The organism is Agathobaculum sp., from assembly GCF_022775115.1.
Taxonomy (GTDB): domain Bacteria; phylum Bacillota; class Clostridia; order Oscillospirales; family Butyricicoccaceae; genus Agathobaculum.
The window spans coordinates 1-53,045 of sequence record NZ_JALFLA010000004.1 but is presented as its reverse complement, the minus strand read 5'-3'; the positions used below and the strand labels follow the sequence as shown (position 1 = coordinate 53,045).

The 53,045-nt window shown below is 55.6% G+C and carries 51 protein-coding genes and 1 pseudogene; 3 read left to right on the top strand and 49 right to left on the bottom strand.

From position 1 onward, the window contains the following. Positions 1-130, top strand: a pseudogene (locus MR935_RS00685) (IS110 family transposase); the annotation flags it as partial. Between the two features lie 192 nt (positions 131-322). Here the strand turns inward: MR935_RS00685 and rpmE are convergent. From rpmE to MR935_RS00650, 7 genes are all read right to left on the bottom strand, one after another. Then, a complete protein-coding gene (gene rpmE / locus MR935_RS00680) occupies positions 323-526 on the bottom strand; it encodes a 50S ribosomal protein L31 (protein WP_031475830.1) in 204 nt (67 codons plus the stop codon). An 88-nt stretch (positions 527-614) separates the two neighbouring features. Further along, entirely contained in the window at positions 615-1,073 is a 459-nt protein-coding gene (locus MR935_RS00675; RefSeq protein ID WP_290570161.1) for an S-ribosylhomocysteine lyase, read from the bottom strand. Further along, on the bottom strand, positions 1,070-2,461 hold the full coding sequence (locus MR935_RS00670; protein ID WP_290570159.1) for an MATE family efflux transporter: 1,392 nt from the start codon (positions 2,459-2,461) through the stop codon (positions 1,070-1,072). Before MR935_RS00670 ends, MR935_RS00675 begins: the two co-directional genes overlap by 4 nt. A 105-nt stretch (positions 2,462-2,566) precedes the next feature. Next, positions 2,567-3,226 (bottom strand): HAD family hydrolase, encoded by a 660-nt coding sequence (locus MR935_RS00665; protein ID WP_290570157.1) that lies wholly within the window; start codon positions 3,224-3,226, stop codon positions 2,567-2,569. A 105-nt stretch (positions 3,227-3,331) separates the two neighbouring features. Next, on the bottom strand, positions 3,332-4,837 hold the full coding sequence (locus tag MR935_RS00660; RefSeq protein WP_290570155.1) for an IMP dehydrogenase: 1,506 nt from the start codon (positions 4,835-4,837) through the stop codon (positions 3,332-3,334). Positions 4,838-5,197: 360 nt separating this feature from the next. Then, positions 5,198-8,758 carry a helicase-exonuclease AddAB subunit AddA gene (gene addA, locus MR935_RS00655; protein WP_290570153.1) on the bottom strand — a complete coding sequence of 1,187 codons (3,561 nt, stop codon included), beginning with the start codon at positions 8,756-8,758 and terminating at the stop codon, positions 5,198-5,200. Further along, the gene (locus MR935_RS00650; RefSeq protein WP_290570151.1) at positions 8,758-12,129 is read right to left on the bottom strand and encodes a PD-(D/E)XK nuclease family protein; all 3,372 of its coding nucleotides are present in this window, start codon (positions 12,127-12,129) and stop codon (positions 8,758-8,760) included. Before MR935_RS00650 ends, addA begins: the two co-directional genes overlap by 1 nt. Before the next feature lie 240 nt (positions 12,130-12,369). Between MR935_RS00650 and MR935_RS00645 the strand changes: the two genes are divergently transcribed. After that, entirely contained in the window at positions 12,370-13,080 is a 711-nt protein-coding gene (locus MR935_RS00645; protein WP_290570149.1) for a tRNA threonylcarbamoyladenosine dehydratase, read from the top strand. Between the two features lie 204 nt (positions 13,081-13,284). Here the strand turns inward: MR935_RS00645 and MR935_RS00640 are convergent, their stop codons facing one another. The 35 genes from MR935_RS00640 to MR935_RS00470 all read right to left on the bottom strand — a co-directional run bounded on the left by MR935_RS00640 (position 13,285) and on the right by MR935_RS00470 (position 44,774). Beyond that, positions 13,285-14,646 (bottom strand): short-chain fatty acid transporter, encoded by a 1,362-nt coding sequence (locus tag MR935_RS00640; RefSeq protein WP_290570147.1) that lies wholly within the window; start codon positions 14,644-14,646, stop codon positions 13,285-13,287. Between the two features lie 28 nt (positions 14,647-14,674). Further along, entirely contained in the window at positions 14,675-15,328 is a 654-nt protein-coding gene (locus tag MR935_RS00635; protein ID WP_290570145.1) for a 3-oxoacid CoA-transferase subunit B, read from the bottom strand. 3 nt (positions 15,329-15,331) lie between these two features. Continuing rightward, positions 15,332-15,982: a CoA transferase subunit A gene (locus MR935_RS00630; protein WP_290570143.1), complete on the bottom strand. Its 651-nt coding sequence runs from the start codon at positions 15,980-15,982 to the stop codon at positions 15,332-15,334. 265 nt (positions 15,983-16,247) lie between these two features. Next, on the bottom strand, positions 16,248-17,582 hold the full coding sequence (locus MR935_RS00625) for an EAL and HDOD domain-containing protein (protein ID WP_290570141.1): 1,335 nt from the start codon (positions 17,580-17,582) through the stop codon (positions 16,248-16,250). A gap of 27 nt (positions 17,583-17,609) precedes the next feature. After that, positions 17,610-18,545, bottom strand: a complete 936-nt coding sequence (locus tag MR935_RS00620) for a chemotaxis protein (RefSeq protein WP_290570139.1) — start codon at positions 18,543-18,545, stop codon at positions 17,610-17,612. A 32-nt stretch (positions 18,546-18,577) separates the two neighbouring features. Beyond that, positions 18,578-19,018 carry a chemotaxis protein CheD gene (locus MR935_RS00615; protein WP_442862995.1) on the bottom strand — a complete coding sequence of 147 codons (441 nt, stop codon included), beginning with the start codon at positions 19,016-19,018 and terminating at the stop codon, positions 18,578-18,580. Between the two features lie 28 nt (positions 19,019-19,046). Continuing rightward, positions 19,047-19,673, bottom strand: a complete 627-nt coding sequence (locus MR935_RS00610) for a chemotaxis protein CheC (RefSeq protein ID WP_290570135.1) — start codon at positions 19,671-19,673, stop codon at positions 19,047-19,049. A 15-nt stretch (positions 19,674-19,688) separates the two neighbouring features. Next, entirely contained in the window at positions 19,689-20,405 is a 717-nt protein-coding gene (locus MR935_RS00605; RefSeq protein ID WP_290570133.1) for a flagellar hook-basal body protein, read from the bottom strand. A 24-nt stretch (positions 20,406-20,429) separates the two neighbouring features. Continuing rightward, positions 20,430-21,191 (bottom strand): flagellar hook-basal body protein, encoded by a 762-nt coding sequence (locus MR935_RS00600; RefSeq protein WP_290570131.1) that lies wholly within the window; start codon positions 21,189-21,191, stop codon positions 20,430-20,432. A gap of 17 nt (positions 21,192-21,208) precedes the next feature. After that, the gene (locus tag MR935_RS00595; RefSeq protein ID WP_290570129.1) at positions 21,209-21,991 is read right to left on the bottom strand and encodes a sigma-70 family RNA polymerase sigma factor; all 783 of its coding nucleotides are present in this window, start codon (positions 21,989-21,991) and stop codon (positions 21,209-21,211) included. A gap of 30 nt (positions 21,992-22,021) precedes the next feature. Further along, entirely contained in the window at positions 22,022-24,097 is a 2,076-nt protein-coding gene (flhA, locus tag MR935_RS00590; RefSeq protein WP_290570127.1) for a flagellar biosynthesis protein FlhA, read from the bottom strand. 42 nt (positions 24,098-24,139) lie between these two features. After that, positions 24,140-25,216: a flagellar biosynthesis protein FlhB gene (gene flhB, locus MR935_RS00585; protein WP_290570126.1), complete on the bottom strand. Its 1,077-nt coding sequence runs from the start codon at positions 25,214-25,216 to the stop codon at positions 24,140-24,142. 31 nt (positions 25,217-25,247) lie between these two features. Continuing rightward, positions 25,248-26,018, bottom strand: coding sequence for a flagellar biosynthetic protein FliR (locus MR935_RS00580; RefSeq protein ID WP_290570124.1), 771 nt, complete (start codon positions 26,016-26,018; stop codon positions 25,248-25,250). A 22-nt stretch (positions 26,019-26,040) separates the two neighbouring features. Further along, positions 26,041-26,301 (bottom strand): flagellar biosynthesis protein FliQ, encoded by a 261-nt coding sequence (gene fliQ, locus MR935_RS00575; RefSeq protein ID WP_290570122.1) that lies wholly within the window; start codon positions 26,299-26,301, stop codon positions 26,041-26,043. A gap of 21 nt (positions 26,302-26,322) precedes the next feature. After that, positions 26,323-26,988 (bottom strand): flagellar type III secretion system pore protein FliP, encoded by a 666-nt coding sequence (gene fliP / locus MR935_RS00570; RefSeq protein WP_290570121.1) that lies wholly within the window; start codon positions 26,986-26,988, stop codon positions 26,323-26,325. 18 nt (positions 26,989-27,006) lie between these two features. Further along, positions 27,007-27,324, bottom strand: a complete 318-nt coding sequence (gene fliO, locus MR935_RS00565) for a flagellar biosynthetic protein FliO (protein ID WP_290570119.1) — start codon at positions 27,322-27,324, stop codon at positions 27,007-27,009. A gap of 47 nt (positions 27,325-27,371) precedes the next feature. After that, entirely contained in the window at positions 27,372-27,737 is a 366-nt protein-coding gene (locus tag MR935_RS00560) for a response regulator (RefSeq protein ID WP_290570117.1), read from the bottom strand. A gap of 30 nt (positions 27,738-27,767) precedes the next feature. Further along, positions 27,768-29,168 (bottom strand): flagellar motor switch protein FliN, encoded by a 1,401-nt coding sequence (gene fliN / locus MR935_RS00555; RefSeq protein ID WP_290570115.1) that lies wholly within the window; start codon positions 29,166-29,168, stop codon positions 27,768-27,770. Between the two features lie 2 nt (positions 29,169-29,170). Next, entirely contained in the window at positions 29,171-30,205 is a 1,035-nt protein-coding gene (locus MR935_RS00550) for a flagellar motor switch protein FliM (protein ID WP_290570113.1), read from the bottom strand. A 29-nt stretch (positions 30,206-30,234) separates the two neighbouring features. Further along, positions 30,235-31,020: an OmpA/MotB family protein gene (locus MR935_RS00545; protein WP_290570111.1), complete on the bottom strand. Its 786-nt coding sequence runs from the start codon at positions 31,018-31,020 to the stop codon at positions 30,235-30,237. A 35-nt stretch (positions 31,021-31,055) separates the two neighbouring features. Further along, positions 31,056-31,895 (bottom strand): motility protein A, encoded by an 840-nt coding sequence (locus MR935_RS00540; protein ID WP_290570109.1) that lies wholly within the window; start codon positions 31,893-31,895, stop codon positions 31,056-31,058. Positions 31,896-31,957: 62 nt separating this feature from the next. Next, positions 31,958-32,179 carry a flagellar FlbD family protein gene (locus MR935_RS00535; protein WP_290570107.1) on the bottom strand — a complete coding sequence of 74 codons (222 nt, stop codon included), beginning with the start codon at positions 32,177-32,179 and terminating at the stop codon, positions 31,958-31,960. An 88-nt stretch (positions 32,180-32,267) separates the two neighbouring features. Continuing rightward, complete coding sequence (locus MR935_RS00530; RefSeq protein WP_290570105.1) at positions 32,268-33,395, bottom strand: flagellar hook-basal body complex protein; 1,128 nt, start codon at positions 33,393-33,395, stop codon at positions 32,268-32,270. A 94-nt stretch (positions 33,396-33,489) separates the two neighbouring features. Further along, complete coding sequence (locus tag MR935_RS00525; protein WP_290570103.1) at positions 33,490-33,888, bottom strand: flagellar biosynthesis protein; 399 nt, start codon at positions 33,886-33,888, stop codon at positions 33,490-33,492. After that, the gene (locus MR935_RS00520) at positions 33,885-34,394 is read right to left on the bottom strand and encodes a flagellar hook capping FlgD N-terminal domain-containing protein (protein WP_290570101.1); all 510 of its coding nucleotides are present in this window, start codon (positions 34,392-34,394) and stop codon (positions 33,885-33,887) included. Before MR935_RS00520 ends, MR935_RS00525 begins: the two co-directional genes overlap by 4 nt. A 20-nt stretch (positions 34,395-34,414) precedes the next feature. Next, complete coding sequence (locus MR935_RS00515) at positions 34,415-35,515, bottom strand: flagellar hook-length control protein FliK (RefSeq protein WP_290570100.1); 1,101 nt, start codon at positions 35,513-35,515, stop codon at positions 34,415-34,417. Positions 35,516-35,573: 58 nt separating this feature from the next. Beyond that, positions 35,574-36,029 carry a flagellar export protein FliJ gene (fliJ, locus tag MR935_RS00510; protein WP_290570098.1) on the bottom strand — a complete coding sequence of 152 codons (456 nt, stop codon included), beginning with the start codon at positions 36,027-36,029 and terminating at the stop codon, positions 35,574-35,576. 32 nt (positions 36,030-36,061) lie between these two features. After that, on the bottom strand, positions 36,062-37,363 hold the full coding sequence (gene fliI, locus MR935_RS00505; protein ID WP_290570097.1) for a flagellar protein export ATPase FliI: 1,302 nt from the start codon (positions 37,361-37,363) through the stop codon (positions 36,062-36,064). A gap of 24 nt (positions 37,364-37,387) precedes the next feature. Further along, positions 37,388-38,236, bottom strand: a complete 849-nt coding sequence (locus MR935_RS00500) for a FliH/SctL family protein (protein WP_290570095.1) — start codon at positions 38,234-38,236, stop codon at positions 37,388-37,390. After that, positions 38,229-39,236, bottom strand: coding sequence for a flagellar motor switch protein FliG (fliG, locus tag MR935_RS00495; RefSeq protein WP_290570093.1), 1,008 nt, complete (start codon positions 39,234-39,236; stop codon positions 38,229-38,231). Before fliG ends, MR935_RS00500 begins: the two co-directional genes overlap by 8 nt. Beyond that, a complete protein-coding gene (gene fliF, locus MR935_RS00490; RefSeq protein ID WP_290570091.1) occupies positions 39,229-40,833 on the bottom strand; it encodes a flagellar basal-body MS-ring/collar protein FliF in 1,605 nt (534 codons plus the stop codon). The genes fliG and fliF overlap by 8 nt, the downstream gene beginning before the upstream one ends. Positions 40,834-40,890: 57 nt before the next feature. After that, the gene (locus tag MR935_RS00485) at positions 40,891-41,202 is read right to left on the bottom strand and encodes a flagellar hook-basal body complex protein FliE (RefSeq protein WP_290570089.1); all 312 of its coding nucleotides are present in this window, start codon (positions 41,200-41,202) and stop codon (positions 40,891-40,893) included. 33 nt (positions 41,203-41,235) lie between these two features. Further along, a complete protein-coding gene (flgC, locus tag MR935_RS00480) occupies positions 41,236-41,703 on the bottom strand; it encodes a flagellar basal body rod protein FlgC (protein ID WP_290570087.1) in 468 nt (155 codons plus the stop codon). A gap of 15 nt (positions 41,704-41,718) precedes the next feature. Next, positions 41,719-42,096 carry a flagellar basal body rod protein FlgB gene (gene flgB, locus MR935_RS00475; RefSeq protein ID WP_290570085.1) on the bottom strand — a complete coding sequence of 126 codons (378 nt, stop codon included), beginning with the start codon at positions 42,094-42,096 and terminating at the stop codon, positions 41,719-41,721. Positions 42,097-42,554: 458 nt separating this feature from the next. Next, positions 42,555-44,774, bottom strand: a complete 2,220-nt coding sequence (locus tag MR935_RS00470; RefSeq protein ID WP_290570083.1) for an S-layer homology domain-containing protein — start codon at positions 44,772-44,774, stop codon at positions 42,555-42,557. 267 nt (positions 44,775-45,041) lie between these two features. Between MR935_RS00470 and MR935_RS00465 the strand changes: the two genes are divergently transcribed. After that, a complete protein-coding gene (locus tag MR935_RS00465) occupies positions 45,042-45,986 on the top strand; it encodes a hypothetical protein (protein ID WP_290570081.1) in 945 nt (314 codons plus the stop codon). A 96-nt stretch (positions 45,987-46,082) separates the two neighbouring features. On the opposite strand, the gene MR935_RS00460 is transcribed toward MR935_RS00465, so the two are convergent. From MR935_RS00460 to MR935_RS00430, 7 genes are all read right to left on the bottom strand, one after another. Beyond that, positions 46,083-47,126: a ribonucleotide-diphosphate reductase subunit beta gene (locus tag MR935_RS00460; RefSeq protein ID WP_290570079.1), complete on the bottom strand. Its 1,044-nt coding sequence runs from the start codon at positions 47,124-47,126 to the stop codon at positions 46,083-46,085. 15 nt (positions 47,127-47,141) lie between these two features. Beyond that, the gene (locus MR935_RS00455) at positions 47,142-49,676 is read right to left on the bottom strand and encodes a ribonucleoside-diphosphate reductase subunit alpha (RefSeq protein WP_290570078.1); all 2,535 of its coding nucleotides are present in this window, start codon (positions 49,674-49,676) and stop codon (positions 47,142-47,144) included. 297 nt (positions 49,677-49,973) lie between these two features. Further along, positions 49,974-50,156 (bottom strand): YjfB family protein, encoded by a 183-nt coding sequence (locus MR935_RS00450; protein ID WP_290570077.1) that lies wholly within the window; start codon positions 50,154-50,156, stop codon positions 49,974-49,976. A 161-nt stretch (positions 50,157-50,317) separates the two neighbouring features. Then, entirely contained in the window at positions 50,318-51,535 is a 1,218-nt protein-coding gene (locus tag MR935_RS00445) for a 3D domain-containing protein (RefSeq protein WP_290570076.1), read from the bottom strand. Then, positions 51,532-51,858 (bottom strand): carbon storage regulator, encoded by a 327-nt coding sequence (locus MR935_RS00440; RefSeq protein WP_290570074.1) that lies wholly within the window; start codon positions 51,856-51,858, stop codon positions 51,532-51,534. Before MR935_RS00440 ends, MR935_RS00445 begins: the two co-directional genes overlap by 4 nt. Beyond that, on the bottom strand, positions 51,852-52,298 hold the full coding sequence (gene fliW, locus MR935_RS00435) for a flagellar assembly protein FliW (protein ID WP_290570073.1): 447 nt from the start codon (positions 52,296-52,298) through the stop codon (positions 51,852-51,854). The genes MR935_RS00440 and fliW overlap by 7 nt, the downstream gene beginning before the upstream one ends. Positions 52,299-52,310: 12 nt before the next feature. Next, positions 52,311-52,913 carry a DUF6470 family protein gene (locus MR935_RS00430; protein WP_290570072.1) on the bottom strand — a complete coding sequence of 201 codons (603 nt, stop codon included), beginning with the start codon at positions 52,911-52,913 and terminating at the stop codon, positions 52,311-52,313. Positions 52,914-53,045: the final 132 nt, after the last annotated feature.

The following is a 53,045-nucleotide window of genomic DNA, read 5'->3' as shown; positions in this document are numbered from 1 at the left end:
TGCCTATCTTGCCAAGAAGCGGGCGGAGGGAAAGCATTACAATATCGCCATATCTCATGCTGCTAAGAAACTTGTACGGCTGATCTACGCCATGGAGAAATCAAACCGGCCTTATAACAGCGCCGCATAATCTTCTCGCTCTCATAAGCTCAGCCAGATGTCCAAACGGACGTCAGCTTTGCTATACCCTTTTTGAACTGTCTACGGTTTTTGCCTCACCACACTTTTTAGACTTGACTTTTAATAGTTAGTCTTTCTTACTATCTCCTCCGCTGGAGAACGATAAGAAAAGCCATCGAAACACGTTTCGATGGCTTTGATCTTACTTATCCAGATTGAAACGCTTCTTGAAGCGATCAACACGTCCGCCGGTGTCTACCAGCTTCTGCTTACCCGTGAAGAAGGGGTGGCACTTGGAGCAAACGTCAACGACGATATTCTCCTTGGTGGAGCCGGTCTCAATGACATTGCCGCAGGCACAGCGGATCGTGGTCTGCTTGTACTCAGGATGGATGCCCTGTTTCATGTTGTTTCACCTCTTTCCACGGGAACTGACAAAATATCTCTAACAGTCGTAAGAATATGATAACACGTCCCACATAAAAATGCAAGTATTATTTTTCGTATACCAGCTTTTCTTCCGTCCAGTCCCGCAGCACTGGCTGCATGGACGCGGCAAGCCGTTTTGCGCCCGCCAAATCGTGCAGCTTATAGTTACCGCACTCAACGCGGCTCGCGCCGGGGATCTCCCCCTCAAACGCCGCCACGAAGTCCATCGTCTCGCGCACCAATTCGATCGCGTCCCGCGGTGCAAAATCGCGCACAAGGAAATAAAAACCGGTCTGGCAGCCCATCGGCCCGCAGTAGATGATCTTATCCTCAAAGCGCGAATTGCGCGCGTAGGTCGCAAACAGGTGCTCAAAGGTGTGCCCGGCCGCCGGATCGATATAGGTACCGGCGTTGGGATAGACCATGCGGATATCATAGGTGGTCACATCTCCGTCAATGCGGGACGTGTACATACCCGGCTTAAGTTTGTCGTGGTTTACTGCAAAGCTTGCAATGCGTTTCATACAGCAGCCTCCTTTTTGTCGTCAAAATGGCTTAACTCGTTCTTGCAGACGCGAACGACCAATATAAAAGAAATGACGAACGCCGCAATCTCGGCAATCGGGAATGCATACCACACGGCGTTTAGTCCAGCCACGCGCCCAAGCACCCATGCCGCCGGCAGAATGACGACCAGCTGACGGCAAACCGATACGATCAAGCTGTCCATCCCACGGCCGACCGCCTGAAAAAAGGTCGAGTTGATGATACCGAACGCCGCGCCGATAAACGACAGGCTAATCGTTTTGAGTGCGGGCACGCCCACGCGCATCATCTCCTGCGCGGCCGCGGCATCATCCCGCGAGACGAACAGCAGCAGCATCTTTTGCGGCATAATCTGGAAAACCGCCAGACCGATCAGCATAATAACGACCGCCGTGAAAAGCGCGATGCGGTACGCGCTCATCAGCCGTTTTCTGTTGCGCGCGCCGTAGTTATAACCCATAACAGGCAGCGCGCCTTGATTTAGTCCGAACACTGGCATAAATACAAAGGTTTGCAGCTTGAAATACACACCGAGCACATTGACCGCCGTCTGCGAAAAGCCGATCAAAATCGCGTTCATGCCGGCGGTCATCACCGAAACAACACTCTGCATCACGATACTCGGCAAGCCGATGCGGTAAATATCCTTGACCGTCTGCGCGCGCCAACGAAAGCGGCGCATATCCATGCGCAGCGTTTTCTGGTGCGCGAATACACCCCAAAAGCCAATCAGCATACCCACGACTTGACCGAGGATGGTTGCCAGCGCCGCACCGCGCACACCCATCCGCGGAAACGGGCCGATGCCGAAGATCAGCAGCGGGTCGAACACGATATTGATAATAGCGCCGATCAGCCCTTGCAGCATGGGCACGATCATGTTGCCGGTCGACTGCTGGATCTTTTCACACATGATGGAAACCATAAGGAAAAAGCTCAAGCCGACCGCGATATGCGCGTATTGGATCGCCTGCTCCAACGTATCCGCTTCCGGTCGAAAGGCGGCCAAAAACGGCCCCGACAGCACAAAGCCAACAATCAGAAACGTCGCGCCGCCGATAATGCCCAGCATCAGACCGTGCTCAGCGGCTGAATCCGCGTGCAGCTGCCGCTTCTCTCCCAAACGGCGCGCGATCAGCGAGTTCACGCCCACACCTGTGCCCACAGCGACTGCGATAACCAGCGTTTGCAACGGAAAGACCAGCGAAACCGCCGCCAGCGCACTCTGCGAATATTGGGCCACAAAAATACTGTCCACAATATTGTACAACGCGTTGATGACCATGGAGATCATCGCGGGCAGAGCCATCGAAAAAATCAGCGGCCCCATGCGCGCGGTACCCATCTTATTTTGTGCTTCCATCATACATTCCTCCCGACAAAAGGCGGCTACGGCAAATTCTCGCCGCAGCCGTCCGATTTTCTCTATGTGGTATAGTGTAATCCATCCACTGGGATAATGCAAGTCCCTTTACAACATTTTTCCCCAAAGCTCGTCAAACGAGTGCTCCACAAAAAACGTACTGGCTCTGCGCGTTTCACATACACCCGCCGCATACGCCGGCTCGGCCATGCCGCACACAGTAAAGCCCGCGCGCTGCGCGGTCGTGCAAGCATAGGGAGCATCCTCGAACACGATGCATTCTGTCGGCGTCAGCCCAAGCCGCCCTGCCGCGTGCAGATAGATATCCGGCTGCCGTTTGGACACGCCCACGTCCTCGATGGTCAGCAGAAAGCGAAAATAATCGAGCATTCCATGCGCGCGCAGTGCCTTTTCCGCGTGTCTGCGCGCGGTCAGCGTGGCAACTGCCATACCGATCCCTCTCTCTCGCAGCGCATCCAGCAGGTGCAGCACACCATCTCTTGGCCGCGCGAGCGCCTCATACCGCGCGTCGATCAGCTCGTCCAGCCCCTGTGCGAGCGTCTGCGCATCCATCGGCAGTGCCGGATAGGCATCAATAAAATATTGTGCCGCCTGCATCTGCGTCATGCCCTCGATTGCTACATAGTCCCGCTCGGCCACCCGTATGCCAAACCGGCTCAAATACCGTTCGCTCAGCCGATCCCATACCGGCATGGAGTCCAGCAGCGTACCGTCCATATCAAAGATCGCGCCCTTAAAATGATGCATGTTGTGCTCCTTCCCATCCATATTTCCGCCTACCGTCTGCCTTTTGCGCTCTGATAAAAATTGCCCCGCAGCGGTCTGCGGGGCAAGCATACGGTTTTGCGAGCATTACTTAGAGGTTGTCGCCGTTTCCTTGAGGACAACGTCGTGCGCGCCGCCCTCGACGATCGAGGTCGCCGAAACCAGCGTCAGCTTGGCCTTCTTCTGGAACTCTGGAATCGAGAGCGCGCCGCAGTTGCACATAGTCGAGCGCACCTTGCTCAGCGTCAGGCCAAGGTTGTCCTTGAGCGAGCCGGCATATGGTACATAGGAGTCGACGCCCTCCTCGAAAGAGAGCTTCTTGTCGCCGCCCATATCATAGCGCTGCCAGTTGCGCGCGCGCGCCGAGCCCTCGCCCCAATATTCCTTCATATAGCTGCCGTTGATGTTGACCTTGTTGGTCGGGGACTCGTCAAAGCGCGAGAAGTAGCGGCCAAGCATCAGGAAATCCGCACCCATGGCGAGCGCCAGCGTGCAGTGGTAATCGTGCACGATGCCGCCATCCGAGCAGATCGGCACATAGATGCCGGTTTCCAGAAAATACTTGTCGCGCGCCGCGGCAACCTCTATCAGCGCAGTCGCCTGCCCACGGCCGATGCCTTTCTGCTCTCGGGTAATGCAGATCGAGCCGCCGCCGATGCCGACCTTGATAAAGTCCGCGCCCGCGTCTGCCAAAAAGCGGAACCCCTCGCGGTCGACCACGTTACCCGCACCTATCTTGACCGAATCACCGTAACGCTCGCGCACCCATGCCAGTGTGCGGCTCTGCCACTCGGAAAAGCCCTCGGACGAGTCGATGCACAGCACGTCCGCACCGGCCTCTACCAGCGCGGGCACACGCTCCGCATAGTCGCGCGTATTGATGCCCGCGCCGACCACATAGCGCTTGTGGCTGTCCAGCATTTCCAGCGAGTTGGCCTTGTGGGAATCATAGTCCTTGCGGAATACCAGATAGACAAGACGCTGCTTATCATCGACCAGCGGCAAAGCGTTGAGCTTGTTGTCCCAAATGATGTCGTTTGCGGTTTTCAGGGTGGTATCCTCCGGCGCGGTGATGAGCTTTTCAAACGGCGTCATAAACGCGGACACCTTGGTATCGGGCGACATGCGGGAGACCCGGTAATCGCGGCTGGTCACAATGCCGAGCAGCTTGCCGGTCGCCGTGCCGTCATTGGTGACCGCCATAGTCGAATGCCCGGTGCGCTGCTTGAGAGCAAGCACATCGGCCAGTGTTTGGTCAGGCCGCAGATTGGAGTCGGACACGATAAAGCCCGCCTTGTAGCTCTTGACACGGGCGACCATCGCAGCCTCGCTCTCGATCGTCTGCGAGCCGTAGATAAAGGAAATGCCACCCTCCTGCGCCAGCGCGATTGCCATACGGTCGTCTGAAACAGCTTGCATGATAGCTGACACCATCGGGATATTGGCATACAGCGCTGCTGTCTCCCCCTTTTTATACTTGACGATCGGGGTGCGCAGGCTGACATTCGCCGGGATGCAATCTGCCGACGAGTAACCGGGCACCAGCAGATATTCGTTGAACGTGTGCGAGGGCTCACTGAAATAATAGGCCATACTGATTTTTCTCCTTCCTATCTGTCCAAAATGCAATATTGCTATCATTATAGCCTGTTTGTCCGCCAAAGTAAAGCGGACATCTGACAGATTCTACGTTTTTTTGCCGACGCCGCAGAAACCGCGCACACCGGCACGCTTTTTCGCATCTTTTCCCAAAATATAGAAAGAGCCACAGCATACAGCTGCAGCCCTTTCTATTTGGAAATGAGGAATGAAGGTTGCGGTCAAAAGATGGGTTCTCCAAGCATCCGTCGGCATGCGGTATGCCGCCTTTCGCTTGGATTGTTTATAGTTTATCAGTTTGTGTCAGTTTTGTCAATCTTTAATATTGTTCTTAACGAATTCTTAACTCCCTCTCTATAATTCACATATTATCCCAGAATAAAAGAAGTATAGGAGCTGCCGCACGACCGGTCGATCAAACACCTCGCGCACTGCATAGGCATACGCATCCATCTGCGTGCGATAGCGCGCGGCGCGCGCGGCAAGTCCTGCCTCGCCGACGCGGTCGGTCTTAAAGTCCAGAATAATAAATCCCTCCGGCGTGTCGATCAAACAGTCGATCACGCCCTGCAGCAGCACCTTTTCTTCTGGTGCGTTTGCGGCTATCTCATAATACCGCATCGCGGGCACAAGCACGGAAAACTTAAACTCCCGCCGCACCGGGTGCTCGGCTATCAGCGTGCGGTACAGCGCAGAGGTGAAGAACATTTCGATCCGTTCGGTATTGACCGCCGCTGCCTGTGCGGGCGACAGGATATTCTTATCCGCCAGCCGAGCCAGCTCCCGCTGCACGCCGCCCGGCGCGCTTGCCGCGTCAAAATCGCAAAACTGCATGAACAAGTGATGCGCCGTACCGATCTCCGCCGGGCTAAGCCGGCACGCCTGCTGCTCAAACAGCGGCACGCGCAGCGTGGTCTCACGGCGCGGCGGCGGCGTCTGCTCGGCGGCCTCGTCGGCGCGGTACCCCCGGCCGATGCCTGTGGCTGTCAGCTTGCTGGGCAGTTCGGCCAGATAGGCGTTCGGATAGTCCAGATAGGGGATGACTTGATATGCTTCGTCCGCAGGCTCGGCAAACGCCACCACCTGCTCCGGCGTAGGCTCGCCCAGCTCGTCCGGCGTAACAACACGCACGGTGAACGCATCGCAGTCCGTGCCGTGCTCAGGTACGTCCAGCACATACCGCTCCCGCAATGTCCGCGTGCATGGATGCCGCAGCAGCGGCGCAACCAGCCATGCCAGCGGCGCGCGCACCGCGCCCATTGCATATTGCGGCAAGGTATCGAGCGCAGCCAGACGCGCCCAGCGCTGAAGGTTGGCCGTAAGTGTACCACTTGCGCAGGTGACGATCAGCTTTTCTCTGGCGCGCGTCAGCGCAACATACAATACACGCAGCTCCTCGCTAACCATTTCCCGCCGCTTGCAGGCGGCGACCGCCGCGCGCTCGGCTGTGTTGTATTGCAGTCCGCGCGCACGGTCACGACACTTTGCGCCAAAGCCCAGCGCACTGTGCACCAAAACCGGCTCGCGCAGATCGGCTTCGTTGAACTGCTTGGCGCAATCAGCCACCAACACGACCGGAAATTCCAACCCCTTGGACTTATGGATGCTCATAATGCGCACCGCACCCCCGCCTGTCTCCGCGCCGGTCGTTTGGAAATCCTCACCCGTCTGCCGCATCCCGCTCAGTAAGCGCACAAAGGCAAACAGGCCGCGAAAACCCTGTCCCTCAAAGACGCGTGCCCGCTCGAAAAACGCCAGCAGATTGGCCTGCCGCCGCGCGCCGTTTGGCAGCGCGCCATACAGGCCGAGCGCGCCGGTCTGGTCGTATATCTCCCACAGCAGCCGGTAAACCGGCTGATCGCAAGCAAAATCCCGCAAGAAGGTAAGCCGCTGCAAAAACAGCTCGACCTTGGGAAAATCCGCGCGGGCGCGCAGCAGCGCATCGTAAAAGCTGACCGCGCGGTCGGTCAGCCGGATATCGGCCAGCTCCTGCTCGGTAAAGCCAAACAGCGGCGAGCGTAGTACGCCGATCAGGTCAACGTCCTGCCGCGGATTGTCGATCACGCTGAGCAGCGAGACCATGGTGCCCACCTCGGCTGTTTCGAGCAGACCACTCCGCTCCTCAGCAAGCGCGGCAATGCCGACCTGCTCAAGCGCAGCAGCGAATATACGCGCCTTGGTTCTCGGCGAGCGCAGCAAAATGACGATATCCCCCGCTGTGACCGGGCGCAGCCTGCCGGTCGCCTGATCAGTCACCGGGAAGCCCTCGTCCAGCAGCCGCCGGATGCGTGCCGCGGCCAAGCGGGCCTCCAGCGCGGTCTTATCGGGCGCGTCATCATCATCGCCCAGCTCGGCTGCGTCGACCAGCAGTACCTCGGTTCGGTAGCGTGTATGCCCCGCATCGGGATACGCCGCGCCGAGGTGCAGCGCTTCGCGGTCGGTGTACGCAAGGTCGCCCACCGTCTCGCCCATCACGGCGGAAAACAGGTAGTTGCAAGCGTCCAGCACCGCCGCGCGTGAGCGAAAATTCTGCCCAAGGATGACACGGCGCGGCGTACCTGCCGCCGCCTCCTCCGCATCTGCGAACGCACGGTATTTATCCAGAAAAATGGAGGGGTCGGCTAAGCGAAAACCATAGATGCTCTGCTTAACGTCACCTACCATGAACAGGTTGCTCTCCTCCCGCGACAGCGCGCGGAAAATCGCATCCTGCACGGCGTTGGTATCCTGATACTCGTCCACCGCGATCTCGGCATAGCCCTCAGCCAGCGAGCGGGCGAGCGCGGACGGCCGTTGCCCGTCATACAACAGTCGCACGGCAAAGTGCTCCAAATCGTTAAAATCCGCCGCATTGCGCGCGCGCTTGGCCGCGGAAAACGCATCGTCAAAGGCGCACACCATGTCAGTCAGCGCACCGAGCGCGGGCGCGGTCAGCGCGCGGTCGTGCTCGGCTTCGCAGGCGGTGACCGTCAGCCACTTTCCCCTGATCTCCTTGGCGACCGTTTTCCACTCCTCGCGCAGCGCTTTGATCTCCTCAAGCAGCGCCTTGTCTTCAAAGCCGCGCGCCGCCTTGAGCCGGTCAAACGAGATCGACCGCGCGGCCTCGACGCATTCGTCCCATGTGCCGCCGCGCAGCACGTCCAGCAACCGCATGGCCTGCTGCAAATCGCTTGTCAGCGTAGGCAGATAGGTGTCACGCAGTTCGTCAATGCCCTCAATCGCCGCGATGCCTGTGCGCAGAAAGGACGCACCGTATTCCGCCGCCGTGCACGCCTGTGTGCGCAGCACCTGTCCGTGCGGTGTGTCCATGCCTGCGGCGTGCAAGCCCTGCCGCACGGTTTCCAGAAACGCGCGCGGGTCGGGATGCGCCTGTATTTTCTCATAGGTGCTGAGGATGACCTCACCAAGCTTTTTATCGTCCCGTCCGGCAGTCAGCAGGTCGCACAGCGCGAAAAAGCCCTCCTCCGCGCGCGCATACGCCGCGTCCAGCGCCTCCTCCAGCACCTCGGCACGAAGCAGTTTACCCTCCTGCTCATCCATCAGGCGAAAGTCGGGCGCGATGCCAAGCGCCGCCGCCTGCTCCCGCGCCAGCGACAAGCACATGGCGTGCACCGTTGTTATTTTGGCGCGATGCACCAGAAAAAGCTGGCGGCGCAAGCGTGTATTTTGTGGGTCGCGCGCCACAGCCTCTCCAAGCGCCGCGCCGATGCGCGCGCGCATTTCGGCCGCCGCCGCGTTAGTAAAGGTGACGAGCAGCAGCCGGTCGATATCGACCGGCTCAGCAGGGTCGGTCAGGCGGCGCAGCACCCGCTCGACCAGCACGGCTGTTTTGCCCGAGCCTGCCGCCGCCGAGACGAGCAGCGCACCGCCCCGGTCCTCGATCGCAGTTTGCTGATCCTTTGTCCACCGCGGCATTACCGCTCACCTCCCACCTGCTGCCAAAATTCCTCATCCGACAAATGCCGGAGCCAGCGCGCCCGGTCACCCGCCGTCTCATCAAACCGGCAGGCTGCCCGGAAATCGCACCAATCACAAAAGCTGGACTTTTTATCCTTCTTACAGGGGTCGGCCACCACGCTGCCCTCCCGCAGCAAACGGCCCATTTCGAGCAGCTTTTCGTGCGTATACCGCGCCAACCGGCCAAACTGCTCCAATCCGGCTACCGCCGATTTTGCGGCTATAGAGGGCGCGTCCTCACCCTTTTTTGTCTTGATCGTGACTGGGATAAACCGCCCGTCGCCCGAAAGGCCATGCTCCATTGCTTCGAGCAGCGCCATATCATCCGACAGCAGGCCGCTTCGCCGCAGCGCCTTGTCGCGCAGCGCGCGCAGGGTGTCCTCGTCCACATCGCGCGCCGCCTCGGGCAACTCGTCGCGCACAGGCACATACAACACACCCGCCGGTACGATCTCGTTCAGCTCAGCAGTCAGCCGGGCGCGGTAGCGCTCCAATCCCTCGCGTTGCAGAGCGTACAGATAGATGATAAGCTGCATATTCAGCCCATGCCAGATATCCGACAGTGAAAATGACTTTTTCCCGCTCTTATAATCCATCACGCGCAGATATAACCGCCCGTTTTTGATGTAGCCGTCCACACGGTCGACCTTGCCGGAAAGCGACACCGAGAGCGCGCCCTCCTCACAGCAGACGGGCGGCAGATCACCGCCGCGCGAAAAATCGACCTCATAGTCAATGGGTGCGAAATCGGAAACGCGCAGCTCGTCCAACACATTTTCCAGCACCTGTGCTGCCATGCGCGTCAGCCGTCCGAACAGATACCGAAAGCGCGCGGACTTATCCTCCAATCCGCCCAGTTCCTCATCCACATACTGCCGCACAGCCGCACGGCACGCGCGCCCTGCCGCAGCCTTGTCCGCCGCAGCCGCACCGCCCTCCTGCTTGCCCAGTGCGTCCAGCGCGTGCTCAAGCACATAGTGCAAAAATGTGCCGGTCTCCAGCGCGTCAAACTTGGCCACACGGCGCGGCTTGGCTTTCAGTCCATACTGCATGAAAAAAGCAAACCGGCAGGAATAGAAGGTATCGACGCGCGACGCCGTCAGGTTCAGGCTTTTGCCGTACAAGCCGTCGATCGTGTGCGGACTGGTCAGCGGGCCGCGCCCTCGCCTTTGCGCCGCCGCTTCGAGCACACGCGTATCGTCCTTGTAATACGCATACGCCGCGCGCACGGCGGGCGAGCGGTCGCCCGAGAGCCAAGCGCACGCGGCCTCGACCGCCGGGCGCTCGGCCTGCAAGCGGTCATGTCCGCTCTCGGTCAGATGGTCGGAAAAGGGCACGCCGGGCAGCAGGCTGGTTACTGTGCCAATGAAATAGCTTGGTCGTGCCTCGCCGCCCGCTGCGTCACTCGTGTGATAGCTGAGCAGCAGCGCATCGGTCGAGCAGGCCAGCGCCTTGTACAGCGTTTCCTGCTCCATCAGCAGGCGCTCTGCACCCGCTGCCTTCAGTTCAACGCCCAATGCATCCAGCTTGTCCCTGTCCATATCGCTCAGCAGCGAGGTCAAGGCCGGTGCTTTGGGTATCAGTCCATCATTGACACCCAGCAGGATCAGATATTTTGCGTTCTCACCGCATGCGCGGTCAATGCTGCCGCAGGTCACACGGTCGAGTGAGACCGGAATCGTACCCACGTCATATTCGCCCAGCACCAGTCGGAACAGCTGCGCAAACCGTTGCGCGGAGAGCGGTGTTTCGCCGCAGACCCATGCAAACTGCTCCATGGCGGACACCAATATCTCCCACAGCTGGCGATATTCATCCGCAAGCTGCAGCCGCCCCGCCGCCTCATGCGCAGCCGCGCGGTCGGACAGGCGCTGCGGCGTATCGACCATACACAGGAAGTCATACAGCGCGCGTACACAGTCTGCTGCCGGATTTTCGCCGGACAAGCGTGTGCGCAGCGCGGAAAACGGCTCGATCGCCTTTTGCCGAAGCGCGTTCAGTACGTCCAGCCGCGCGCGCGCCACCCGGTCAAACGGTTGGCCATAGCCATCCGGATGCGCAGTCCACGGGCGCTCCCACGCACTGCCGCGTATGCTCCAAAGCAACACGTAGTTTTCCAGTGTGTCGCTCTCATCGCGGGTCAAGTGGGTCAGCCCGGTCTTAAAGCAGGCAAAAATATCCTCATAGCGGAAATACGACTGCACCGCATCCAGCGCGCCTATGACCAGCGCCATCGGCGGCCGGGAGAGCAGATCGGGCTTTTCCGCCAGAAACACCGGCACGTCATATCGTGCCATCGCCATGGCCAGAAAGCCTGTATATGGTTCTATATCACGTGCGGCGATGATAAAATCACGGTAACGTGCGCCCGCATCGCGCACCATACGGCGGATAAAGGCCGCAGCGTGCTCGCATTCGTCAAACGGCGAGGCGGCGGCATAGATGGTCACGCCTTGCCCCTGTGCCGGCTGCGGTGTACGCACCGGCAACAGGCTCTCACGCTCGACCGCCGCCAGATCGGGTGGGCGGGTGACACGGCTTGCGCCGAGGTCGATGCGCGTGGCGCGCATCCCATGGCGTGCGGCCATGCGGCTGAGTGTGCGCACCGTCCGGCAGCCGGTCACGAACACGTCCGGATAGGCGGGGTCACAGGTCACGGCCGCGGCAAGCGGTGTTCGCATGGCCAGCATCTGGTCGACCACTGCAAGCTCCTGCGGTGTATAGCTCAAAAAACCATCCAGATAGACGGTTGCTCCCTCCAGCACCCGGCTGTGCGGCAAGCTGTCGCACAGATGAGTCAGCCTGTCGCGCGGATCGGGGACAGACTGCTCACACAGGCGGTCATACGCAGTCAACAGCTGCGCCAGATCGGACAGCTTGGCGCACAGCGTTTCATCCGCACACGCCTGCGCTGCCTCGAACAGCTTTTCAGGCGGCGTTGCGCAGGTCTTGCACTCGTCGATCAGCCGAAGCGCTTCTCCCAACAGCTCAGGCTTGTCCGCCAATCCGCTCCATGCGGACAGACCAGCCTGCACACGCCGCGCGGCCTCCTGCAAGGTCAGCAGCCGTCCCGCGGGTGTGAGCATTTGCTGCGCCAGCCCGCCGACCTCGGCAAACACGCGGTCAGCAAGGCGGGAAAAGGTCAACACCTCGGCCGTGCGCGCGCCTTGGTTAGCGGTAAAAGCCGCCAATCTGCGCTCCATCCGGTGCGAGCCTAACTCGGGCACGAGCAATATCTGCCGCCCCTCACCCGCGCGGCTGGCCGCCGCGATCTCGCTGAGGATAGCCGTTGATTTGCCGCTGCCCGCGCGGCCCGTCCAGATACGCATAAAGATGGCCCTCCCCCTTCTTTGCTTGTTTTATCTTATCATGTTTGTGCCCGCGATGCAAACCACCGAAAAAGAAAACTGGCAACCCGCCTGCCGCTGTGGTATAATAGCCGCAAGACGGCCATTATACCAAGTATTTTATCATTATACCACCAGCGGCGCATAGGCAGATGCTTTGGCTAAACAGACTGCTCGCCGCTGTGGTATAATAGCCACATCACACAGACGAGGTAGGTTCTTATGCTGCATGAATTTTCCCGCGCGGAGCTGCTGCTCGGCGCAGAGACTCTAGACAAGCTCGCCCACGCGCATGTCGCAGTCTTCGGCGTTGGCGGTGTCGGCTCGTTCGCCTGTGAGGCGCTCGCGCGCGCAGGTGTCGGCGCGTTGACACTCATTGACAACGACACGGTTTCGCTCACCAACCGTAACCGCCAACTGGTTGCACTCGCCTCCACTACAGGCCGCCCCAAGGTTGAAGTCATGCGTGCGCGTATCGCGGACATCAATCCCCATTGCTGCGTGACTGCGTTGCAAGCCTTTTATACCCCTGACAGCGCGCTCGACCTGACCCAGTTTGACTATGTGATCGACGCAATCGACACTGTGACTGCCAAGCTGCACCTAATCACGCAGTGCGACCGTTTGCAGGTGCCGCTCATCTGCTCAATGGGTACGGGCAATAAGCTCGATCCAACACGCTTTGAGGTTTCCGACATCTATAAAACCTCGGTTTGCCCGCTGGCGCGCGTCATCCGGCTCGAATGCAAAAAACGGCGCATTCGCCGTCTCAAGGTAGTATATTCCAAGGAAGAGGCGCGCACGCCCCTGCCCTCAGACGAGCAAAAGGGCACAGCGGGACACCCCGTGCCGGGAAGCGTGTCGTTCGTGCCGCCGGTGGCGGGCATGATCCTTGCGGGCGAGTGCATCAAAGATCTGACCGGTGTGCGGTAAACGCCCGCGCTTGGCATATATCGCATGAATTGACAGCGCCCGCGCTGTAGCAGCAAAACAAAGCAAAGCGGTGCTCCCGATTGGGATCACCGCTTATTTCCTTATTTGGCGTTCGCAAACGTCAAGCTGCTTTTTTCATTGCTTTCACCGTGCTCACTGTTGTCCGAACGGGCTATTTGCATTGTTTCGTCTCCCCGTATGTATTTACATGCCGAGCGCACCCGCCACCAGCAAGCAGCCGCTGACGATAACGCCAACCACGACTAGACCAATGACGCAATAGCCCATGATATCGCGCGCACCGAGCTTTGCCAGACCCAGCGCCGGCAGCGCCCAGAACGGCTGCAGCAGGTTGGTCCATGCATCGCCCCATGCAATGGACATCGCGGCCAAACCGTGAGAAACACCAAGGCTCTCTGCCGCCGGCAGCATGATCGGCGCCTGCACAGCCCACTGTCCGCCGCCGGAGGGAACGAAGAAGTTAACAATACCAGCGCTGAGGAAGCTGAGCAGCGGGAAGGTGGTCGCATTCGAAATGGATACGAACGCCTCGCTGATAACGCCCGCGAAGGACGCACCCGTTACCGGGTTCATGCCGACCATCAGACCCTGAATACCGGCATAGAACGGGAACTGCAGGATGATGCCGCCCGCGCTCTTAGCCGAATCCATGATCGCTCTGATATAGCTGATCGGAGTTTTGTGGAACGCGATACCAAGGATCAGGAAAATAAGGTTTACCGAATTCAAGCTCAGGGTAAAGGTGCCGTTTACGATCTCATACACGATATACGCAGTGCCCAGCAGGATCACGCAGGCGGAGAGAATAACGCTGTTCTCGAGCTTCTCCGCCGGGGTCTCCGGCTTTTTGATGACCGGAACCTCGTCCTCAAGAATCTTCGGGTCAACCACAAAGGTGTCCTTAGCGGACGGATGCATCTTCGCGTTAACGATCGGAAGGATGATGAGGATCAGCAGGCAGGCCACCAGATTCCAGATGGAGAACACGGTCTCCGAGGTCGGCACGCTCGCCGTGAGCACGCCGTTTGTCTGCTTGGTGACAGTCTCGGTCACGTAGCCGACTGTCAGCGGGATCGAGCCAGAGATACCCGCGTGCCATACGGCAAAGCCCGAGTACGCTGAGGCAATCAGCAGACGATAGTCAACGTTCTTGAGCTGCTTGGCAATTTCCTTGGCGAAAATCGCGCTGACGATCAGACCAAAGCCCCAGTTCAGCCAGCAAACGATGACCGCAACAAAAGTGACCATAAAGATCGCCTGAAACGGCGTCTTCGGAATGGATGCCAGCTTTGTAAGCACCTTTTTAACGGCCGGCGCGCTCGCCATCGCCGAGCCAAGTACCAGCACAAGCGCCATCTGCATGGAGAACAGCAGCAGACCCCACACGCCGTTGCCCCAGTGCTGTACCATCTGAAGCAGGCCCTGTCCGGTCAGCGGCATGGCTACGATGAATACGAACAGCGTCAGCAAAATGCAGAAAATAAACGGATCGGGCAGATACCGCTGTACGATATTTACGAAAAACTTTGAAACCTTATTTAGCATATACCTCTCCTATATCTCTCTTAAAACCTTACACTTCCATCTTCTTCAAATTCTCGCTGATGATGAGCGGGCATCCGGTTGCTTCTTGGATTTCCTCAATGGTAAATTCCGGGTTATACTCAGTCAGTACCAAGCCTTCGTCCGTCACATCCATCACGCCCATCTCTGTCACGATCATATCGACCACACCCTTTGCCGTGAGCGGAAGCTCGCAATCCTTCAGGATCTTGTGCTTGCCCTTGTTGGTGTGCTCCATCGCAACGATTACTTTCTTTGCGCCGACCACAAGATCCATCGCGCCGCCCATGCCGGGAACCATTTTTCCGGGAACGATCCAGTTTGCAATATTGCCCTTTTCGTCCACCTGCAGCGCGCCTAGGATCGTCGCATCCACATGGCCGCCGCGGATGATCAAGAATGAGGTTGCGCTGTCAAAGAATGCGCCGCCCGGCACAATACTTGCCGGCTTTCCGCCCGCGTTGGTGATGTCCATATCCTCCTCACCCTCCGCCGGGGCGTTGCCAAGGCCGACAAAACCATTCTCCGAATGGAGAATCAGGTTTACATCCGGCCCGATGTGATTGGGCACCAGAGTCGGAAGTCCGATGCCGAGATTGACAACATCTCCATCCTTCAACTCCTTCGCCACGCGCGCGGCGATAAAGCTCTTCAGATCTTCCATAAGTCAATTCCCTCCTGTGATATAGTCAATGAAAATGCCGGGCGTATGCACATGATCCGGGCTGATTTCTCCCACATCCACTACCTCACGCACCTCTGCTATGACAGTATCTGCCGCAGTGGCCATGATCTCTCCGAAATTTCGGGTGGAGCCGCGATATTGCAGGTTGCCCATTCGATCCGAGCGGTAAGCCTCGATGATTGCAATATCCGCGCGCAGCGGAAGCTCCAGAAGATAATCCTTGCCGTCGACATTGATCACCTTCTTACCCTCCTGCACGATCGTCCCGACGCCGGTCGGCGTCAGCACGCCGCCCAGACCTGCTCCCGCGCAGCGAATCCGCTCTGCCAGCGTCCCTTGAGGCACAAGGATGATCTCAGTTTCGCCTTCGTTCATCTGCTTGCCGGCATTCGGGTTCAGGCCGATATGGGAGGCATAGATCTTCTTGAACTGCTTCTGCATGACCATTTTGCCCACGCCATAGTCCGGAAAGCCAGCGTCATTGCAGATCAGCGTCAAATCCTTGACCCCTCTCTCCACCAGCTTATCAATGATACGGTGCGGCGAGCCGCAGCCCATGAAGCCGCCCACCATGATGGTCATCCCATCCTTGACCATATTGGCCGCATCGTCAATCGTCACTAACTTTGCCATAGTTTTCTCCTTTTCTCTGTCTGGAATCTGCCTCGGCTGCAACAATCCACCCGAGAACTGTGTAAATAAAAGGCTTGTATTTTTAAGCGTCACCTCCTTCGGGCAGTATGTATACTTTTTTTTGCAAAATACACGCTAAAAATGTATGATTTCAAAAGAGTATAAAACAAGAGAGCGAAACCAGAAGGTAAGCGCTCCCTTGTTTGATCTGCGCATCTATTTAGAAAAATACCGCTTTCGCAGGTGCTTTCCAAATTCTCCTGTATTATTGTTTCTGTGTCTCCGCTGCTTCTGCCGCGGAAACAGAAATTTCTTCTGCGAGAGACGCCTCCGCTGCGCTTTTTTCCATATTCTTGAGCGCTTCAGGATTCACCATCTGCTTCCAGATGGTATTGACCTCTTCCATGCAGTTAAAGTAGATCGTTGTCAGCTGGTTAGAAGGAATACCCAGCTCCTCCGCTTCCTCGGTGATGCGTTTCCAGTCCGCCCGTTCGTAGTCAATAATCAAGTCAAGCAGCTTGCCGCCGACGCCGGTATGCTCGAGCAGCGCGCTGCGCATTTCATCGACCATCGGGATATCGGACAATATGTCCTCAAGCGGCGCATCAATCAGATAGCCCAGCGTTGAGAACATACCCAACAGATAGGCCTCCGACCGGGTGAGCACCGGCTCTTTGAGATAGCCCTGCAATGCGCTCGCAAAGCTCGCGCGCATAAAGGAAATACGGATGAACTCCTCGGAGTTTTCCAAATCATTGCCGCCCTGATCGCCCGCGCTGAGCAGATATACCCAGCGTTTGAGCTGATTCAGGCCCATCGTCATGATCGCCTGCTGGATGGATGTGGTTTTTGTGCGGCGGGCGAAGTACGCAGAATTTGCGATCTTCAGCAAGCTGTAAGTGAGCGTGACATCGGTCGATACGATCTGCTCGATCTCCTGAAGATCCGGCTCCTCCTTGGTGACCGCGACCACCAAGCGGAAAAAGTTGCTGCGCAGATAACCGCTTTGGTGTACCTTATTGGCCAGCTTGTCAGCCACAAACGAGCCTTGCATACCGTAGACCCCCATGCTGGATGCCCAGTCAAAGGTCTCTTTATCGCTGATGCCGGTCGCAATGACCCGCTTATTCATACTCTGCGCCACGCGCATGATATTATCAGCCGCGCTGGCAGTCATGGACTTCATGTTAATCTTGATGTACGACAGATATTCCATAAGCGCCAGATAGCGCGGCATGAACTGAAAATCATTGACCGCGATTTGATATCCTTCCTGCGCATACTGCCGCACCAGATGCATGGCAAACGGATGGATGATAACGCTGTCGTCGATCTGGATGACCAGATTTTTGCTTTTGAACAAATGCGGCGTGCGTCTTGCCAGAAGAGAACTGGTAAACGTCATGAACGTGCAGGAATCCTTGAGTGCCTTCTCACTATTCTGCATTAGAAAATCGTAGATCGCTTCAGCCGCCGTGACCTCGTTACCGCCATCTCCGCTATACGCCTCGTTGCCGTCCGAGTACATGATCTCGTAGCCCAGCACATGGCTGTCTACGTCCTTGATCGCCTGCCTGACAATATACTTGTTATTTTCCACAGACCATTCTTCCCTTCTTCGCGGAGATTATTTTTTATCAGCCATCTGCCTATCCAGCAGCGCATCCATAATGTCCACCAAATGACCGATCTCGGGCTTGGACAACTGCTCATCCGCCCCCAATTGTTTGCCCTTTGCGCGCATTTCCTCGGTCACAAGCGACGAGAAAATGATGAGCGGGATCTGCTTGAGTACCGGATCGGATTTGACCAGCTTGGTCAGGCGGTGTCCGTCCATGCTCGGCATTTCGATATCCGTGATAATCAAAGCCACTTTCTGCAGCAGAGTCTCCGGCTCGCCGGCCAGCGGCTTGACATAGTCCCACAGCTCCTTGCCGTTGGAGAACACCCTCAGGTTGACGTATCCCGCCTTGTGGAGCGCCTGCTGGATCATACGCGAGAGCAGAATAGAATCCTCGGCAATCAGCACTGGGCTGTCGCGGCGGTCGCGGTGTCCCTTCTGGTCGATCTCATTCATCTGAATGGTGGTCTCAGGCGCGATCTCAGCGACAATCTTTTCAAAATCGAGCACCGTTACCAGCTGATTCTCACACTGCGCAATACCGGTCGCCACGCCTTCCTCGCCACCAGAAATGGTCTTGTCCGGCTTCTGGATATCGGTCCACGAGATGCGGCTGATGCCGACCACCGTATGCACCCGGAATGCTATGTACATTTTGTTAAAGTTGGTCACGATGAACAGATGCCTCGGATCGGGCTGTGAGCGCTTTCCGTTCAGGTAATATGGCAGGTCGACCACCGTCAGCACGACGTCTCGCGGCTTGAAGATGCCCTCCACCGCAGGGTGCGCATGCGGCATCGGCTTGACCGGTGCGCTCATCATGATCTCACGCACCTTGGCTACATTGATGCCATACAGGTTGTTATCAATGGTAAACTGCATGATCTCAATTTCATTCGTGCCTGATTCCAGCAATATTTTACCGCGTTCATTGTCCAGCATTCACTGTCACTCCTTTATTTGCAACTTAATGATTACAGTTTTGTCACCTGTTTTCCGTATGCTTGAATGTAAGCCTCCCCCGTGGCTACATCAAATGACAGCGTGCGAGCCGCGTTGCCGCCCACATCCTCCCGCAACAGGCGGATGTGCTCCCGCTGCAGCACTTGATGCACACTTTCAATATTACGTTGCCCGATATTTCCTAAACTGCCGGTAGCCACCTCGAACATTTTCGCGCCACCCGCGATTTTAGCCACGATCCTTGTCCGCAGCGCGCCCATCTGCTCCATCCGGGTCAAGGTCAGCCGGATACCGGTATCTGCGTATTTCAGCGGCGATGTACGGTTGGTTTCCATATTGATCGGCAGCATGATATGTACCAACGCGCCCAAGTGGATCACGGGATCATACAGGCAAATACCGATGCAGGAGCCAAGCGCATAGGTGATCAGCGTCCCTTCCTTCTTTGCCATCTTCATATCCGCGATTCCAATTGTAATTTTATTCATGGTCAATTCCCAACCTATGCAAGAGATAATTCAGCGAGCGCATATCCGGCGCCAGCAAAAGCCGGCAAGGCACCTGCTTGCCCTCTACAATGAAGCTGCCGCCGATCAGCATGATATAGTCAGACTGACTGCCGTAGGCCGCCATCGGCACGGTGATGATCGCGCCCTGCATATCAATAGATATCTGCGGCACGGACGGCGATATCCGCACACCGGACAGGCCGGACAGCGCATTGATGAAGGACGAGATCAGGATATTGCCGACCTCAATCACAGCAGAGCCTTCAAGCTCGCCCATTTCGCTATAATCGCTGATGCTTTTGCCCATCATACGCCCTAAAAACAGGTTGACCGCATCGAGCTGCAAAAGCGCCAGCATCAAACCATTAATCTCTCCGCTCAGGCTGGAGATAATGCCGGCTGACACGGTCTCAAAACCGCCAAGCTTTTCGACCGCCGCGTTAAACTCCAAAATCTGAACCTCAGGCAGCGGAATACGCACCTCGCAACCCAGCAGCGCGGATAGCGCAGTTGCGGCGTTACCCGTGCCGATACTGCCGATCTCTCGCAGCGCGTCGATCTGCATCGAGTTGATCTCTTCATATTTCCGTAAAACCACCAGCGCATCTCCTTATCAATTCCGCAAACCGTTTATGGTCGTTTCGATCTCGTCCTGCGTCTGCACGACCTTGAGCGCGTAGCTGAAGGAGCGCTGTATTTCAACGATATACGAAAACTCCTCGGCCACATCGGCGTTGGATTCCTCTACCATGCCATGCACCGCCTGACCCTCCGCCGGCAACGCCCCGCCGTTCTTGGGCAGCGGCTGCAGCTTGTTTGTGCCAAAATGCAGCATACCGTCGGTATTGGCAAAGTCAAACACACCTACCGGATATTCCGCATCATCGTCCGCAGTCATGCGGATCGGCTGCTGGTTTTGGTCGAGCACAAAAAAGCTGTCGGAATCGAGCAGATAATATTCCAGCGCACCGTCCACATCCATGCTGCCCCAGTGGAACGAGCCTGCGCGGCTGTAAAACACCTCATTGGTCTGCGGATTGCGCAGCGCGAAGAAGCCGCGTCCGCTGATCGCGTAATTTTGCCCATCGTTTCTATATTGCATCGACCCGGACTCAAAGTTGGTCGAAGTCTGGATGATACGGCTGCCCGTGCCGCGCGGTAGGTTGACACCGTCCGGGCCAACCCAGTTGTTATACAGCAGATCGGAGAAATTCGCTTGACTGGCCTTAAAGCCGATCGTGTTGATATTAGCAAGGTTGTTTGCCGTTACCGTCAGCCGCTGCTGCTGCTGCGAAGCCGCCACCGCGGCCGCATAAAAGGATTGATTCATCTGCTCCTCTTCCTTTCTCCAGGCTTATACACGGCCAATCTCGGTCGTCGACTTGGTCATCAACTGGTCGTACATCTTGCTGATCTGCGATGCGCTTTGCAGCGCGCGCTGGCAGGTAATCATATCAACCATCTGCTGCACCATATCAATATTGGAGCGCTCAAGGTGCTTATGACGCACGATCACGTTGTTTGCCGCCTGCGGCTGGGCTGCCCCGATCGGCACAAACATGCCTTCTCCGACTTTTTCAAGCGTCTGCGCGGGATCTTCAAAATCAAATACACCAAGCTGACCAAGCACCTGCCCATTTTCGGTGGTGATCGTGCCGTCGGCCTGCGCATTAAAGGAGTCCGTTCCCAAATAAATCGGCTGGTTGTTGCTGCCCATCACGCGACCCTGCCCGGGCAGGTAGAGATATCCCTGATCATCGAGCATGAAAGCGCCGTTGCGGGAGTAGCGCAGGCCATCGGCAGTCTGTACTGCAAAAAAACCCGAACCCTCAAGCGCAAAGTTCAGCGGCAGCCCGGTCGGCTGCATCACGCCCTGCGTATGTACGGTACGCACCTCGGTAAGCGCCGTAATGTAGCTGGTCGTCGTACCAAGCTCCTGCGGGGCCTTTTGCTTATTGCCGATGCGGCTGCGCATGACCTCGTCAAAGGTCGAGTTCGCATACCGGTCGATCTTATAGCCGGCCGTTGCGATATTGCTCATATTGTTGCCCACCACATCCAGATTACGAGTCTGCGTGAGCATGGCTGAGCTTGCGTCATAAAATCCTTTGAACACGAAATAAGCCCTCCCGTCTATGCACCATTCATATATGCTGTCATGCGGATCCGCAGCTTGCGGATCGCGTTGGAATGTATCTGAGAAACCCGTGGTTCGCTGACACCCAATACCTTGGCGATCTCCTTCATTTGCAAGGATTTCTGATAATAAAGTGACAGCACCAGCTGCTCATTTTCACGCAGCTCACGGATGCTGCTGCGCAGTACCTCGCCCATCTCCTTGCGCTGAAAGAACTCCTCAGGCTGTGCTTCCGGGTCGGTCTGCGGCAATCTATGCCCCAGCGTTTCGGATTCGCGCTCATCCAGCATCATATCCAGCGAGATGACGTTGCACAAGGCCGTCTTGGAAATGGCCTCCTGATAACGCGCCTCACTCATGCCCATCCGCTTGGCGACCTCGCTATCCGTTGGCGTACGCCCCAACTGGGCAAACAGCTCGTTGTACGCCTCGTCTATCTCATGCATCCGTCGGCGCACCGAGCGCGGCACCCAATCCTGCTTGCGTGCCAAGTCAATAATCATACCACGCAAGCGCTTACAGACAAAAGTTTCGAATTTCACATTTTGACCGGGGTCGAATTTATCCAGCGCGCTCATCAGTAGGAGCACACCCTCATTTATAATATCATCGACCTGTGCAAAGCTCAAATAAACCCCCCGGAGCTTTAATGCGATATTTTTCACAAGATACACATACCGCATCACCAGCACTTTTTTCAATTCCTGATCGTTGGTTTCCTTATACTCCTTGAGAAGCATCTCATTGGACATATCTTCCCATTTTTTTTGCTCTGTCAAGGCGTATCTCCCCGTTCTTTTTTGACATTATCAGGAAAATGTGATGTTCCCCAGTGATTGAATCTGCACATTTGTGATGATCTCATTAAATGAAAGCACAATGATGTCTGGATAGAACTGCTCCAGCAGGCGGCTCAGGTAGATGCGGATGATGTGGCTGGTGAGCAGCACCGGCTGCTGCGAAAGGTCGGCGAATTTTTTGATATATTCCCCGAGCTGCGTGAGCAGCTTCTGCATCAGATCCGAACCCAGTGCCAGATAAACGCCCTGATCGTTCTTGGTCAGGCTGGCGATGATCTTCTTTTCCACCTCGGCGTCCAGCGTGATGACACTCAGCCTTCCATCCTCGCAGAAGCGGTGGGTGATCGTTCGCTTGAGCTGCGCGCGTACACTCTCGGTGATCAGATCGGTATCGCGCGTGATGGAAAGTGCGTCCACAGTCGTCTCGACGATCGTCACCATATCTTTGATCGGGATATTTTCCTTGAGCAGATTGCACAGGATCTTTTCCAGCATGGCGTAAGAAATCACATTGGGGAAGGCTTCCTCGACCAGCTGCGGCGCGACGCGCTTCATATTCTCCACCAGCTGGATCGTTTCTGCGCGGTTGAGCAGCTCGTAGGTGTGCTTTTTGACGGTCTCCGACAAATGGGTCAGCATGACCGACAGCGGGTCGATCACGGTGTACCCGTATATTTCGGCCATCTCCTTGTTCTCCGGCAGAATCCATTTGGAGGGGATGCCGTAGGACGGCTCGATTGTTTCAATGCCTTCGATCTCACCGGCCGGATTAGGCGGCTCAAGCGCTAAGAAATAGTCGATCAGTATCTCGCCGCGTGCGATCTCCTCCCCCTTGAGTTTGATGACATATTGATTGGTACCCAGCATGGCCGCATCACGCAAGCGGATGGAGGGAATGACAAAGCCCATCTCCTGCGCGTACTGCCGACGGAAAATAACAATGCGGCTGATGAGCTTGCCGCCGCTTGATTCGTCCACAAGAGGAATCAGGCTGTAACCAAATTCCATTTCAATCGGTTCCACATTGATAAGCGAATAGACATTGTTGATGTCCTTATAATAGTCCATTTCGCTTTGCTGTGCTTCTGCTTCGCGCTTAGCCGCCTCCTGTATGGCCGGCGCGGCCTCCTTCTCGCGCTCCAGCGCTTCCATCTGCCGCGAAACACGCCAGCCGACAGCACCCAGTGCGCCCGCAATAAGCAGCAGCTGCACATGCGGCATACCGGGCATCACGCCGAACAGCCCCACGATGACAGCTGTGATAAGCAGTGCCCGCGGCTGCGCAAGGAACTGCTTGATCACATCCTCGTTCAGGCTGCCCTCAGACACTGAACGGGTGACGATCATACCGGTCGCGGTCGAAATCATCAGCGAGGGCAACTGGGAGACCAGACCGTCGCCAATGGTAGCGATCGCGTAGACGTTCAAAACCTCGTTAAACGCCATGCCCGATTGTACGATACCGATGATACAGCCGGCGATAAAGTTGATCGAGGTAATGATGATCGACATGATCGCATCGCCCTTGACGATCTTGGTCGCGCCGTCCATCGCGCCATAGAAGTCGGCCTCGCGCTGGATTTTGGAGCGCCGAACCTTCGCCTCCTGCTCATTGATGATGCCGGAGGAAAGGTCAGCGTCGATCGCCATCTGCTTGCCAGGCATCGCATCGAGCGTAAAACGCGCTGCAACCTCGGATACGCGCTCGGCGCCCTTGGTAATAACGATGAACTGCATCAAGACAATGATCAAGAAGATGATAACGCCGATGACCACATTGCCTTGGATAACAAATTCACCGAACACCTTGATAACCTGACCGGCCGATCCGCCCTCCGACAGGATCAAGCGCGTCGATAACACGTTGAGTCCCAAGCGGAACAGCGTGGTAACCAGCAACAGCGAGGGGAATATCGAAAACTCCAATGCCTCATGGATATTGGTCGTAATCAACAAAATAATGATTGACAGAGATATATTGAAGATAAAAAGAACATCCAACAGGAACGGCGGCAGCGGAACCAACAGGAACAGTACGATGACCACCACAAACACCGATATGATGTTGTCAAAAAGTCGTTTCATTGTTCCACCGTTTCTAACTCAGATTTCTATGCGAAGGAACGTCTATGAGGGTTCCAGCGGATTTTTTTTGTTCAGCTTATAGATGTAGACCAGCAGCTCGGCCACCGGGCCGTATTGCTCCGGCGGGATCGCCTGACCGATTTCCGCCGCAGCGTAAAGGCTGCGCGCAAGCGGCTTGTTTTCCACCACTGCGACCCTGCTTTGCTCGGCTACGGCCACGATACGCAGCGCCAGCTCATCCTGCCCTTTGGCCACCACGACCGGCGCCTTGTCTTTGCCCGGCTTATACCGGAGCGCCACGGCAAAATGCGTCGGGTTGCGCACGACAACGTCCGCGCCCGGCACGGCCTGCATCATGCGGGACTGTGCCATACGGCGCTGTATTTCCTTGATCTTGCCCTTGATTTGCGGATTGCCTTCGGTCTGCTTGTATTCCTCCTTGATTTCCTCCTTGGACATTTTGAGCTGACGCTCAAACTCCCACCACTGATAAAGGTAATCAAAGAAAGAAAGCACCAAAAATGCCGCGCCGACCTGCAAGATCAAACCCAACCCCAAGTCGCGCATGGACGCCAGCGCAGCCGCAATATCAGAATCCATATAGCGGGAAAACAGCAGCAGAGAGCCCGACACAAAACGGTAAATCAGCACCAGCAGGATGGTGATCTTGAGTATCCCCTTGAACACCTCTATGATGCTTTTGAGCGAAAACAGCTTTTTGATGCCCTCCAGAGGGTTCATACGGCTGAATTTCGGTTTCAGCGCTTCAAAGGATACCAGCAGCCGCGTTTGTGCAAAGGTTGCAATGATCGCAGCCAAAATGCTCGCCGATAGCGGTAATGCAACCGACTGCGCGAGCGCCATAACCATATGACTGGATAACTCAGCCCCTATGGCGCTCGCGCCGCCGGTCGGCACGCTGCCTATCAAGTCGATACAAAAACGCAGCAGCCCGCTCATCGCGCCCGCGATCAAAGGCAACCCAAACCGAAGCGCGGCATAGCTGGCAAACAGCGTTACCACAGCAACCACGTCGCGGCTCATCATAACATTACCTTTTTTTCTCTCGTCACGCCGTCTTTTTGGTGTGGCTTTTTCTGTTTTTTCGCCCGCCGGCACTTCCGTCCCCCCTTTTTTCGTCCGATTTGCGTCAAGCCGCCGCGACCCGCAGCGCTTGCTCTACCGCAACCAGCATCTGCTTTTCCATACCGAGCAGGTATTCTCCGATCAGCGGCAGCAGAAGCAAGACCAACAACAGACCCAGAAATATTTTTAACTCAAAATTGATCGCAAACACATTGATTTGCGGAATGACCTTCATCAAAATGCCCATGCCCAACTGACCCAGCAGCTCGGCCGCCAAGATCGGCATGGCCAGCTTTATCGCCATGATGACGCAGCTAACAAATATCTCCAGCGCATAGGTCGCCGCCTCCGTGCCCAGCATCACTGTGCCATACGGAATAACACGCCCGCTGCCAAGCAAAATGCGCAGCAACGTGATATGCCCATTCGCCGCAAAGAAGAGCAGCACCAGCATTATATTCATGAGAGTAGCTGTCAGCGAGCTGTTCGTTCCCATCGCGGGATCGTATGTCTCCGACATATTCATGCCCATCTGCGCATCAATCAACTGACCCGCTTGCAGAACAACATAAAAAAAACACTGCATGACAAACGCAATCAGATATCCAATCGCAAACTCAGCCAGCATCTTCACCGCAAGCTCGACGACCGTCAGCGGCGGCGCAGGCGCTTGATTGCTTGTGAGAGAATAGACCGTTACGGCGAACACCAAGCTCAAGCCGGACTTAATCATGGTTGGGATACCCGTTCTGCCCCACAGCGGATTAAAGACAACAAAGCCTGTCATCCGTATCAATATGTAAAGGAACAGCGTCAGCTGCGCCTGGTCGATCATGGGTACGCCCCTTCCCTCCTGCTTACACCAGCATCTGCGTAAAGAGCATTCTGGTAAATTCCTGCAGTGTTTGCAGCATCCATTGCCCGCCCAGCAAGCAGAAAGCTATCACCAGCAGCAGCTTCGGCACAAATGCCAAGGTCTGCTCATGGATCTGCGTGGCCGCTTGAAAAATAGCTACCATTACGCCAATCGCCATGCCGCCGATCAGCATCGGCCCGCCAATCCGCAAGGCCACCATAAGCCCCTGCCGCAGGATATCAATGATTTGATTTTGATCCAAATCAGACCGCCTCCCTTCAGGCTATTGGAAGCTCTGCGCCAATGTGGAAAACAGCAGCTGCCATCCGTCCACCGTGATAAACAGCAGCAGCTTAAACGGCGCTGAAATCATTGCAGGAGGCAGCATGATCATGCCCATGCTCATCAGTGTCGTTGAAACGATGATGTCGATCAGCATAAACGGGATGTACAGGAAAAAGCCGATCTGAAACGCGCGTTTAAGTTCGCTTGTGATATAAGACGGTATCACGACCCGCAAGGAAAGCGCCATCGCCTCCTCATCGGTATTCGGCCGCTGCACCTGTGCCAGATCGCAGAACATGCCGAGCGAAGATCGTTCAGTCTGCCGCAGCATAAAGCTTTTGAGCGGCTGCCCCGCGCGGTCAAGCGCTTCCTCTTGTGTGATTTCCTGCTGTTTATAAGGCTCATAGGCATTTTGCTGTATCTCAGTCAAAACCGGATTCATGATAAACAGCGTCAAGAATAGTGCGATGCCGACCAGCACCATATTAGGCGGGTTTTGCTGCGTTCCCATCGCCGTGCGCAGAAAGGAAAGCGAGATGATGATGCGTGTAAACGAGGTCATCATCACGAGGATCGACGGCAGAAGCGCGATGATCGTCGTCAGAAACAGGATTTCCAGTGTCTGCACATTGTTGCCGTTTACATTGATCAAGCCTTCCGGCATTCCGGTTTCTCCCCCTTCCTATCGCCCATCGTTTTTTTTGCGCAGACTGCCGAGCAGTTCTGCAAAGCCGGGCGCGCTGTTCTGACCGTCTTGCTGCTTGCTTTGCTGCCAAAGCTGCGCCTGTTCGGCGCTCAGCTCGGTCAAAAGCTGAATCTGAGAGCCGGTCACACCCAGCACCAGCCATCTTTCACCCACCTGCGCGACGACAACAGCCTTATCCTGTCCGAGCAACATCTTGTCCCACACCAGCATATGACTGCCCGGTGCACCCCATGTGCGGCCGCTCATACCGACCCGCTTGGTGAACCAATAGGCCAGAAACAGAACCGCCGCCACGCACAACAGCATCCATACAAAAGAAAGCCAGCCTTCTCCCATCATCCTTACGGCTGTCCGACGATCGACGTGACCGTTTTGATGATACGATCCGGCTTAAAGGGCTTTACGATAAAGTCCTTCGCGCCCGATTTGATCGCCTCAATAACCATAGCCTCCTGTCCCATCGCAGAGCACATTACAACAGATGCGTTGGGATCGGCAGCGCGGATCTCCTTGAGCGCCTCCAGACCATCCTTGTTGGGCATGGTGATATCCATGATGACCAGATCGGGGCGGATTTCATTGTATTTTGCAACTGCTTCCGCGCCGTCGCTTGCCTCCTGCAAATCGGTATATCCGTTTTCAGTCAGCACATTCTTGACCATCATTCGCATGAAAGCCGCATCATCCACCAACAAAATCTTTGCCATTGTTCAAAACCATCCTTTTCTCATTATTCGTTATGATTGGCTGATATCCTCAAGTTCCAGCGGCGCGACAATCTCCGCGATGCGCAGACCAAAATTATCGTCCACCACAACAATATCGCCCTTGGCGATACATTTACCATTGACATACAGATCCGCCCGGTCACCAGCCAGACGATCCAGCACGACCAGCGAGCCTTTCGTATAGTTCAGGATATCCTTCACCCGGCGGCGCGTCCGACCGATCTCGACCGCAACATCCACCGGCACGGACATCAGCAAGTCAAGATTGCCCTCCTGCTCCTCATTGAGTGCGTTTTCTCTGCCCTCAAGCTGTGGCATATGGGGCTTGCTGGTTTTTACCGTCTTCGGCTCAGGCGCAGGCGCTTGCTGGGGCGGCATGTAATACATCGGCGGGTACGGCATCTGCGGATACATTTGCGCGTACATCTGCTGCATTGCCTCGGGTGTCATCATCGGCGGCATCATCGGCATCTGCGGCATTGCCGCAGACTGCTGTGCTACCGGCTGCTGTGCTGCTGGCTGAGGAGCTGGCGCGGCTTGTGGTGCAGGTTGCTGCTGCGGTGCAGGCTGAGACACTGCTGCCGGCTGAGACGCCGCTGCAGGCTGCGGTACCGGGGGCGGAGGAGGCGGAGCGGCCGATGCTGCCGGCGTAGGCTGCGGCGCCGGAGCAGGCGCAGGCGCCGAAGCGGAAAGCAGTTTTTCGATCTCCTCCTGACTCAATACCGCGCCGTCATTCTTAGGTGGCCCACTCAGAGGGGCGGCCTCCTCCGACGCTGCGGGCGCTGCCGCACCTTCTTCCGGCAGGCCAACATCCGCACCGGAGATACCAAAGCCCTTCAGCAGCTCACGCGCAAGATCAACGCTCAGCGCGCTCATAAATTCGCTTTCCACCGCGTCTTCGATGTTCAGCTTAAAGCGCACAACGACCAGTGTGCCATCCACCGGGAAGTATTCTCCCACAAACTGCTCAAGGCTCTGGATCTCAAACGCCTGCGGTGTGGAAATGTTGACCATTCGGCCAAGGAAGTCCGACAAAGCGGTAGACGCGGCACCCATCATCTGGTTCATGACTTCGCAGATCGCGCTGAGATTCAAATCGTTGATCTCAAAGTCCTCGTCGGCAGTTTGCGAACCCATCAGGATATCCACAATGGCGCGTACATCGCTGCGCTTGAGCAGCATAATGTTGCTGCCCGTCAGACCGGCGACATAGTCGATCTTTACGCCGATTGCAGGCTGTAGATCGCCCAGTGTAAAATCCTCCGCAGAGACCACGCTCACTGTCGGTGTTGTGATATCCACACGCCTTGCGAGCATATTGGAAACCGCGGTCGCCGAAGAGCCCAAGCTAATATTGTATACCTCTCCAATCGCGTCAATCGCCATTGGACTGAATAAATTCGACCCCATTCTTACGGTTTCTCTCCTTTATCCTGTATTTTTTCCCAGTCTGACAGCACATAGGTCTGCTCGATCCGAACCGCTTTGTTTTTTTGGAAAATGCCCATTTTACCATCAAACCAGCGCTTTCCCCCAATGTTCAAGAACACCTTAGAGTCCTTCGGCTGATCGAGATCTATGACATCACCCACATGCAGATGATAGATATCCTCCATCCGCAGTGTAGTATGCTGCAGCTCTGCGATGATCTCCAGCTCGGAACTGCGCAGGTATTCCATGATCTCGTCACTGTCGTGCTGATTGGGCTGACGCATACTGGCCGTTTCCCGATTCATCTGACTGAAAACATCACTTAACATCGTTGCAGGCAAGCAGATAGTAAAACGCCCTTCGCTCACAGATGTTTTGATGGTGATGCCGACGATCACGACCGCCTCATCCAGTCCAATCAACTGCACCAATGTGGGATTGGTTTCCGTTCGGTTATACTCGAAGCCGATATCCAAATAGCTTTTCCAAGCATCCGACAGACTGCCAATCAGGCTCATCATAAAGTCGGTGTACAGCCGCAGCTCGATATCGGTATACTCATAATCCGAGCCGACCTCACCTTCTATCTTACCGCTTCCCCCCAGCTGCCGGTCCAGCATACTAATCATGACACCCGTCGTGATGTGGAACAGGATCGGCTCCTTCTCCACTGTATCCTCCATCGTATCATTTACCAGCGCCAGAACATCGTGCTCGGTCAGCGCGTTTGAGAATTCGTAATATCGCTGCTCCTCGACTGAATCCACCGCTAAGTCACACGACATATGCAGCATGGTATTCAAACGCGACGATAAAATACGCACATATCCTTCAAATATTACGCTGATCATCTTCAAACGGTCGCGCGTAAACTTCTTCGGACTGTAGAAGTCATACTTTGGATATACTTTTTCTTCAGTTTTTTTTCTCTCACTGGCCGCTCCGATATCCATATCGCCGCTTCTGGCAGCGTTGAGCAGCGCGTCGATCTGGCTTTGTGATAAAACTTCAGACATCTACAACAAATCCTTCTATTTGCTCATTGTTACACGGATCCCTTGCCTTCACGCATGGTATAGTATTGATCAATGCTGCCGCCCGGCTTGGTCGGATCCAATCCGGTTATCATCAGCTCAACGCGGCGGTTGTGCGAACGCTCGACTGAGGTATCAAAACCGTCGACCGGCCGCCACTGTCCATAACCCACGCTTACCAGCTTATCCGGGTCGATAATACCCTTTTCCTGCAAGTAGACCGTCACGATCGACGCACGGTTAGAGGCCAAAAACCGATCTGATGTGGGATTGTTCGGCCGTGTAGGGTCGCCCTGCGAAGTATGCCCCATCACGCGGATCTCGTCGATCAAATCGCTTTGCGGTGAGATAGCCGCCACGACTTCATCCAGCAGCACCTTGCCGCTGTCGAGCAGCACATAGCTGTCACCTTCAAAAAACACCGCATTCTGAAAGGTAATAAATACATAGTCTGCGCCCTGTGTAACCATCATCATCTGCTGTAGGTTATTACTGGCACTGTAACTGTTCAGCGAGGCCGCGATCTGGTTCAAAGCTTCCTTGACCTCCTGCTGCGTGATCGGTTTATCCTGCTGGATGGCGCCGGTATTATCGCTGATGCCCATGCCCTGTCCGGGCGTGCCCGCCGTTTGTGCCGTCGATTCGCGCTTAAAGCTCTGTACAATAGCGGCCCACTTCGACTCTTCGATGCTTGACATACTGTACAGCAGAACAAAGAAGCAGAGAAGCAGCGTGACCATATCGCCATAGGTATCCATCCAGTTTGCGCCGCCACCGCCGCCTTTCTTTCGTTTCATTCGTCCTCACTCCTTCGTCTTGCCGGCAAGTCAGATCACTCATTGTCGCCGCCCTTTTTGCCTTTTTTGCCTTTCTTTCCTCCGCCTTCACCGCCGGTAGCACCCTGCTCCAAATAGCCCTCCAGCTTTTCCCGGATGAACTTGGGGTTTTCACCGGCTTGAATCGCCATAACACCCTCCACGACCAGCTGATGGCACAGACACTCCTCTTCATCTCGGGTGCGCAGATTATTAGCAATGGGGTTAAATATCAAGTTCGCCAAAAGAACGCCGTAAAAAGTCGTGACCAGCGCAACGCCCATGTCCTTACCGATCGACGAGCCGCCCGATGTCGGGTCCATGTTTTGCAGCATGTTGATCAAGCCGATCAGCGTACCTGCCATACCAAATGCCGGTGCACACGAGGAAGCACGTTCATACATCGAGGCAACATCGTCGTGGCGTACTGCCAGCTGCTCGATATCACTCATCAGCATCGCCCGCACCTTATCCGAGTCGTTACCGTCAACGATCAGCATGATACTCTTCTTAAAGAAGGGATCCTCCAACTGATTGGCGCGCTCTTCAAGCGCCAGCAGACCATTTTTACGCGCGATCTGCGCAAACTCAACCACTTCATCAATGATTGCGACCGGATCAAACTTTTTTTGATTCAAAATGATACCGATATGCTTGGGGAATCTAGCAAGGCTCTTTGCCGGAAAGCTTGCAACAACAGCCGCCAGTGTACCGCCTATAACGATCAGAATACTGGAGGCATCCACAAAATTTTTCAGCTGGCCGAAATTCAGCGAAATCAAGGATTCACCGATCGCCATGCCGTAAAGTATCAAGATGAAGCCACCGACAATGCCGAGGATAAATGTCAAATTCATAAGTGTTTTACTTCCCCCAATCCAAGCTTCTTGAGGCGCTTAAATCAAAATGGTTTATATGTTCAGTCTCCGCGTTTATCGGAGATCGTGATTTCACGGTAAATATCTCGAACCTTAGCCGTATAGAGTTCAATTAAATTGACAACCTCCTCGGGCGATTCGCGCACAATATAATAGTCATGGTTCATCATAATGATCTTGGTTTCTGGAATCATCTCAATGGTTTCAATCTGCGTGTGATTTAGCAGGAAGGGCTCCCGGTTCAGTTTTGTCAATCGAATCATAGTATAATTCCCTTCTTCCGTTCAAAGGCTTGACCTGCGGGGCGAGACGCAGGAGCCGCGTCCCGCCCCACCTATCACAGTCAATTCATTATCTCTTCATGGCGACCAAGTCGGAAAGCATCTCATCGGTTACAGTGATGATCTTGGTATTCGCCTGAAAGCCACGCTGGGTGGTGATCATATCGGCAAACTCAGTCGCGATATCGGTCTTGGAGGATTCCAGACCGCCGGAAATGATCTTGGTCGTGCCCGCGCCGCTGACAGCCCGGGAGGGATCGATCGCATTGTTGCCCTGCGCGGTCTCGTTGCTCAGGTACTTGCCGGTGATGACCTCGCCACAGGTACCAACGCGCAGGTTGCCCGCGTTGTTGCCGCCCAGGTAGTAGCCATTGCTCTGCTTGGTCAGACCGTTGGGGTTGACCACGCTGCCTACCGCAACTACGCCGATCGTGGTCGGCGTGCCGTCCTGCGTGACAACCGTGATAACGCCGTTGCTGCCCACGCTCAGGTTGACCGCATCGACCGAGATACGCTTGGAGGTATCGGTGATAGTCTGCGGATAGGTCCACACATTGTCCGCCGCCGTACCGGTAGCGCCTGTCAGCTTGGCATACACAGGCTTGCCCTGTGCCAGTGCATTGGCATCAGCCGATGCCGGCGCCTCGACCGGCAGACGGATCGGCCGCAGGCAGGTGTCCCAAGTCAAGTTGCCGTCCGCATCCGTTTGCAGCGCACCGTTATCCTCGCCAAGCGGCATAAAGCCATAAACACAATAGCCATTGGCATCGACCAGATAACCGTCACCGTCTAGACGGAAGTTACCCACACGGGTCAGTGTCAGATCATTGGGGTCGCCGATATAACCGTCGCTCGGGTCACCCTGTGCGGCGTCCGGCTTCTGGCCGACCAGAAAGAAACCGTTGCCGTCAAGGTAAAGGTTGGAGTTTGTGCCGGTGGGCGCATAGGTACCGCCCGACATATTCAGGTCGATCGAGCTGACCTTAGAACCATAGCCGATCTGGGAAGCGTTGGTGCCGCCAAACTGTGTGCCGCCCGCCGCGCTCGCGTTGACCGAGGTGTACATAGACTCAGTAAACGTGGTAACGCCCGGCTTAAAGCCATAAGTATTTGCGTTTGCGATGTTATTGCCGATTACGTTCATCTTCTGCATATGCGTTTGCAGACCCGCAATCGCAGCGTACATTGATCCTGTCATATCTTTCGGTTGCTCCTTCCAAGCAAAGGCGCCGTCGAAGGCCGTCATACGGACAAGCCTTCAAAGCATCCCTAAAGGGACCTGCTGTCTTCTCCTATCGCAGAAGAACGGCGCCGTCAATATTGGTAAACACGTTGTCTTGCATCTCATCCTGCGAGATCGCGGTGATTACGCGGTTCTGCGGCACGTTGACGATAAATGCGCGTGTGGCATCAAACACCAGTATATTTTTCGCGCCCTTCGCCTGTGCGCGGTGGGCTGAATCGGACAAGCGCGCCATCAAGTCGGCCGTCAGCTCAATCCCACGTTCCGCTGCCCGCAGCTGCGCGTGCTTGGTCATTTCAATCGCCCCCGGGGCCGACTGCGGCTCTGTGCCGACGGTCTCGAAACGCTGCCGAAGCAGATCGCCGAACGTACCCGCCGGTGCTGCCGCTCTTTGATTGACCGGTGCGCCCGATCGAACCCGGTGCAGGCTATCTAAGCGCTCAATCATGTGCCATCAACAACCTTTTGCACCGCGTCTGTATCGCCTGCGTTCTCCTCCTTGGGCGGCAGCTCACCAACAGCCATGATCGAAGTCAGCGCATAGCTCTTACCGTCCACAAAAATGACACGCTCACCATCATAAGTACCTGTTCCCGTCACTTGACCGACGATTTCCTTTAGGCCGTCCTTGGTGTACTCGCCAATGGTCACGGTTTTACCCACCAGAGACGCCGCATAGCTCATCGTCGCTGCGTCAGTCATCGTCGTCATAGCTTGGATGGTCGACATCTGCATCAACTGGTTCATCATTTCGCTCGTCGAAGCCGGATTCTCAATATCCTGATTCTGGAACTGTACGATCATCAGCTGCAGAAAGTCCTCCATGCTCAGCGCATAGTTATCCGTCTTACTGCTTTGCAGATAGGCAGCGTTGTTCGACTGGGTCGTTTTCGTCGCAGCAGTATTCAAAGTACTGTTTGTACGCGCTATGGTCTCTGTCCAAAGATCACTCAACTCATGTCACATCCTTTCGCTCAAATTGCCTCCATCTGGTACAAACCCAGTCTGAGCTGTCCGAGGAAGCTGTCCTGCTCCTCCTTGCTCTGCTGCTGCCGACGCGGCTGCTGTTGCTGCTGCTGGCCACGGCCGTCATACTGCGGCTGCTGGCCATCCTGCCTCTGTACCTGCACCTGCACGACCTGACCTGTGCGATCCTCCAGAACTGCGCTCAGTCCGCCTGCGTGCTGTGCGAGCAGCGAAGTGGTCTTGGCGCTCTCCGCATGCAGAACCAACCCCATCTTGCCGCCTGTCTGGATCAGCTCGATGGTAATCAAGCCAAGATTTTCAGGCTTGAGCTGGATCTCCACCTTATCGCCCACCAGCTTCAGCGTCGCTTGGATCTGGTCTGCCAGCTGGGACTCCATATCCGGGACACTGGTGTCCACTGTGGCCACAGCCTCACCCACCTTGACAGGTACGGTCTCCACCTTCTGGAATACCGGCTGCTCGAGCACCTCGACCTCCACCGTGTCCTGCTTTTTGGCGGCCGGGGCGGTCTGCCGCTGCGCCGCCGACACATCAGCCTCAGACTGCTGCATCTGCGCGCCGTCGTCGGTTTGCACCTGTGCCACCGGCACATCGCTCTTCTGCTCCGCCGGAACGATCTGCTCCGGCTGCGCCGCCTGCGCAGCTTGCTCAAAGGGCTGCGTTTGACGCACTAGCTCAGTCTGCACCATGCTTTCAGCCTGCGGCTGCTGTGGTAGAGCGGTCTGCTGCAAAGCGACCGGCTGCACCTCCTGCGTCAGCGGTACGGTCTGCTCGACCTGCATCTCCGGTTGCTGCACCTGCACATTCAGCACGGCATACTGCATCATCGCAGCGGCGGCCAGTTGCTGCTGCACCTCGCTCATCTCGTCCTGCTGCGGCACTTCGCCCTTCTGCGGTACTTCCGAGGTCTGCTGCGCACCGCCTTCGTCCGATGCGCCCGTGGTCTGCTGCTTCTGCGCAGATGCGTCCGACTTAGTCTTCAGCAGGTCGCTGAATTTGTCGGCGTCCGCCGAATCCTTGGTGCTGACACCCTGCAGTGAACGCATGGCGTTCATCTGCAACTGCACCAACATTTGCTCCATGTTCATCTCTCTCACCTCCTTTCCCGTGTGTACTGTCTAACGGAAAACCACCGACGCAAACGCCTTACTGCGCCGACCTTGCGGTCAAAACGCGGGTGGTTGATACGAACTCGTCAATGAATTGCTCTTCGCTTTTTTCCATCGCCTTGCGGTAGCTGTCCAGCTTCTTTTCGCGGAGCTTTTCGACCGTCGCTTTGTCGGTTCGCGCCGCGATCACCTCACTGCGCTTGACCTCCTCCGCCCGGCGGCACTCCTCCAGCACCCGCAGGGCCTTCTGTATCTCGTTTTCCTGCACACGCAGCACGCCATCAAAAATGACCGCGTCCGCAATGGTCATACCCTCCATCTTTTTCTGGCGGTATTCCGCGTTGATCTCGTCAAACTTCTGGTTCAGCGCCTCGACTTCCCGCTCCTGCTCACGCACACGAGTGATTGTAGCTGCATGTTCGGCGCGCAGCGCATCCAGCATCTGCTCCCGATAATGCAGGACCGTTTCCATCGAAAATCGGAACTTCTTCATGACAATCCTTCCTCTCTTTTAGATACGGACCTTTACCGCAAAATATTCTCAAGCTGGCGCAGACTATCATCATAGGTAAACGATTCCTTGATGCCCTGCATCAGAAAATGATTGATTTGGTCGATCTTTGCGATCGCATTATCCAAGCGCGGATTGCTGCCGGGCTTATAAGCACCGATCGCCAGCAGATCCTCGTTCTTTTCGTATACACTCAAAATATCGCGCAGCTTGCCCGCCAGCTGCTGATGCTGCGGCGTGACGATTTCGGTCATCAGTCGGGAGATGCTCGCTGAAACGTCGATTGCTGGGAAGTGGTTGGCATTGGCCAGCTTACGGGAAAGCACGATATGCCCATCCAAGATACCGCGTACAGTATCGGCAATCGGCTCGTTTGTGTCGTCGCCCTCGACCAGCACAGTGTATACCGCGGTGATCGAGCCGGTCTCAAAATTGCCGCTGCGCTCGAGCAGCTTGGGCAGCTCAGCATAAATCGACGGCGTGTAGCCACGCGCCACAGGCGGCTCTCCGACTGCAAGGCCGATCTCGCGCTGCGCCATTGCAAAGCGTGTCAGCGAGTCCATCATCAGCAGCACATCCAGCCCCTGATCTCGGAAATACTCCGCAATGGCTGTGGCAACCGATGGACACTTCATCCGCAGCATGGCCGGCTGATCCGAGGTCGCAACCACCAAAATCGAGCGCCGCATACCTTCCTCGCCCAAATCCTTCTGCACAAATTCCAGTACTTCTCGGCCACGTTCACCCACCAGTGCGAGCACGTTGATATCAGTTTTTACGTTGCGGGCAATCATACCCATCAGCGTCGACTTACCGACACCTGAACCAGCAAAAATACCAATTCGCTGTCCCTTGCCGATGGTCAAAGTAGAATCTATCGCGCGGACGCCAAACTCCATGCGCTCACGGATAGGCGGACGCGTCAGAGGATTGATGTACGGGCTATCAACATAGTAGCTGTCTCCCTCGGGAAAGGACGCAAGTCCGTCGATCGGCTTGCCTAAGGCGTTGATAATGCGTCCCCGCAGGAAATCGCCCACCTGAAGCCGCAGCCGACGGCCGGTATTACGCACAAAGCTGCCCGGCGCTAAGCCGTTCATATTTTCATACGGCATCAGCAGCATGTGCTCATTCTTAAAGCCTACCACTTCAGCCAAGACCTGACTGTTGGACTCCGAGGAGTATATCTGACAGATATCGCCGATCGCCCCATGTCCACCGGAGGCCTCTATCGACATACCAACGATGTTTTCGATCTTACCAATGCGGCTGAGCATATCGCCGTCTTTTATCTGCTCAATTACTTGCTCAAACATCGGTATCTCCTTCATGTTGGCATATCAGGTGCGGCTGCGTATCACCTGACGGATATTTTCGAGCTGCGTGGAAGCACTTGCATCAATAATTTCATCCGGCATCTCAACAATGCAGGTGCCGGTTTCGGCATCACGCATCGGCACGATCTTGACATGATTGGAAAGGCTCGAAAGTGTCGCGGCCAGCGCAGGATCGGCCAGCGACCTGCCCTTGATATCAGCGTCGGCCACATAGATCTGCACCCATTCACGCCGCTTGAGCTTTTCAGTCGCAGAAGAAATCATGCGCTTGATGATCTCCTCGCTGCTTTTCAGGCTGACGTGGATGACCTTTTCAGCCACCGCCACTGCAACATCCAGCAACTCATCGCGCAGACTGTCAATCGCCGCATCGCGTTTTTGCGCCGCGCGCTCCAAAAAATCCTGCGTCTCACTGATGGTTTGCTGCGCGACGGCGTTTATCGACTCCGCGGCCTCTTTGCGCCCGCGCTCCTGTCCATCTGCGTAGCCCTTGGCATAGCCTTCCTCGGCAGCCTGCTGATGGATGCGGACGACTTCGGCCTCCGCGGCCATTTTGGCCTGCTCGACAATGCGCTCCGCCTGCTCCTGCGCATTACGCAGCAGCTCATTGGCCTGATCGCGGGCGAAGATGAGCGAACCGGTCGCACGGTCCGCCTCCGATTCCGGTGCTGCGCGCGGCGCGGCACCGGGCGGCGGCGTTCGCTCCTCAGCTGTCGACGGGGGGCTTTCCTCATGCGGCACACTCTCCTTGAGCCGCACCATCTCCTCAAGCTGGCTGGCAAAATCCTCCGTATTGGGCAGCTGATACTCCTCCGCGCGCGGCTTCATGAAGTATTTCAGAATACTAGGCAATGATCTCGTCCTTTCCGCCCTTCAAGATGATAATCTCATTGCGCTCTTCCAGTTCGCGAATAATGCTGACGATGCGCTGCTGCGCCTCTTCTACATCGCGAATGCGGACGTTGGTCGTGATCTCCAAATCCTCCTCGATATTCTGACGCATGCGGGTGGACATATTGGCAAACAGCTTGTCGGCCACGTCCTTGTTTGCGCCCTTGAGTGCAAGTACAACATCGCGCAGGTCGCAATCGCGTATAAAGCGCTGTACCGAGCGGTCGTCCATGCTGACGATATCCTCGAACACGAACATACGCTTGCGAATCTCGTCGGCGAGATTGGCGTCGCGCATGGACAGGCCATCGAACACTGCCTTTTCGCTCGAGCGCTCGAGGTTGTTCATGATAGCTGCGATGTGATCCAGACCGCCAACGCGTACGTTCTCGGTAACAATGATGCTGGAGAATTTCTTTTGCAGCTCGTCTTCAATCATCTTGACTGCGTTCGGTGAGGCGCTCTCCATCCGTGCGACGCTTTCCACAACACGCAGCTTCTTCTCTGTCGGCAGTTCCTCGAGCACCGCTGCCGCCTTATCAGGGTCGATGTAGGACAGAACCAGCGCGATCGTCTGCGAGCGTTCATGCTGCAGTGTCGAAAGCAGCGTCTTAGCATCGGTTTTATTGAGGAAGGCGAAGGAGCGGTTGCTGAGCACCTTGGTCACCTTGTTCAGCAGCTGATCGGCCACCTGATCGCCAAACGCCTTTTGCAGAACGGAGCGGGCGTATTCCATGCCGCCCTCGGTGATGACCTTGTTGGTCAGACACATCTGGTAAAATTCTTCCAGCGTTTGCTCGGTCAGCTCTGGAGGAATATGTCCAAGCTTTGCGACCTCGATTGTCAGCTGCTCCAGTTCCTCGGGATCCATGAACTGATAGATTTTGGAAGCTTTTTCCGTGCCTAAGGCAACGATCACAGTTGCCGCCTTTTGTTTTGTCGTCAACACCTGATCAGCCATTGGAATCCGCTCCTTTCAGCCAAGTCCGAATCATCTGTGCGGCTATCTCGGGATTCTCTTCGGTGAACTTCCGGATATCCTGCTTCAGCTCCATGCTTCTGTCGTTGTTGATGTTGAGTATCTCTTCCTGCACCGGTACGCCCATCTCAGGCGATGCCAACGCGGCCTGCTCCTGCTCCATTTGCAGCAGTGCCAAGCGCGCACGCTTGCGGCGCTTGTGCAGCAGCACCAGCAATATCAACAGCAGGAGCAGCAAACCACCCGCACCCGCGGCAGCGTAAATCGCCCACTTGGGCAATTGAATGCCTGCGATGCCCGGCGTCTCGCCCGGAATCTGCTCGGTATAGAACGGCGCGACCAAAACATTAATTTTATCGGCCTGATCCGCGGCGTTGATGCCTGCAGCGCGCGCGATATGGCTGGTCAACTGTGCCGCGCCAACGCCTCCCGCCGCGGCCTGATTGATCGTGACTGCGATCATCACATCGGTCACCACACCGTAATTCTGATCGCTCTGCTCAATGGTGGTGTTGACCTTGTGATCCTCGGTTCCGGCGTTTTTAATCCATGTTTCGTTGCCGTTGACCACGGCCTCGTTCTCCATATAGGTTTGGATGTCCGTATTCACCTCAGCGCCGACAACACCACCCGCGGCGTCCGCCGTGCCGCGCGTCAGCTCCTGGTCGTACTCGCGGCGGCCGATAATGCCCTGTCCGTCAGGCGCGCCCTCGGGCGTGGTATAGATCGTGCTTTCAGTCACCCGCCGGCTAACATCTACCGTACTGGTTACGCTGACGCGCACATTGTCCGGCCCGTAGATAGGTGTAAGCGCCTGCATGACCTCATTACGGATGCGGTTGTTGACCTGCGTCTCCAGCCGCAACTTGAGGTCGGTGGCGGAGGAGGTGTTGCTCGTCTCTGAGCCGGGCGAATAGCTGTTGCCCAGCGAATCTGAGATCGACACACTGCCAAACTCCATGCCCTTGACGCTGCGTGTGATAAGGTTGGCGATCGCGTCAACATATTTTTCGGGCAGCGGACCACCATCGGCCATCGTCACCACGACTGACGCGGTAGCTGGTACTACATTGTCGTTTTCAAGCACATAACGCTGATCGGATCCCTCCGAAATGGTAACGACCGCGCTTTTGACGCCGTCAAAGCAGCGGATGACCGCGGCCATGCGGTCCTGCAGCTCAAAGTTGCGAACCGTCGCCCGGTCGGACTCGCTTGCCATCATTCCGACATTGTTGAAATATGTATCATAGCTGAAGCCTTGCTTCGGGTATCCGTCCAGCAGCAACTTCGCCTTTAAGTTGGGTTCCTGTGAGGAGGGCACTTTGATGGAATCACCCACGATTTGATAATCGGTGGCGCCATATTCCTCCAGCTTGCCCACGATTGCGGACATTTCATTCGTCGACAGTCCGGTAACCAGCGTTTCATAGGGCTGATTGTTCAAAACCACCGCAACGATAATGGCCGCAATGATGATTCCCGTCAGGATCAGTACGGCCGCTATTCTGCGTTTTTTCCGTTCCTCACCCGCAAAGAAATCTTTCACTTTTCCCAGACTGCCCTGCAGTTTTTCTTTCACCGTTGCCTCCGCCTTGCCTTCCGATTTTTCTCTGATCCGTAACGCTTACCGACGGCGTCAGATACTCATGCGCGACACTTCATTGTAAGCATCCAGCGCCTTATTGCGCAGCTGCACCAACAACTGCACCGACAAAACCGCCTTGCTGCTTGCGATTGTCAGTGTAGACGGATTATCCAGCTGGCCGGTTGCCATCAGATATTCGGCTTTGTTTTTCTCCGCGTCAGTCTGCTTTACGTTGTCGATCGCACTGCGAAAGATATCCTCAAAAACCGGCAGGCCACCCTGCCACTCGCTGCTTTTTACCCCCTGCGACGACTGCAGCGAAAGTGTATCCCACAAGGGATTGATCTGTCCGATAACTGCCACTCTCTTTAACCCCTCTCTGCTGTCCGAAGAAATTTACTTGCCGATGTCAAGCGCTCTTGTTGCAACGGTCTTGAGCGTATTGAACGCGGTCACGTTTGCGGAATAGGCCTGCGTTGCCGCCATCGCGTCGGTGATCTCCTTGACCAGATCGACGTTAGGCAACTCAACATAACCCTGCTCGTCCGCATCGGGATGCGTCGGATCGTATTGCAGCTTGAGCGGGCTTTGATCCTCTACGATCTGGGTGACGCGCACGCCGCCCCGCTCTGACAGCGTTCCTGCCGCCTGCGGAACCTGCCCAGCCGCGCGCGCAAGCACGCTGCGGAAGGAATCTCGTCCAGCTTCAGCTTCCATCACTACCAGCTTGCGCCGGTACGACCCTTCGCCGCCCTCTACGCGCGTCGTATTGATATTGGAGATGTTTTCTGCGATAACGTCCAGCCGCAGCTGCTGCGCGGTCAGACCCGATCCGGTGATATTCATCGAACTTAAAAATGCCATTTTTGTTTCCCCCGATTATCCGGTGATCGCCGTGCGTATAAGCGTCAGATCGTTTGAGATCGCATTCATCACATGCTGCATTTGCAGCGCGTTGCGAGCCAGCTCAATGCTCTGCTCAGTCGCATCCACACCGTTCCCATCCATGCGGGCGCTTTCACCTTCCGCAACATGAACGGTCGGTGAGGCGCTTTTCAGCGCCTCACTCATACGGTTCGCACTCGAGGAAGCTGCTCGCAGGCGCGCGCGCAAAGTCTCCTCAAAAGTGACATATTTCGTCTTATAGCCCGGAGTCTCGACATTGGCCAGATTGTCAAGAATGGCAGTCTGCTTCGTCCACTGAAAATTCAGCGAACGTTCCATCATCAGCAGCGCGTTGTTGGTAATGAACTCCATTTGACTTCCCTCCACTCAAATCGCTCCACCCGCCGCGCACCCCGAAACGCTCATCCACGCCTTAATGTGCGCTGTGTGCGTATCCCGAAGGCGGCTGTGTGAACAAGATGCAGGCCATCTGCACGGCATGTCATCTTTTCGTATCAGACAACCGTAAACTATGCAAATTCCCTGTCTTTTCCATCCTATGCAGTGATGCGGCAAGCAAATACACATTCTTGCGATACATGCGCTGCCAATAGATTTATGGTGAATTTTGCTGCTTATTGCTCTACATTATTATAGCATATCTGACAAAAGAGTGCAATATCAAGTTGCTATTCCCTTGTAAAAAAGCAGAATTTGTCTGTATCCGCTGAAAAAGCTTTTCATTTTTTGCTTTCACTTTTGAAAAATACACTAGCAGAATACAAACAAATTTGTCGCTTTTCGTCGCTTTTCGTCGCTTTTCGTTGCTTTTAAATGTCAGAAGATGCCAATTGAATGTACCGGTATGCCCAGTATGTGCGCGGCACATCGGTATAGCTGATCTGGCTGCCACCCGACACGCGACCAAGCACGCCGGTCATCAGTGTCGCGACCTCACTGCGCGTGATATAGTCATATGGCCGGAACGTACCATCCGGATAGCCGTTGACCCAACCCCGCGAAGCCGCATAAGCGATGGCCGTCCGGTTGCTGCCCGTAACGTCGCCAAAGCGCGTCAGGCTGCCCGTATACGACGGCTTGCCCGACAGGCGGTACAGCATCTCGACCAACTCACCACGGGTAATATTCTGGTTGGGATAAAAATAGCTGCCGCTATCCACAATGCCCGCCTTGGCAAAGGTATTGACCTCGGTTGCACACCACATATTAGACGGCACATCATAGAAATTGCCGCTCGTCGTGGTCGTGCCGGTGACGTTGGACATACGGTACAGCATCACGACCGCTTCGGCGCGGGTGATATTGCTCTCCGGCCGGAACGTGCCATCCGGGTAACCGGTCATAAAAGCACCCCGGCTGGCCTCATTAAGCTGTACCAGTCCGGTGACGCCGCCCGGTGTAGTACCCGGCGTGGTGCTGCTTCCCGCGTAATATGCCCTGCCGGAAACTGTGACGTTCTGCCGGATATCGGTCAGGTACAGCGAGACTACGCCGCTTGTGTTGCGGCGCATTTCGTATGTCGTACCGCTGACGCTGACCGAGGTATTATCTGCACCAACTGTCTTGCTGTTGGTTCCGATTTTGACCGTGATCTCGTCGATTTGATAGTTGGTCGACGGCGTGAAATAAAACGTCACCGCGTCGCCCGCGTAGATTTGACTGCTGCTCACGCTTTTAGTGATGGTCATGTTGCTTGAGGACTGAATGGTCAGCGTTGGACGGGATACCGAGCCGGAGGCGTTGGAAATTGCCGACACGGTAACCGGCTCCCGGATGTTATCCACATATAAAACATATTTGCCGTTTCCCTTATCCTCGATCGCGTAGGTGCGCCCACCCACACGGATCTCCCCGTTGTCCGGGCTAACAGTCGCCGAGTTAGAGCCGATCTTCAACGTGATCTTCTGCACCGCGTAACGGGTGGAGGTCGTGCTGATAGTGAACTCCACATCGTCGCCGCGCGCGACCGTGTCTCCGCTGTCGGAGTCGATATTAATGCGCGTGCCCTCGTCTATCGTAATGGGGATATTGTTCTCATCATAGGTCGCGGTGAAATACAGCGTATAGTCGCTGTGAATCTCCGGCAGCGTGAACGTGACCGAGCCGTTCGATTCCTTGATCGGTATCCGCGTATTACCCATCGTCAGATAGGTCTGTCCAGCCGCCCAACTGGCGTAGGACTTGCCATACTGGCAGGTCAGATCGCCCAGCAGATAACCGCTTTCCTGATTGACCCGAATGTACAGCGAGTCTCCGTCATTGACGGTCGTCGTGGTGCTGCCCGGATTGATCAGCTTGAGGCCGTTGTCCATCTGGATAGTCACCTTATGGGTGACCGGTATCTGCTCCACCGTGGCCGCAACAGTCAGATTATCATACAGCTCGCCCGTAACAGCGGTCTGATTGGTCTCGCTCCAGGTGATTTTCAACCCGTTCCACGTGGTGGAGGATGTCACTGTCGTACTCACCGTGCCGTAGGTCAGGCTGAGCTTAGTTAGCCGGTAGCCCCGATTCGGGATGACCGATAGAGTTGCCGTTTCACCGTACTCGTAGGATTTTCCGCCATCCACGGCCGCGTTGGCCGCTGTGATGTCGGCTATGTAGGGCGGCATCTGCTCGGTCTGGATGGTGACCTTAACCGTCTTGCCCTCGGTCAGCGCGCCGGTCTGGATCGAAAAGCTGCCGTTTCTCGTGCGCTCCGGCCATGTGACGATCGTGGCAGTCACATCCTTCACGGTGGCGGTTTTGCTCACGCTGTTGACCGTCATCATCTGCGTATCCACCGAATCGCCAACTGAGACCTGCACGCCGGTAGGCCGGTAGCCGGTATCCATGGTAAAGGAAAAGGTGTGCGACTGCCCACTTTGCAGGGCAGCATCCTGTTTATCCAATGTCATATGATAGCCGCCAACCGTCACTGCAGCTTCGGGTGGAGCGATCACCGTAACATCATTGGCGGCCAGTGCCGCCGGCATCCACAGCAGCGCTGACAAAAGCAGCGCCAATCGTTTTGTCCATCGCTGTCTCATTGTTTCAAATCGCCCTCCCCAAAAGCCATGCCTTCTACTCCGCTATAATAGTCATACGCGAAAGAATTATGGTTTCTATTTTAACATGATTTGGTCTTCCTCTGCAAGCAGTAATAACCTGTTTAGCATAATTTTTTTTGCCATCTGTCCCGCTTTTTCCTGCTATTATCTTAATACGAAATTTTAACACAAATTATCTTGCTTTTCCAACAAAAAAATTGTACCATAATATAGAATGATACTTTTGTCAAAGGAGACGCAACATCTATGAGGCGACTACGCATATTGCTGCCGCTCGCCGCGCTGTGCGTGGTCACAGCCTGCGGCAAGGGCGATACAGATGCCGCACCTGCGATCTACACGCTGGAGGGAGACTCCATCCCCGCTTTTGATCAGCTTTTGACCGAGGAGACCGGCGGTGTGCTTGCATATACCTTCTCCCAAGGTATCGGCGGAGATGGCGCGGCAGCCGAGGAGACCAACGGCGACACCGTTGTTTATCCCTCCATGACCTATGACTACCAACAGTTTGCCGAAGGCACGACCGGCGCACTGGCTGAAAGCTACGTCACATTGCTGACAAACGAGGAAAACGCGCTTGAGATGGATGACAAGGAAGTGCCCTCTTATACGGGCGCGGTCGGTTCGGTGCTGCTGTATCGGCAGGCCGTCGCGCTGGATGAAACCGGCAGCCCGATCAAGACCGCAGCCGCAGGCGGCACCGATGGGGAGCAGACGGAGGACGAGGAGGCGCAGGCAGCGCTCACTCCCTATGCCGATTATGAAAAGGATAGCGAAACGCGTTTTCAGGTGCGCATCGACTGGACGCCAAGCAGCTGTCTGGTCACGCTCTCCCGCGTACCGCATCAGGCCTTGACCGCCAATTCCCTGCTGGGTGAAAATATCGCCCTCTCCTTTTCCTCTGCAAAGGATTTGATGCTGTCGCTTTCCCCTGCTGAGATTGGCCTGCCCGGCGCGACAATGGCCGAGTACAGCCTCAAGCCCGGCCCGGGCTTCGTACTGGTTGAGGATATCCCCTGCTTGGTGGTGTATGTCTTCGGCAAAAACAACACCAACACAAACTCACGCTTGGGCACTTACTTCATCTCGGCCGACGGCGCTGAGCTTTTTCAGGAAACCGCCCCGGGCGAGGTCAAGCAGATCGTTCTTCAGGAAAACCCCAAACTTCCCTCCTATACTATTGTGGAATAACGCAAAAAGCCGCCGCTGAACTTTGGTTCTGCGGCGGTTTTTTGATTTTTCTGTAAAGGCAGCGCATGTATGCGTAAAGCGGCGCGCAAGTGCGTTTTACAGGTCATCCACCAAAGCGCTGCTCTTGGCGTAGGCCGTGCTTCTGGCCTCGAAAAAGTCGGTTTTGATGGTGTTTGCATTGGCGTATTGCGATACCCATGACATATTGGCCGGCTCAGTATCATACCCCTCATAGATCGGCGCGAGACCGATAGCGCGGCAGCGCAAATTGCCGAGATAGCGGATATAGTCGGTCACCATATCCATGTTCAGCCCCTCGACCTCATTGCCGATCACATAGTGCCCCCACTTTATTTCCTGCTCACAGCCTTCTCGAATCATGCCGCGATAGATATCCAGCTTGTCCGGCGTGAACAGCGCGGGATACTCTTTGGTCATCTCCAGCAGTATGTTGGAAAACAGCCAAAGATGCGTGTTCTCATCACGGTTGATATACCGGATTTCCTGCACCGAGCCGGGCATACGGTTATGGCGCGCGAGGTTATAGAAAAACATAAAGCCGCTGTAAAAATATACACCCTCTAAAATATAGTTGGCGATAAGCGTTCTCACCAGCATCTCCATGCTGTTCTCCCGCTGAAAGTCATTGTACAGCGTGCCGATGAACTCGTTTCTGGCCAGCAAATGCTCGTCCTCTTTCCACTGGTAAAGCACCTGATTGCGCTCCTGCGGCTCGCAAATCGTGTCCAGCATATAGCTGTAGCTCTGGCTGTGCACCGCCTCCTGAAAGGTCTGGATAGAAAGGCAGAGGTTTACCTCGTTGGCGGTGATATACTGGCTGATGTTAGGCAGATTGGCCGTCTGGATGCTGTCCAGAAAGATCAGGAAGGAGAGTATCTTATCGTACGCCCGCCGCTCAGCCTCCGGCAGCAAACGGTAATCCTTTATGTCAATCGCCAGATTGATCTCCTCAGGTATCCAGAAATTATTCATGGCTTGGCGGTACCAATCGCTTGTCCAACCATATTTCACATTGTTAAAATCATTCAGGTTGGTGGTGTTGCCGCCAACCAGCCTGCGGTTTTGCACATCAATATCCCCCGCCGGGTTGAACAGGGGCTTTCTAATCAATTTTAACATAAGCTCTTATCCTCTTTACGACGAACACACTTCACACTCTTCCACCTCAAGGCTCTTGGAGCGTATATAATAGATGGTTTTCACGCCCTTTTCCCATGCCAGCAAATAGAGGTTGAGCACCTTGCGGAAGGTATATTCGTTGGTGATATACAAATTCATACTCTGCGCCTGATCAATATGGCGCTGGCGGACGCCACAGGCTCTGACCGACCATGTCTGGTCGATCTGGTGCGCATTTTTATAATACCAGAAGGTCTCCATGGAAAGCTCGGGGGCAACGCGCGGCATTAAGCCGTTTTTCTTCTCCTCCAGAAAATAGCGGCTCATGATGGGGTCTATCCCCGCTGTCGTTCCCGCCACGATGCTGGTGCTGCCCGTGGGCGCGACCGCCATCAGATACCCGTTGCGTATTCCGTTTTCCGCCACCTTACGGGCCAACGCCTGCCAGCGCTCGTCGGTCAGCCCGCGCTTGGTGAAATATGCGCCGGTCTGCCAGTCGCTTCCGGCAAAATAATGGTAGCTGCCCTTTTCCCGGGCATTTTCGCAGCTGGCTTCAATGGCTGCGTAGTGGATGCGGTCGAAGACATCCTCGGCAAAGGCCAGATGCGCTTCACTTTCCCAGGGAATACCCGCCTTGGCGAGCATATGATGATAGCCGCTGATCCCCAGCCCCACGGGACGGTAATTTTCGTTATTGATCTTGGCATAGGAAACAGGGAAAAAGTTCAGGTCGATTACATTGTCGAGTGCACGCATCGCGCTGCGGGTGATTTCGGCGATCTCCTCGGGATCTTTCACGTCGATCCTGCCAAGGGACAAGCTGGCCAGATTGCAGACCACAAATTCGCCGGGTTTGGTCACAGTGACGACGACCTCGTCCCCATCCTTGGTCTTGATCTGCTCCTCGACAAATTCAATCTCGGCCATATTCTGCGCGATCTCCGTGCACAGGTTGCTGCAATAGATCATACCCTTATGCCCGTTCGGGTTGGCGCGATTGACGTGATCGCGGTTGAAGGTAAACGGCGTACCGGTCTCCACCATGCTCTTGATGATAAGGCGAACCAGCGACTTGAGCGGGATAACACGCTTGGATATGCGGGAATCACGCACGCAGTCCAGATATTTTCTCTCCCATTCCTCGCCGTAGCAGTCCTCCAGATGGTAACCCTTGATCGTGCTGATCTCATGCGGGCACATCAAATACCAATCGCCTTCCAGATTGTCCCGCACCTGCTTCCAGAAATAGTCCGGATAGCAAAGCGCGGGGAATACATCATGCGCCTTCATGCGGTCGTCGCCGTTATTGGTGCGCAGGTTCAAAAACTCCGGCACATCCCGGTGCCATATATCCAGATAAACGGCCACCGAGCCTTGGCGCATGCCCAATTGATCGACCGCGATCGCAGTATCGTTGGCAAGACGGATCCAACGGATGACGCCGCCGGCGACGCCCTCAAACCCGCGTATGCTGCTGCCGCTGGCACGCACCTTGCCAAAGTACATACCCATGCCGCCACCGAACTTGCTGACCTTAGCGAAATTGTCCAGCGAGCGGTAGATACCGTCCAAGCTGTCCGGGACTGTATCAATAAAACAAGAGGACAGCTGATGATAGGGCTTTCTCGCGTTGGACAGGGTCGGTGTGGCTACGGTCACCTGCAGCTTACTGAGCATATCATAGAACCGCTTGACCCACTGGGCGCGCTCCTTTTTCTCCTCCTTCATAGCCAGATGCATCGCCACACCCATGAACATCTCCTGTGGTGTTTCCAGCGGAATGTTTCTCCGCGTGCGGATGACATAGCGGCTCAGCAGCAGCTCAAGCCCGGAATAGTTCATCAGATTGCTGCGCTCCTCGCAGATCCAGCCGGCAAACTCGTCGATCTCCTCCCGGCTGTAATTTTCCAGAATATAGCTGCCATACAGCTTTTCTTGCGTAAAATACACCAGCTTGCTGTAAAAATCCTTGATGCCAAGCTCGTCCAAATGCTTTGCCAGCTTGTGCTGAAAATCAAGATAGAGCAGGCGGGAGGCGATCATCTCCCAACCCGGCGCTTCCCGTGTGGTCAATTCCACTGCGGATTTGATGAGCAGCGCCATTCTCTCGCTTTGGGAGCTTCCCTCCTTGCTCATGCCAAGGAATTTGTGGGTCAGATGCTCGATGGAGTATTCCATCTCGGCATATTCCTTTTGCGTCTGCCACAGCACCTGCTCCAGCGCGGGAAAATCCGGGAAATAATGCAGCAGAGCCTGCCGGGCATGACGCATCTGGGAGCGCTGCTGACGATACAGGATATAGCTTTTGAGCACCTTGTAGCGGTTTTCCTCCATCAGCGTCAGCTCAACCATATCTTGGATTTCCTCCACGGAGAGCGATAATTCGCCGCCTCGGCTGACAGGGAACTTTGCCTCTACATCCCGCAGGATCTGCTCCAAGGTATCCTGATCGGCTTCCTCGCCTACGCTGGAAAAGGCCAAGGCCACCGCCTGCTTGATTTTATCGCCGCAATATGTCTGGAACAAGCCGTTTCTCTTGATAATCCTCATATGTATGCATAACTCCTTCAAGTACAAATTATAGCATAAGCGTTAGTATTATAGCACAATATATATGTGGATTCAAGAGAGAAACCGCGCGGTTTACTTTTTCATCGCTTCCTGCTCCCCAGCTTGCAGCCCATCGGCGCGCCGCTGGGTCGACCTATTCTCTCCTGTGCTGCTTTGTTCCGATATTGCTTGACGCCTTCAGGCCGCTCGGCAAAGCAAGCTGCGAGGCCGGAAAATCTCTTTTCCGACCTCGCAGCTTTTCAGTTATGAAATTTGCGGCGCACCCCTACGCGGTTTTCAGGCGTAGGTGTCGATCTGACCGCCCAGTCCAGGTTCGCTCGGCAGCATTTTCAGCAGCTCCTGCGCCGCCAACTCAACCGAGTCCATCGACTTTTTGGTGACTGAAAGCGAGACATTCTGCTGTAGCTGCGCAGCCTGCATCCCCATCGCCATACCGGCAATGCTCGACATCATATCCATTCTGTAAACCTCCTTCTGTCATCCTCTTTACCGCGCAGATACACGGCATATAACGCACTCCGAATCTCCTTGCTTTGGCGTATACTCAGTATATCGGCTATCTGCTGCCTTATGTAAGGATAAACCGGAAATTTTCTCCTGTTCTCCTCGCGTGGGCGTGGTCAATCCTCCAAAATATACACCTTTGCCGCACGTACACCAAAATCCTCCGCCTCTTCTCCGGTCATGAAGAACAGGTCGACCCGGCTGCCTTTTATCAGGCCGCCGGTGTCCTCGGCCAGCCCCGGCCCATAGGACCATGATCTGTCCCCACCCTCAGAAACAACATAGACCCGACTGCCCAGCGGGATAACACGCGGGTCGACCGCAACTGTGCCATAACGCGTGGTCGTGCCGGTCGCGGTGGTCAGCCCGCCTTCCTCCACCCGGTGGTAGGCGGTCGCCTTGACGTTGATGACCGAGGAATAAGAAAAGGATGAACCGTCTCCCGCGGTGATGACCTTGTTTACGGTATCGTCCCGGATACCCGCAGGCACCGACCAGACCTGCGAACGTCCCGCGGTTGACAGCGCTGTGGTGTCCCCCGCCTGCCCGGCAGCATACGCGGAGGCCGAGGTGGCATTTACCGGCTGCTGCACATCGTCCGGCGTAGCAATCTCCCTGACCTCCGGCTCGGCCGTACCCTGCTGGATGCGGCAGCTGCGCGGCACAGTACGCACACGCTCGCGCATGACCTCGCGCGAGGCCTCCACGCCATCGTGCAGGGTAACGTTAAATACCGTTTCCTTTTCACCGCTTGCGCCGTACTGCACGATGCGCTGCTCCCCTTTGGGCAGCGTGTCCGTCTCTATTGTCTCAATCTCAAACGGGATGGCTTCCACCACGCTGTCAGTCTCATAGGTCACCCGAACGACCTTCACCTCGGTATCCTCGGTCAGCCATTCATCCAAGTCCGGCGTAATGATGTCATCCGCGCCATAGTCCACGCCGTTCTTCTCCAGCAGCTCACCCACCGTGCAGGCGGTGAACCAAACCAGAAAGGACTGGTCGGCGGTGACGATTTGCGCACTCATCTGGTGATCGAGCGTGATATACGTCGTTCGGCTTTCCTCGCGCAGACCGGCAATGGTCAGCCCTTGAAAGCCCGCCTTTTCACACGCCTCGCTCACCGAACCGGGATGCATCCGCACGACCTCGTAACGGCTGCCATCCGTGATGACATAGTCATGCGCGGTCAGCCACACCAGCGCGACCGGCACGATCACCACCAGCAGCAGCATGATGCCCGCAATCGCCGAAATCAGCCCCGAATACACACTCTCCCGCCGCTGCTCCCGCAGCCAAATATGCTCCCAGCCGCCCTGCCGTTTTTCCTTCACGGCGTACCGGGGCGGTCTTTCGTCTCGGTCAGCAGCTCATGCGCGGTCTTCGGCTGTACGGTCTCGGGCGTATACTCGTGCTGGCCGGCTTGCGGAGCGGCATGGCTCCACAGCAGCTCAAGCAGCTCCAGCGGCGCGTCCTGTCCGGCTGCCGCAGCGACATTCTCCTGCCGCGCCTCGATCAGCTCGGTACGCAGGATGGGGATATCACGCGGCGCGTCCACCGACAGCCGCACGCGCCCCATGCCGATCTCCCGCACCGTTATGACAATATTCTCACCAATCGTAAAGGATTGCCCTTGCTTGCGTTGCAAAATCAGCATACTTCATCCGCCTTCTTTCCCAAGGACGAAAGCGGGCAGCGCATCTCGTACTCATCCAGAATGACCTGCCGCGCCTTGCGGGTCTGATCGTTGAGCACGATTGGGCAGCGCAGGTTGACCGTGCTCTCTGACACCGGCTTACCCACGCGGCACAATACATAAAAGCACAGATCCTCGCTGCACGACACCTCCAGCCGCGCCAGCTCTTCCGGCGGAACCTGCGGCCGGTAGTCCGGCATCACCATGAACGGATTGAGCAGCGTAAACGCCAGATACGGCGTTGCCACGCTTTGCAGGCATAACAGGAAATCCTCCTCTTTCGCAAAAGAGAGGAGGACGAATTCTTTTTCCTGTTCAAAGCCAAATATTCCGTCCGGGAAATGCAGTGTGGTACGCTCATCAATGTTGAGCTCGCCAAAATATTTGGTTTGTATTTTCATATTCTGCTCCTATCAGGCTTTGACATCGACCGGCTCATACTCCGGATCGGCCGAGGGCGGCACATACATCGGCCCGCCGATATACTTAATCACCACATCCGGCTGCTGCGCCACGGTAAACTCTATGTTACCCGGCACAAATTCCACATTTGCATTTTGCATACGCCAGTCGAAGTTGAGCTTATCCATCTCATAACGAATATTGATCTCTCCGCCGTCCCATGAGATCTCCGGCCCGGTAGACGGCAGAAACTCCATCGCAAAATCCGTGTTTACCTGCTGCGATTCCATTGCAAATTGTGTAATCATCTGCTGTCCAATCTTGGCCTCCAGTAACAGTTTTCCATGCCTTGCGTAGGTAGCGGTCGCATTGTACACCTGCTGCCGCCCTTTCTGCGCCGCCTGCTCGACGCTGCGCATAGCTGTCGGCGTGATCGAATTACGTGCCTCAAAAGTATCCAGCTGTACCCTGATCGGACTGCTCTTGATACGCAGTCCCCCGTCGCTGCGCGAAATTTCCAGATCCACATTGGCGCGGGAGTATTCGAGCCGCGCATGATTCACCTTCATTTCCAGTTCGATTGGTACGCTTTTGATCTCAATCAATGGCTTCACGTTGATTCAACTCCTTTACTATATTTTATTTCATATAATCAAGGAAAGACTGGGACAAAATGCTGTTGCCAACACGCAGCGCCGCATTATAGCTATACTGCGCATATGCAAAGGTTGTCAGCGCATCGGCCA

What these genes read in the sequence shown, in the direction of transcription:
- flgB (WP_290570085.1), bottom strand. Translation starts at nt 42,096, where the DNA reads ATGGAGTTCATTACCAACAACGCGCTGCTGATGATGGAACGTTCGCTG.
- MR935_RS00605 (WP_290570133.1), bottom strand. Translation starts at nt 20,405, where the DNA reads ATGAATCAATCCTTTTATGCGGCCGCGGTGGCGGCTTCGCAGCAGCAG.
- MR935_RS00580 (WP_290570124.1), bottom strand. Translation starts at nt 26,018, where the DNA reads ATGATCGACCAGGCGCAGCTGACGCTGTTCCTTTACATATTGATACGG.
- MR935_RS00615 (WP_442862995.1), bottom strand. Translation starts at nt 19,018, where the DNA reads ATGGCAAAGAAGGAAGGGACGCTGATCACCTATGCGCTTGGCTCCTGC.
- fliP (WP_290570121.1), bottom strand. Translation starts at nt 26,988, where the DNA reads ATGCCGGAAGGCTTGATCAATGTAAACGGCAACAATGTGCAGACACTG.
- MR935_RS00635 (WP_290570145.1), bottom strand. Translation starts at nt 15,328, where the DNA reads ATGGAAGATCTGAAGAGCTTTATCGCCGCGCGCGTGGCGAAGGAGTTG.
- MR935_RS00455 (WP_290570078.1), bottom strand. Translation starts at nt 49,676, where the DNA reads ATGAGGATTATCAAGAGAAACGGCTTGTTCCAGACATATTGCGGCGAT.
- MR935_RS00660 (WP_290570155.1), bottom strand. Translation starts at nt 4,837, where the DNA reads ATGGCCTATTATTTCAGTGAGCCCTCGCACACGTTCAACGAATATCTG.
- flhA (WP_290570127.1), bottom strand. Translation starts at nt 24,097, where the DNA reads ATGAAACGACTTTTTGACAACATCATATCGGTGTTTGTGGTGGTCATC.
- fliN (WP_290570115.1), bottom strand. Translation starts at nt 29,168, where the DNA reads ATGGGGTCGAATTTATTCAGTCCAATGGCGATTGACGCGATTGGAGAG.
- MR935_RS00630 (WP_290570143.1), bottom strand. Translation starts at nt 15,982, where the DNA reads ATGGCAAAGTTAGTGACGATTGACGATGCGGCCAATATGGTCAAGGAT.
- MR935_RS00665 (WP_290570157.1), bottom strand. Translation starts at nt 3,226, where the DNA reads ATGCATCATTTTAAGGGCGCGATCTTTGATATGGACGGTACGCTGCTG.
- MR935_RS00460 (WP_290570079.1), bottom strand. Translation starts at nt 47,126, where the DNA reads ATGTTAAAATTGATTAGAAAGCCCCTGTTCAACCCGGCGGGGGATATT.
- fliJ (WP_290570098.1), bottom strand. Translation starts at nt 36,029, where the DNA reads ATGAAGAAGTTCCGATTTTCGATGGAAACGGTCCTGCATTATCGGGAG.
- MR935_RS00440 (WP_290570074.1), bottom strand. Translation starts at nt 51,858, where the DNA reads ATGCTGATTTTGCAACGCAAGCAAGGGCAATCCTTTACGATTGGTGAG.
- fliW (WP_290570073.1), bottom strand. Translation starts at nt 52,298, where the DNA reads ATGAAAATACAAACCAAATATTTTGGCGAGCTCAACATTGATGAGCGT.
- fliI (WP_290570097.1), bottom strand. Translation starts at nt 37,363, where the DNA reads ATGTTTGAGCAAGTAATTGAGCAGATAAAAGACGGCGATATGCTCAGC.
- MR935_RS00450 (WP_290570077.1), bottom strand. Translation starts at nt 50,156, where the DNA reads ATGGATATGATGTCGAGCATTGCCGGTATGGCGATGGGGATGCAGGCT.
- MR935_RS00530 (WP_290570105.1), bottom strand. Translation starts at nt 33,395, where the DNA reads ATGACAGGATCAATGTACGCTGCGATTGCGGGTCTGCAAACGCATATG.
- MR935_RS00465 (WP_290570081.1), top strand. Translation starts at nt 45,042, where the DNA reads ATGAGGCGACTACGCATATTGCTGCCGCTCGCCGCGCTGTGCGTGGTC.
- MR935_RS00650 (WP_290570151.1), bottom strand. Translation starts at nt 12,129, where the DNA reads ATGCGTATCTGGACGGGCCGCGCGGGCAGCGGCAAATCAACGGCTATC.
- MR935_RS00550 (WP_290570113.1), bottom strand. Translation starts at nt 30,205, where the DNA reads ATGTCTGAAGTTTTATCACAAAGCCAGATCGACGCGCTGCTCAACGCT.
- MR935_RS00645 (WP_290570149.1), top strand. Translation starts at nt 12,370, where the DNA reads ATGCTGCATGAATTTTCCCGCGCGGAGCTGCTGCTCGGCGCAGAGACT.
- MR935_RS00515 (WP_290570100.1), bottom strand. Translation starts at nt 35,515, where the DNA reads ATGAACATGGAGCAAATGTTGGTGCAGTTGCAGATGAACGCCATGCGT.
- addA (WP_290570153.1), bottom strand. Translation starts at nt 8,758, where the DNA reads ATGCCGCGGTGGACAAAGGATCAGCAAACTGCGATCGAGGACCGGGGC.
- fliG (WP_290570093.1), bottom strand. Translation starts at nt 39,236, where the DNA reads ATGGCTGATCAGGTGTTGACGACAAAACAAAAGGCGGCAACTGTGATC.
- MR935_RS00525 (WP_290570103.1), bottom strand. Translation starts at nt 33,888, where the DNA reads ATGATTGAGCGCTTAGATAGCCTGCACCGGGTTCGATCGGGCGCACCG.
- MR935_RS00675 (WP_290570161.1), bottom strand. Translation starts at nt 1,073, where the DNA reads ATGAAACGCATTGCAAGCTTTGCAGTAAACCACGACAAACTTAAGCCG.
- MR935_RS00670 (WP_290570159.1), bottom strand. Translation starts at nt 2,461, where the DNA reads ATGATGGAAGCACAAAATAAGATGGGTACCGCGCGCATGGGGCCGCTG.
- MR935_RS00545 (WP_290570111.1), bottom strand. Translation starts at nt 31,020, where the DNA reads ATGAAACGAAAGAAAGGCGGCGGTGGCGGCGCAAACTGGATGGATACC.
- MR935_RS00535 (WP_290570107.1), bottom strand. Translation starts at nt 32,179, where the DNA reads ATGATTCGATTGACAAAACTGAACCGGGAGCCCTTCCTGCTAAATCAC.
- rpmE (WP_031475830.1), bottom strand. Translation starts at nt 526, where the DNA reads ATGAAACAGGGCATCCATCCTGAGTACAAGCAGACCACGATCCGCTGT.
- MR935_RS00540 (WP_290570109.1), bottom strand. Translation starts at nt 31,895, where the DNA reads ATGAATTTGACATTTATCCTCGGCATTGTCGGTGGCTTCATCTTGATA.
- MR935_RS00620 (WP_290570139.1), bottom strand. Translation starts at nt 18,545, where the DNA reads ATGCTGGACAATGAACGCGGTAAAATATTGCTGGAATCAGGCACGAAT.
- MR935_RS00640 (WP_290570147.1), bottom strand. Translation starts at nt 14,646, where the DNA reads ATGCTAAATAAGGTTTCAAAGTTTTTCGTAAATATCGTACAGCGGTAT.
- MR935_RS00470 (WP_290570083.1), bottom strand. Translation starts at nt 44,774, where the DNA reads ATGAGACAGCGATGGACAAAACGATTGGCGCTGCTTTTGTCAGCGCTG.
- MR935_RS00560 (WP_290570117.1), bottom strand. Translation starts at nt 27,737, where the DNA reads ATGGCAAAGATTTTGTTGGTGGATGATGCGGCTTTCATGCGAATGATG.
- flgC (WP_290570087.1), bottom strand. Translation starts at nt 41,703, where the DNA reads ATGGCATTTTTAAGTTCGATGAATATCACCGGATCGGGTCTGACCGCG.